This is a genomic window from Aliivibrio wodanis, assembly GCF_052920805.1.
On record NZ_JBREXA010000002.1, the window covers coordinates 634,385 to 692,055 of the forward strand.

Consider the following 57,671-nt stretch of genomic DNA (forward strand, 5'->3'; position numbering starts at 1 on the left):
TATTAATATCTAGATAGCTTTGGTGTGACTAAGGTATTATTTTACCTCTTCAAACTCCGCATCTACGACATCATCTTCTTGCTTAGATTGCGCTCCAGCGTCAGCACCTTGTTGTGCTTGAGCTTTCTGTTGAGCGATTTCCATTAGCTTTTGTGCTGCTTGACCTAGCTCTTGAGTTTTCGTATCGATTGCTTCTTTATCATCGCCTGACTTAACGTCTTCTAGTGCTTTGATTGCTGCTTCGATTTTTTCTTTCTCGTCAGCTGGAAGGGCATCGCCTGCTTCTTCGATTTGTTTCTTCGTACCGTGGATCATTTGATCCGCTTGGTTACGTGCTGTTACTAGCTCTTCGAACTTTTTATCCGCGTCTTTGTTCGCTTCAGCTTCTTGTACCATTGCTTCGATTTCTTCAGGAGTTAAGCCACCAGATGCTTTGATAGTGATCTTCTGCTCTTTACCCGTTGTTTTATCTTTTGCTGATACGTTTAAGATACCATCAGCATCTAGATCGAATGTTACTTCGATTTGTGGCATGCCACGCGGTGCTGCTTGAATACCTTCTAGGTTAAATTGACCTAGAGATTTGTTGTATGTCGCTTGCTTACGCTCACCTTGAAGTACGTGGATTGTTACCGCACTTTGGTTATCTTCAGCCGTTGAGAACGTTTGGTCCGCTTTCGTTGGGATTGTTGTATTCTTCTCAATTAGTTTAGTCATTACACCACCCATCGTTTCGATACCGAAAGATAGAGGAGTAACATCTAGAAGAAGGACATCTTTAACATCACCAGCCAATACACCAGCTTGAACGGCTGCACCCATTGCGACAGCTTCATCAGGATTCACGTCACGACGCGCTTCTTTACCGAAGAAATCAGCAACTTTAGCTTGAACCATAGGCATACGCGTTTGGCCACCGACTAAGATAACATCAGTGATCCCATCAATAGATAGATCAGCATCTGCTAGAGCTACTTTTAATGGTTCAAGCGTACGAATTACTAGGTCTTCTACTAGAGATTCCAGTTTTGCACGAGTCACTTTAACGTTCATGTGCTTAGGACCCGTTGCATCAGCAGTAACATAAGGAAGGTTTACGTCCGTTTGTTGCGCTGAAGACAGTTCAATCTTCGCTTTTTCTGCTGCTTCTTTAACTCGTTGCATAGCCAGTGGATCATTTTTTAAATCAATGCCTTGTTCTTTTTTGAATTCATCAACTAAGAAATTGATCATACGGTTATCGAAATCTTCACCACCTAGGTGAGTGTCGCCGTTTGTTGCAAGCACTTCAAACGTTTGCTCGCCATCAACGTTGTCGATTTCAATAATAGATATATCAAATGTACCACCACCAAGATCGTATACCGCGATAGTGCGCTCGCCGCCTTTTTTGTCTAGACCGTAAGCCAGAGCTGCTGCTGTTGGTTCGTTGATGATACGTTTAACATCAAGTCCAGCAATACGACCAGCATCTTTGGTTGCTTGACGTTGAGCATCGTTAAAGTAAGCAGGAACAGTAATTACCGCGCCAGTCACTTCTTCGCCTAGGAAATCTTCCGCTGTTTTCTTCATTTTTTTAAGAATTTCAGCAGACACCTGAGGAGCAGCCATTTTTTGGCCTCGCGCTTCAACCCAAGCATCACCGTTATCAGCTTTAACGATTTTGTACGGCATGATTTCGATATCACGTTGAACTTCTTCGTCTTCAAAACGACGACCGATCAGACGCTTAATCGCAAATAATGTATTTTGTGGGTTAGTAATCGCTTGACGTTTAGCGGGCTGACCTACAAGAGTTTCGCCATCTGTGTAAGCAATAACCGATGCAGTTGTACGTTCGCCTTCTGCATTTTCTAAGATACGTGGTGTGTCGCCATCTAAAACAGCAACACAAGAATTCGTTGTACCTAGGTCGATACCAATGATTTTACCCATAATAATTTTTCCTTTGAATTCGCATTAGTTATTTTAATGCAAATAATTTAAATTTGATGTTTTTAATAAGCGTAAACCGAGTGTGTATTTACGAGGCTACGCTATTCTCAATGAAATATGATGATGCTAATTCCCGTTAATCAATAGGTGAGGGCTGTATTTTTAATTGTAAATACAACGTGTTATTACTGCCTATGCTTAACGGAAATAGGTGTTATTTGTTGATTGAAATCTTACGTGCTTGCATCGGCTCTGGAACTTCTCGAACAAGATCTATATGAAGTAATCCATTTTCCATGCTTGCAGCAGAAACAGTCATATAATCAGCAAGTTGAAATTTTCGTTCAAAATTGCGCTCTGCAATGCCTTGATAGACGTAAGTTGGTTTTATTTCAGATGAGGTAATTTCACCTGACACAATCAGCATATGTTCATTTTGAGAAATTGTTAACGAATCTTCAGAGAAACCAGCAACAGCCATTGTTATACGGTAGTTGTTCTCGTCTTTCTGTTCGATGTTATATGGTGGGTAACCATTTTGAGATGGTTTGTTAGCGCTGTTTTCTACAAGATTAAACAGACGATCAAAACCAATGGCATGACGGTACAGGGGAGAGAAATCGATATTACGCATAATACTATCCTTTAAAATAAGCAATAGTTCTCGACGCACTAAGCGAGGAGAAAGAACTCATATTCAGAGCCAATGTAGACTCATTAATGACATATGGTTCAGGATTAAATGTTAGAAACAACGCTACTATTCTTTAGTAAGTAATCAGTAGGGTTACTTCATTTTGATAACGTTTTGTTCCCTATAATAAGGCGAACCCGTTATCGATGAACTCCAAATGGCAATTCATGTAATCAATATATGCTTCCGAAACTTTGGTGTCAATACTTTGATTAGAAAATTTAATGATTATTTTTGATTTATTTTTTAGTTCAGATATTTGCTTTCAATGATGATTGATCCTTTAGGTGTTATAATCGAGAGATACTTTATTCTCTTCCATTAGTTGGAATGATATGTTCGATCAAATTAAAACATTCATAAACCCAAGTAAAAACCCAGACTTAACTCAAGCTCACGAGTTTCAGCGTCAGCATTTACCTACCTTATGGTTGCTCGGTAAAACAGGCGCGGGTAAATCCTCTTTCATTCAAACGCTAACAGGGCTTTCATCGGTTGAGGTTGGCAATGGTTTTGCTCCTTGCACCATGACCGCCGAGGCGTATGAGTTTCCGCAAGATAAGCCAATTATGCGTTTTCTAGATACCAGAGGGTTAGGTGAAGCCGATTACGATCCAAAAGATGATCTTGAAGAAATAGGTCAATCAGGTCACGCCCTTGTTGTTGTAATGAAAGCCGATGAACCAGAACAATCTTCCGTAATAGTAGCCCTAAAACAGATTAAGAAGAAAAAGAAAATCAAACATCTGTTGCTTATTCATACCGCAGTACTTCTTAGTGAAGAGGAAAGTCGTAAACGCCAAACGACCTTTAATGAGCAGCAAGTTAAAGAGATATGGGGTAAAAATGTTGAGACAATCTCGGTTGATTTTGAAACTAGTGACGGCTCAGTATATAACTATGATGAGCTAATAGAAAAGCTCACTAAGGTATTACCAGTTATCGGCATGATGGTGGAGGATAAAGAGCACGCTACAGTAGAAGAAGAGAACTTTGATAAGGTTGAGAACGAAGTGCTTTGGTACTCAGGCAGTGCAGGCGCAAGTGATTTAATTCCTGGAGTAGGATTAGTCTCTGTTCCTGCCATTCAAGCCAAAATGTTACACAGCTTAGCCAACCAATATGGAGTAGAGTGGAACAAAAAAACCTTTAGTGAACTGATAGGCACTCTGGGCAGCAGTTTTGCTTTGCAATATGGGGTAAAACTAGGTGCAAGGCAATTGGTAAAATTCATTCCTGTTTATGGTCAAACCGTGGGTGCGGTTGCCGCTGCTGCAATGAGTTTCGGCACCACTTACGGATTAGGCAGAGCAGCCTGTTTTTACTTCTATCATAAAAGTAAAGGCGAAGAAGTTTCTGAGCAAGACATGCAAGAACTCTATAAAAATTCGTTGAAAAAAGGTAAGGAGGCGTCAGGCTATGCACAAGATTAAACGTCTATATAGTTTATTGTCGGATCTCTCTGGCGGACGTTGGGGGATCATCATTATCTCTTCAGTGATTCCTGTCATCATTATGATGGGTTTTGCTCTGTTTCTTGCAATCAAATATGGCTACCTATTAGAACTCTCTATTACCATTGCTATTAGTACGTTAGCGGTTAGTATTCCTTTATTTATTCTAAGCCGCACCGCAGATAAACCAGTTAAAGCCGTAACAGAAGAAACGAAAATTGAGATTAAAGAGGGTCTGGTTAAAGCCTCTGAAGAGTGGTCTCATAATGAATTAGCAATATGGAAACAATCTCAACACTATTCACGAGAGTTACTCAAAGACAATGTTGAGTGGGGAAACCTTGATGAAATAGGCTTAGATGTTTTGGAGTTTGTGGCAACGAAATTTGATAAAAAAGCGTTAGATTTCTCAATACCTGAAGGCTTAAAGCTGTTTGAAGAGATCAGTCAGCGATACAAAGTTGTGGTGCAAGAACACATTCCAGGCATTGAGTATTTAAAGCTTTCGTACATTAAAGCAGGATATGACGCTTATGATAAATATGGCGATCTTGGTCAAAAGATAGTGAAAGCAGCTATCTGGGCGAATCATGCAAAAAATCTTTATTATAATCCGCTAAAAGTTATTTCTGATCTTAGTCGAGAGCAAGCTACTGCATCAATGACCAAAGGCGTAGTGTCTGATATGCAACAAACCGCAAAAGAAGCCTTATTAGATGAAGTGGCTGCGGTTGCCATTGATTTATACAGCGGTCGTTTTAGTTTGGAAGAGGGCGATTTGCAAGCATCAAAGATCTCAAAGCAAGATGAAGAGAGAGTCGCGACAGAGTTAGAGCCGATCCGCATTGTGATGGTAGGGCAAACAAGCTCTGGCAAGTCGTCGATTATTAACACATTAAAAGAAGAATTTGTTGCAGAGGTAGATGTACTGCCATCGACCGATAACGTAACGGTTTATAGTGCACTTGTTAATGACGCAGAAGTGAATGTGGTTGATTTACAAGGACTAGACGGTAACGAAAAAACTGAAAAACAGATGCTAAAAGAGATGACGCAAGCGGATTTAGTGTTGTGGGTATTAAAAGCAAACCAATCGGCTCGTGATCTTGATAAGCAATTAAATGAAAAATTTGAATTGTATTATGCCGATCCAAAAAATATCTCTCGCAAAAAGCCAACGGTTATTTCAGTGGTAAACCAAGTCGATAGATTAAATCCGGCTTGGGAGTGGGAGCCACCTTACGATCTAGAACGCCCAACAGCAGCGAAAGCCAAAGTGATTAAACAAGCGATGGAATATAACCAAAAACTGTTGTGTTCCGATCTTGTTTTACCGCTATCAATCTCAATAGATAAGACCCATTTTGGTGTTGAAGAGTTAAAACAGACATTAGTAGATAAGATAGCTGAAGCTTATAACGTGCAACGCAATCGTCAGCGTAAAGAAGCGATGGAGAGAGGCGCGTCATTGAAAAAGCAACTGGGACGTGCAGTAAACGTTGGTAAGAAGGTAGCGCCAAGTGCCTTAAAAGCAGCAGCCCCAAAACTGGCTGAAATGGTGGTAAAGAAAAAGATTAAGTAGGTTTATATATAAATAATGTTCATACCATTACGATTAATATCAAAATGGATGTAACTTAAAAAATTACATCCATTTCTTCAATAATCTAGCTTACAGTAACGCCTGCTATTTTATGATCTGTAGGGCCTAGTGATTAGTGATGGTGTTCTTCTTCTGTTGTTCCTGCCCAAGTTATTAATCCTGGTGTAAAACTCAGTTGGTGTGTTTTCACTGTTGGTTGCTCATTTAACTCAACTTCAACAACAACCTTATTTGTTGGATCGGTTACGAAGACATGGTGACTTTGTTTGTCGTAACTGATATTAAACCTTTGCCCTTCAGCTAGGGTTGGTACGGTTTCCCAGATTTGTACTTCAGCGATCTGAGCGAAGTTAACTAATGGGTCAAACACCTTTAATTTACCAGTAGTAGACAGTACCAAGAATGCAGACTCTGTATTAGAGTAAGTTAAGTAACTTTCGGTATTTGTCTCTTTCCATAAGATTTCTTCTAATACTCCTTGGTTAAGTTGGAATGCTTGCAGCGTGCGGCTTACGAAAAGTAATTTATCCGCGTTTTTGAAGCCTAAGACTTTACCAAAGCGTGAATCAGTCTCGAGGGATGAAGGATTAGCAATTTTGGTGTACTGCGGTGTAACAGCAGGATCACTGATCACGACGATACCATCATCACAAGCGAATGCTACGTGAGTTTCAGATTGCGCGCTGCCATGTAATGAAGGACACGTGACATTTGCAACGGTTGGTCCATGAAAGTGGTCACCATGTAACTCAAGTGTTGAAATTTCATTCGGTAGTCCACTGACAGCAGGATCTTTTTTAGTACCGGTAAATACATGTTTATCAAAAACTTGTGCAGTGCTGTGCATTGCATAATTGAATGAATAACTTGCGATCTCGCTTGCATTAGCGATGGTCGCGTCATCCAAAATTTTAAATTCAGCGTTTAGCCCAGCATCTGTATTGCCATCAAAGAAGAGCACGGTTTGATGTTCAGCCAAATCGTAGTGCGTTGGTGCTGTGCTTGTGTACGTATCGTTTAGCAGTGATGGTTCCTCTGAATGTAGGTGGAAGTGATCCCCATGAGCTTCCGCGTAAACACCAGTGTCTATTATTTCTACTGTGTTTTGGCTGCGTTGAAGTGCTAAGGCATAGCGGCCATCCGGACTAGTTTTTAACCCTGATGGGGCATTAAGTAAAGCGAATTGACCAAGAGTCTCAAAGTTGTTTGCATTTAAAACGTAAACATTGTTGCTACCAGATTCGTTAATCACGATTCGACTCGTATTTTCTTCTTGGTGATGGTCTTGTATCCCTGTATCTGTCTTATTTTCACCATCTGAACAACCACTGACAAATGCGGTTATTGATAGTGCTAATAGTGTTTTTTTTCCAAAGAAATTTGACGAAAAGTGCATGGAACTTCCTTTTATAAATTTATGAATAATCAAATGAGAGATATTCATTGAGCGATTGACTTTATGTTATGTTATAACATAACATTATTGAAATTCAATTTTTTTGTTAGTTACAATTCATGATAATTCAGAGGTATAGGTGAAAAAGTTTTCTTTAAATGCGTTCTATGGTGCTTCTCTTTTTTGTTTAGTTTCACCGTTTGCAATCGGTGCTCCTGATGTGGATCTGGGTGTTGTACTAGATGGAGCTTATCTTAGTGAAGCTCGACAGTGGGGGATGCGTGACAAAGGATTTGGCCTTGGTCATTCCGAAATTTTGCTGAGTAGCAACATTGATCAAAACTTCCGTGGGCAGTTGATTACGGTCTTAGCATCTCATGGTGGTGCTACTGAGTTTGAAGTGGAAGAGGCGTTTGTCGAAACGCTAAGTCTGCCTCTGGGTTTAAAAGTCAAAGCAGGTCGATTGTTGTCAAATGTTGGCTATCTCAACAGTAAACATCTACATGAAGATGCATTCAGTGATCGACCTGCTGTGTATCGTGCTGTATTTGGTAGCCATTATTTTGATGATGGTGTACAGCTTTCTTGGTTGGCGCCAACGGATACTTTTGTTGCAGTCAGTTTTGAAATGTTTAGCGGTAAAAGTTGGGATGTCGGATATAGCGATCCGGCAACTGTCGGTGTGTATACCACAAACCTTCAAATTGGTGATGATATCGATGAGTCTAATAGCTGGCGTGTTGGTTTGAGCACTATGTATAACGCAAATGGTTTAGGGTTTGTTTCCGAAGAAACTTCGGGATCTTCACACGCTCATTCGGGGCACGATCATTCAGCTCATGACCACGGTGATCATGGCCATTCACATGGACCAACTGTAACAGGTAAATGGATAAATGGGGTTGATATGACATGGAAATGGGCACCACAAGGAAACTATAAGCAAAAGAACCTTAGAGCTACGGCTGAAACATGGTTGATTAATAATCGCTATGATGAGCAAATGGAATCAATTTCAAAGGCAGAAGATCAAGCATACGGTTGGTACGCCGAATTGGCTTATCAGTTTTCTCCAAATTGGACCATTAGTGGTCGATATGGTGAGATGAATGCTGTGACTGGAGATGTTCATTGGCATATAGATCATCATCATGGTGAATTAACACAATCTGACATCCAAGAGGCGGATATCGCTCTAGACTGGCATGGTTCTCACTTTGGTCGAGTACGTACGCAAGTTACTCATGAGCAGCTAACCGAAAAATCTCAAACCATTCTTACTTTGCAGTATATTATGTCATTTGGAGCACACCCTGCCCATGCTTTCTAAATTTTTTATCGTAAGCGGTTTACTCGCGACCTCTTTTGCCACAAATGCGAGTTTGAATGTGTTTACCTGTCAGCCCGATTGGGCGGCTTTAGTTAAACAACATGCACCAAACGCTAAGATTTTTTCAGCTACCACCGCCATGCAAGATCCTCATTACGTTCAAGCAAGACCGTCGTTAATTTCGAAGATGCGTAAAGCCGATTTGGTAGTGTGCTCTGGGGCTGAGCTTGAGATTGGTTGGCTCCCTGAATTGCAACGCCAGAGTCGTAATAGCAAAGTTCAAAATAGTAAAGATGGTCTATTTTTGGTGACAGATTTTGTGGATATGTTAGACAGTCATGATCACATCGATCGCTCTATGGGCGATGTTCATGGGCATGGAAATCCCCATGTTCAATTTGCGGTGGCGGATATTCCGAAGGTTTCTAAGGCGCTAGTGGAACGGTTGGCAAGAATTGACCCAGACAACCAAGCTTTATATAAAGGAAGTGGGCTTAAATTTCGCGTAGGTTGGCGTAAAAATATGACTCGATGGCAATCTCTAAGCGGAAATTTGAAGGGAATGCAGGTGGTGGGTTATCACGAAACACATCGCTATTTGTACGAATGGCTTGGTATAGAGCAAGTGGCTGATTTAGAGCCCAAGCCTGGTTTGTCACCGACAGTTGCACACCTGAACACATTAAGTTCAATCAGCTTAAAAAAGGCTAATGGTATTGTGTATTCTAGCCATCAACCAACAGATGCAACGAGGTGGTTATCTGAGCGTACAGGTTTGCCTGTTGTTGAGTTAGCACAGAGTGTGGGTGGCCGACCAAACACAGCAACCTTAGCGACATTAATTGACGATAGCATTGCACAGCTGATCAGCCTACAAAGGAAATAAGTGTGGAGTATTCTTGGACAGTTGCCCCAATCTTAGTTGGGCTATTTTCTCTATGTGCTAATATCATTCTTGGCCGACAAGTCTTAAAGCGAGGCGTGATATTTATCGATCTAGCGATGGCGCAAATTGCTGCTCTTGGGGTCTTGATAGTCCAATTATCGGTTGGACATGCTGATGTAGCGTTCAGCTCTAAACTATTGGCTTCTTGGATGTTAACTGTGCCAGCGGCTATTCTACTGAGTAGCCTTGAACGTAAAATTCACCAGCATTTAGAAGCTTTAATCGGGTTGCTTTATGTGTTAGCTGCATGTTTGGCGGTATTACTGGTCAGTCATAATCCACATGGTAAAGAGATGATATCTTCTTTACTCAATGGCCGTTTACTTTGGAGTAGTTTAAGTGATGTAGTGCCAGTTTTCTGTGTGGCTGTTATTTTAGTAGCGATCCAGATATTGCGAGATAATTGGTTAACTGGGCGTAGTTTTTACATACTATTTGCTATCGCTATTCCACCGTTAGTGATGAGTTTAGGAGTATATCTAGAGTTTGCTTGCTTGATCATTCCTGCTTTATCGGTTGTCACTATGAATAATCGCGCTATGTGGTTAGGCGCTATTGGCGTTGGTATGGTAGGGGGTGTTGGTGGTTTTTATACTTCTCTTATTTGGGATTATCCCGTTGGTCCTTGTGTGGTATTAAGCATGGCGGTTGCAGGTTTAGTATATCGTATGATTTTATCAGTGATGTATAAAAAGACCTCTTACTAGCCTGTTTGAGTTAGATTGTGGTGATATCCCTTATCAAGGAGACTGAATCAATATTCTCGATAGGGGATAAAACTAGCGAAAATGCATAAGTTCATCTTCTTTGGATCTTCATTCACTTTCATGGAATATGTTTATTCCAATTATTGGATATATTGGTGCAATATTTATTCTTGGAAGGAAAAAATAAAGGCTTGGTGATTAAGATGTATTTAGCATTAAAGAGTCACTGTTTGATTAGTAAATTGGATCTTTTCTATTTGAGATAAAATATTGTTGCCATCACGACCATCGACGGTATCAATAAGGTGAATCATGTTATTTTCTAATGCTTCGATGTTGTATTCCGCTTGAACCCCATGAACAATGACTGTATTTATACCTGCATTTCCAGTGATTGTATTATCATGTGTATTTAGTTCTATATTGCTATTTTTTGAACCAGATAGCGTCAATTTGGTTAAATATTGTGAGTGATTGGTATATGGTATTGCTGGATCTAAGGTCATTCTGAATGTGCCATTAAACGAGTCTGCGATATAAGCATCGTAGGTTAATGTAGAGGCAAAAATTTGTTCGGTAATGTATTGGGCATTTGGGTCATAAGATACGAAATCTTGACGGTTTTTAACTTTATAAAACCCCCACATTCCATCACCATCATATGCCCCCCAAAGTCCATAATAACTGTCGATTACTGCTGCAAAATATTCTTGATCTACACTGTTCTCTTGTTGCCACTCTTTTAAAGTATCTTTTGGTGGATTATAAGCATTATGTAGAGACAGCTGCTGAATGGTATTAAACTCTTTTTGAAATTCAGGTAGTGCCGTAGACCCATTTTCAGGAGAATTAAGTACTCCAATCCCGTAATCATGAACAAGATGAAGGATTTCTTCGTAAGATGCATCACGATGATTCTCGTAATCTTGTTTTATATACCAAGATCCTCCTTCAACTTGAATTTCTTCTTCAAACAGGGGTTGTCCATCTAGGTCATCATTGTATTTTGGCTCATCGTGATAGTTCATTAACTTTAGAATTGCGCCGTTGTTGGCCATTGTATTTGCTATTTTACCTTTTTTCTCAGCTGTGCCGTACTTCGCACCGTCAACTGGTGTTAGATAATGGTTTAAGACATTCACGGCCTTAACGATTTGATAGTCAGATAATCTATTCATAATTAAGATATGAATAGATTTTCCATTAGGGGCTTTTACTGATACATATCGATTATAGCCTGCTTTTGAATAGGCCATAAATTGACTAGGTATCGGTTTGATTTTCACATTATGGACAACAGAGAAAGAAGTATCTGGAATAGACGTAGTGTTGTCTGAATGGTTGCAGCCAGCAAGTAAAATGGTAGAAGCTAAAATGGTGAAGGGTAGTGTTCGCATAGTTAATCTCGTCTTTTAATATAGTGGCGATTAATATAATGGAACGATATTTATATTGTGTGATAAAGATTGTTATTCGACATAGCTATACATTTCAATACATTCTATTACAGAGGTAAGTTCGTTTTGTAGTAACTAAGTGAGTATCGGTTCCTAACTTTCAAAAAAGACCTAACGAATGAGTTAAGTCTTTTGTATGAGAAGCGAGTTCTAATAATTAGATTAGATACAAATTGGGTTATTTTTATTTCCCATGAACCAAGAAAGCCATCTTCGCTTTGAATTTAGAATAAAACCTTCTTTAGGTGTTATCCCATTAATAATCACTCCATCGATCTTATCGTTGTATTTTTGTGTTGTGAGAAACCAATCATGACTCTTTATTCGCTCTCCTTGTATAAGAGCATTATTGAGTTTCTGGCTTACAATAACAATAGTAAGTCCTTTAGTTTCACTGATGCTTAAATTCGACTTTGAAATACTGCCAACAGCAACAGCAACAGCAACGTTAAGGGTGCAGGTTTTTGTATCTTGGCGAGTGAAGGTGTAGCTTGCTTCTCCAACTCGGCCTTTAAGCCAAAAAAACTGTCCTTGCGTCATTTTATTTACAGTGAGAATACCAAACGAATCCGAAAGAGAGGCGGTTGAAGCATAACTGAAGGTGGAAATAAGAACAGATAATATTAGACTAAGACGTAATATTTTATTCATATAACTATCTCCTCATCTCTCTGGTTTTTTGTTGATTGTGTTAATAAGTAAACTAACCAAAACGGACCAATTATAGGAATAAAAAAGATCAATCCCCAATAGCCAGATTTATCGATATCGTGCAGTCGTCGTATCACTGCTGAAAGCATAGGAATGAAACTTATCACACTATAAATAGCATCAAACCAAGTCGTCATATTCATTATGATATCTGTCATAATACAGCCAACCGTGATCAATGTATGGATGAGTATAAATAGCCAGAACTCTTTTCTAGACGAATACCCAGAAAAGTTTAAGCTTTGTTTCCACGCGAAAAGATAGAACCACATAAATGTAACCTCAGTAATTAATTAGTGTTAACATTTTGCTATGAATAAGAGAAAAAAACGTCCTTAAACTGGTTTTAGGGCGTCCTTTAACTGGTATTGGTCTATATTTGATTTTTGTTATATTTCATTAATTTATTTACATGAACTCAATAAAAAATATTTTATTTAGGAGTATCTATGCTTGCAATCCCCGTTCCGTTTGTTGTATCAATGTTGCTCGGATTATTAGCGATAACACTCTACACGCGATTCTCACAGCAAGTGAAAGCGGCTTGTCTGTTTTTAGGGTTATGCGCTGCGACGACAGCAATGGTTGGTTTACGTTGGATGTTTGAGGTTAGTGCCTTCAGTATCGTGCAGCTTATTTTGGCCTCTATCATTCCTATCACTGCTTGGTATACGTTTGTACATGTAAGTCGTGAGCAAGGCTTTTTGTCAATCAAACATTTTATTACGCCACTATTTGTCATTGTGAGTGCTGTTACTCAGCCTTGGTTAGAGCTTCCACTCGATGAGGTTTTAACCTTAATGTATATCGCTTACGGAGTTGCATTGATTCGTTTTTCGACTAAAGAAACAACGTTAATTAATATTTCCCTTGGGAGTTGGGAGGAGGTTCAAAAGGCGGAGAGTATCGCTGGATGGACATTGATATTTTCAGCCTTGGTTGATACATTTATTTCTTGGGATTTTTCGTTTAATCAAGGTGAATTATCTCTTTACATTCTCACTGCTGCACATCTGATTCTTTTACCAATATTATCGATAGCTGTCGTCGTTGCTGGTGTTAATACCCCTGTTAAAGAGACTTCACAGCTACTCAGAATGGAGAATAAAACAAAGGAACCAACCAATACTTTGGTCATGACTAAAGAGCGAGCTCAAGAAATTACGTCTATGCTAGATGTTTTAATTCGCCAGCATTCGCTTTATCTTGATCCAGAGCTAACTCTTTCTAAACTAACACGTAAACTAGGGGTGCCCGCGAAACAGATTTCAATCGCAGTCAATCAAATTCATGGGCAGAATATTTCTAAGCTAATTAATGGGTATCGTATTGAACACGCTAAGCATTCGCTGGCTACCTCACAAGATTCCATTACTCAGATTTTTATGAGTTCAGGCTTTCAAACTAAGTCTAATTTTAACCGTGAGTTTTTAAGAATAATGGGAATGGCACCAAGTGAATATCGTAAATTTTATTTAAGTACAGTTAGCGAGGATTTAGGTACATAATGAGATTTTGATATTTAATCAACTTTGATTCATTGAGGTAAAGTATTAATTCGAGAACGTCCATGCTTTTCCAAACGTGAAACTGATGGAGATGGGATTATACTCATTACTTGATGGGTATAAGGCACTGAAAATGTATTCGGAACCGCCGTATGCGACCCACGCTTGTACGATGGTGTGAAAGGCCTCCTCCTCACGCCATTCAGTTTAATTACGCACATTGAAAAATGAGTGATGGGTTACAACTCAGAAATCGTTATAAATTGGAAGCATCGTACTCGGCAGGAAGCAATGGATAAGCTTCAAGATGGCGAATGTGATATTGCCATCATGCCATATCGTGGGCAGTTATTTGCAGAGAAAGAAGTCACATGGAAAGCGATAAAACCGATCCAAGTTGGTTGTTATGCCGGCGTCAGCTCACCTCTGGCATCAATTGATGATTTAAAGATCGAAAACTTAATGCTAGAGACTCAATATGTCACAGAGAACTTCGCGACCTTAAAATTGAATTTTACCTCGATTCAGGTTTCACCAAAAATGCACACCGTCAGTAATAACGATCTGTTGTGTGAGTTAGTAAAACAGAGCGGTTGGACAATTATGCCAAGGCATTACATGACTTCATACGTAGAGCGAGGTGGATTTTAAATGCTGATAACGCTATCGTACTTTTAAATCATCGCTAAAAGGTAAGGACAATTTATGACAAGAAAAATAGTAGTAGTGATATTGACTGGTATTTTATTCGTTGTAGCGGCTGGGATTTATCGCTTTAACGTCACTAATGATGATATCTATGTAGAGAAAACAGAAAGTAATTTATCTCCCAAGAATAACGTGATGTTAACGTTATTTAGTTTTGATATTGATGACTACTGGCAGATCCAATTGCCTAATTCTGAAGCTAAAGCCAACCTAACAGAGCTTAGAGAATATGATGGTTTTCATTTTGCTACAGGGAAATACCAAAATGGCGATGAACATGGTTCAGTCAATGTAGATTTCTATAAAATTACGCCTTTACATCTGGGTGATATTGAGGATGAGATGGTTTTTTCTGTCCCATTTTCTGTTTCAAACCAAGGAACCGGAAATTTCTGGTACTTGGGGTTATTTAACTTAAATACGAAAACAGGCGAGATTGAGCAAATAGATACTTTCTTTCTTGGAGACAGAATAAAAATAGATGAATTGAAAACAGATGAACCGTTTGATGTGACTTCGAGTCTTCATGTCACTTATTTTGAGCACAGTCAGAAACAAAGCATGGCTGAAGCGCCAAGTGAAAAAGTAGAGCAGTTTATAAAAGTATCTATTCAAGGCTTTCAGAGTCATCATTGAGTACTACATGGAACGTAATAATAACGGTTTATTGTATTAATTAATAAAGCGGAACTCGCTCGAAATGCTTCTTATTATTGCCAGCGAGTTCTATTTTATTGAGGCCTAGCTTATTTTTTCTTCTGAAAATCTTGCGTGAAAAGGTGATAGTTCTTCACCTTGAGTTGTGAGGCCTTGATAGAGTTCAGGTCTTCGACCACGAATCCAACGTCTACCCGTACACATATCCAGTTCTTCCGCTTGTAGGTCTGTAATTACCATATCATCATCAATGCTATCGGTTTCTGCCAGGATTTGTCCGTATGGATTAAGGATCATAGCATTGCCTGTTCTGACCTCGTCCATATCGACACCAACACCATTGCTGAATATTAAGAACATTCCATTGTCATGGGCACGAGCAGGTAACCAACGCATTAGCCATTCTCGCCCTTTTTGTCCTAGCATCTCCAAACGAATGGCCTCAGGATTTACTTTTTTGTCATACCAAAGTTGCGTGTCTATTAACCCCATCGCATTTGGACTACGAGAGTTACAGCCTCCAGTTTGGTGCGGTGCTATGAGAATGTCGGCTCCTTTCAACGCAGTCATCCTAACGTTTTCTACCAAATTGTTATCCCAACAAATAAGTATACCGACACGGCATCCATGTGGGGTGTCAAAAACCGTATATTCATTACCACTGGCCATGTACTTACTTATAAAAGTATGTAATTTTCGATGTTTGGCCAGCTGCCCATCAGGCATTGCCATAATATAGGAATTGTAGAGATTACCAGCGTCATCAATTTCGATTAAACCTACACCGATACTCATTTCGTATTTAGCTGACATCTTTAATAACGCCTGACATGTATCTCCCTCAGGAATAAATTCAGCAAGGGATTCAATGCTAGATTTACTTAGTGTTGAAACATGCCAATACCCTGTGATGCACATTTCAGGGAAAATAATGATTTTTACATTTTGTTCTGCTGCTTTTTCTACGTAGTGACTAATGACTGATAAATTGTAGATCTTATCATTAGCACGATGATTAAATTGGACTGATGCAACACGCACGTCTTTCATGAAGAGTTCCTTTTTCTGTTTTGAGTTGATGTCATCAGTATAAAAAGTTAATTACATTCCGTATAATGAAGCTTATTCGCTATTTAATGAGCAAATGGAATGGATATTGATCAATTACGTACTTTTTGTCAGCTAGCCGAAGATGGCAATTATCGAGTTGCATCTGAGCATTTGTACATCACGCAGTCAGCGTTAACAAAAAAGATCCAACGTCTTGAGAATCATATTGGAGTTACACTATTTGAGAGGGGAAGACAGGGTGCTTGTTTGACTCAAGCAGGGTTAACTCTTTTGCCCGAAGCGCAGCGGGTGGTGATTAACTTTGAAGTATTTCAAACATTAACGAATTTGGTGGCAGAAGGAACAACTGGTAACTTGAATATAGGGTTTGGTATCTCTTCTTATCTTCTTGCACCACAGATTATTGCTCAGTTTAAGCACGTGTTTCCCGATATCCATATCACTCTTAATGATCTGCCGTCACAGTATCAAACAAAAGCATTACTTCGTGGTGAATTCCAATTTGGCTTTAATCGACTTCCCGTCGTTACTCCATTGAAAGGAATGGTGCTTTCTTCTGATCATTTAGTGGTTGCTGTTCATCGGAGTCGAGTTATTGATGAGAGTAAATTATGGACATCATTGCGAAATCTAGATTATTTAAGGTTAAATCCGGCTCGTGGACAAGGATTAAGTCAGCAAATAGAAGCGTTACTTATGAAGCAGCAACAAGTATTGTCTCCAGTTCAGGAAGCGGATGATATTCTAACTCTTTTGGCATTAATTTCTGCGAATTTAGGCTTTACAATTGTGCCAGCGAGTGTCAGACACATTGCGAATGATCATGTCTATTTTATCCCATTGGATAATTCGGAGTGGGATGTTGGCTTAATTTGGAATGAAGAGATGGATAATCCTGCCAGAGATAGTTTTATTACATTTATTACTGAAGCAAACCCTTAATACATTTAAATATGGATGCAGTCTAGTCACCGCATCCATTGTTATTCACTATTTAATCGACTAAACCGCCGCTATTTCTGAGGCGTAATTAAGTACTTTTCACCTGTTGCTTGTTTAGAATAAGCGGCCAATGACTGTAACTGCAATGCTTCAGGTAATGGCACTTCATGCGTGTAGTGACTAGCAAATGTGGTGGTTATTTCATCTGCAACACGTTTACGCATTGCCATTGCTGTTTTTGTTCCTAATTTCCCTAATGCATTGAATAGTAAGAATCCATTTATTCCCCAAGCGAAGCCAAAGTTACGATTTAACGTAATAGGGCCGCGATCTAATGCGCCATAAATATACACTTGCTTGAAAGTGTCAGATCCATAAACGCTGTGCTCTTTCATATCACGAGCTGCGGCAACTTCCATACAGTTAAGGATGTCACTAGTTAATTGACCGCCACCAATTGGGTCAAACGCAATCGTTGCTCCCGTTTCAATAATCGCAACCGTTAAATCAGTCAGGAAAGTCTCGCTACTTGAGTTAACCACATATTTTGCACCCATATCACGCAATAATGTTTCTTGCTCTTCTTTACGTACAATATTAATTAAATCAACGCCATCGGCAATACAAATACGGTTGAGCATTTGGCCAAGGTTAGAGGCTGCTGCGGCATGAATGATGGCTTTATGACCTTCTGCACGCATTGTTTCAACCATTGCTAGTGCAGTAAGCGGGTTAACAAATGATGACGCGCCTTCTTTCGCTGTCGTGCCTTCTTTTAATTCTAGGCAACTTTGCACATTAGCACATTTAAATTGACGGTAAGTCCCACCACCAATTACTGCAACGGTTTTACCAATTAAGGCTTGTGCGGCAGGTGATGAGCCTGCTGCGATAACCGTTCCTGCACCTTCATTACCAACAGGAATTGCTTTTCCTACGCGAACTTTAACTGCTGGCATAAATTGATCAGGGATATCAGCCGTAATCGCTGGTTTATTTTCAGAGCCTGATTGTGTTGCAGTTGTCATATCAGCAGCACTGAACATTACTGCTAAGTCAGATGGGTTTAATGGTGCTGCTTCAATACGAATAACAACTTCATCGGCATTAGGTTGTGGCATGTCGATGTCTTGCAAGGAAAGCGTTAGTTTATTGTCTTCGCTGATTGTTGAAATAAGTTGAATATTTGTCATAGGGTTTCTCCAGAAAATAGTTACATTTTTTGAGTCAATAACGGTAGTGTGTTGGCATATTTTATTCGTTGTTTTATGACCAAGTGTTATTTAATTTTCGCTGCTTTAGCCTGAGCTTTTATCTTTTGGATAAACTCGGGCATGTTTGTTTGACGATCTGCTTCTATGCTTTTAGCAATGGCTGATTGACTCATTGTATTGTTCCATTCTTTCATTCCTGGCACCTCTGCAAGTACGTCCCAATAAAGTTGGCTAGAGCCAAACGTGTTAACAATTGTGTTTACGTAATAAACGTAAATATCAGCCATCGTTAATTGTTCTCCTGCAACCCAAGGTGAAAACTTGCACAATCTATTTAAGGCTGAGATCCCACGATGTAATACTTGGCGTACCTCTGCTTTTGTTGATTCTGGAACTTCAGTACCTAACAACACATAAGGTATAAATCGTCTGCTTGGCAGTTCAAAATACAATTCTGCTATCTTCATAATTTGGCGTACAACCGCACGTTCACCTGTGTTTTCAGGATACAGAGGTATTGAAGGGTATGTCTCTTCGATAAAGTCACAAATGACACTCGACTCTGAAATATGAAGGTCATCACCAATCGTGATAACAGGTACTTTTCCAGCCGGACTTATTGCGAGTAACTCGTCGCTACCACCGTAAATTAGGTTTTCTTGGAAGGGCAGTTGTTTGTATAGCAGTACATGTTTAATCAAGTTGTAATAGTTACTAGCCGCGAAACCGTGCAAAGTAATCATAAATCAGTTTCCCATCATTTAATGTGAAGGTTGTAATCGTTAAGTTAAACGTATTATTACCTGTTTTAATTCGGTTATATATAAGGAAAAATGTGAATCACTATTGTCTTTTAAACAATAGTTAAAGGGGTTAGAAAGAGGAGGGAGTGGAATTTGAGCGGTTATTCGGTTGTTTTGTGAACCATTATAATCTCTTTTATGTAATTATCTGGGTACACATTGGTAATCGTTAGGTTACTAATATTGAACCATCCACTTCGACTTAGATAATGAGACCTGCCATGAAAAAAGCGCTTTACTGGTTTAGTCATGATTTACGTTTACAAGATAATCGCAGTTTAGCGTCGTTAATAGAACCGGCGGATGAGATTGCTTTCGTCTATGTGGTGGATCCTCGGTGGTTTAACTCTGATAACTACGGTCATAAAGAGGTTGGGTGTCATCGCTGGCAATTGATTTACCAATCGCTGCAACAGCTTAATTCACAGCTACGGGTTCACGGACATCAACTTTATATTTTATACGGTTGTGCCGAGCAAGTGATTCTCTCTTTAGTGAAAGAACAAAAAATTGATTTACTTGGTTATTCACAGCAAGTGGGTGTTTACGAGCAAAGCCATTGGCAAAAGGTTCAACAATCACTACCAGAGGTTCATTTTGTATCACATTGGGATTCAACCTTATTCTCGCCAAACCAATTGACGTTATCTGAAAAAAATTTAGCGTCCTTTTCTAAATTTAGAAAATCAGTAGAAAAAGCGCCTGCAGACCCTGATGAAACCACCGTTATTTCTCTCGAGTCGTTACCACAACCTCTGCAAATTATGGATACAGCAACTGCTGAAGCTGGATGGGTAAAAGTAAACACTTTATCTGCCGATGTTTACGGCAAAACTGAACTCTATGAAGGGAGCTTTAAAGGCGGTGAATTATGCGCAATAGAGCATGTCATTGCTTACTTTGAAACCGATAAACCAAGCACCTATAAAATGACCAGAAATGCGTTAGATGGTTGGGATAATTCAACCAAAATGAGCCATTTTCTAGCCCTTGGTAACCTTTCTGCCAGACAACTCTGGCACCACTTAAAGCACTATGAAATACGTTACGGGGTGAACGAATCCACCTACTAGATAGGCTTAGAACTGCTCTGGCGTGAATATTTTCAATGGCTGGCCTTACAGTTAGGTTCGCAATTGTATCGCTTTCAAGGGGGTGCAGAACATGAACCATTAACTCATTACTTTGACGATCGTTTTACTCAATGGTGTGAGGGAAATACATCACATCCACTTGTGAATGCATGCATGAAAGAGCTGAACAGTACAGGATATATGTCTAACCGAGGAAGACAAATCGTAGCCAGTTGTTTAGTTAATGAATTAGGAATTGATTGGCGTTTTGGTGCGGCTTATTTTCAGCAACAACTGATCGACTATGATGTTGCCTCTAATTGGGGGAATTGGCAATACATCGCAGGAGTAGGCGCAGATCCTCGTGGTGGACGTCACTTTAATATTGAAAAACAGACGCGACAATACGATCCAGATGGTCACTATACAAACAAGTGGCAGTCGAAGAATAATGATTACTCATAAGGTCGAGCTCTAAGCTCAAGGACTAATGAGTTAGGGCGTTATCACGACAGATTAGATCAGGCATAAGACAATGAAAAAATCACAGTTGCCAGAAAAGATATGCGTTGTTTGTCAAAGACCATTCAGTTGGAGAAAGAAATGGGAGCGAGATTGGCCTATGGTTAAATATTGCTCTAGGCGTTGTCGGTCTTTACGGCATCAAAGTGAATAATAAATCTACAAACAATGGCTTAAGATAAGGGATGATTATGAACGACACAGCTGACCGATTACGACTCATTTTAGGTGACCAATTAAATGCCAGTCATTCATGGTTTCAACACACCGATCCACAAACGATTTACGTGATTGCAGAAATGCATCAAGAAACTGCCTATGTAAAACACCATGTTCAAAAAGTGTGTGCTTTTTTTGCTGCGATGACCCAGTTTGCAACCGCATTAGAAAGTGCAGGGCATCGAGTGATGCATTTAACCTTGGACGATACAGAGCCATTTGAAAAAATAGACGATCTATTAAATCACCTTATTGCTAAACACCAAATTACCCATTTTGAGTATCAACTCCCTGACGAATACCGTTTACGTAACATGCTCGATAAATACTGTTTGTCGTTAGCAATATCTTCTCAAACTTATGAAAGTGAACACTTCTTTCTCTCTGAAGCGCACATTGAAAAAGAGTTTAAGCCGAACCATCATCATCGTATGGAACCCTTTTATCGTAAAATGAGAAAGCGCTTTAATATTCTGATGGATGAGGGGGAACCCGTTGCAGGCAAGTGGAACTTTGATGGTGCAAATCAAAACAAATTAAAGCCGAGCGAGTTTGATAGTGTGCCAACGCCTTTGTTATTTGCTAACGATGTCACTGGTATTCTTGAGCGTTTAGAACGTCATAATGTAACGATGATTGGACAAGCGGATAATCACCTATTGTGGCCTGTAAATCGGCAGCAGGCGAATGAGTTATTAGTGTTTTTCTGTCGCTATTGCTTACCGTTGTTTGGGAAGTTTCAAGATGCAATGACATGTAAACTTGATGATTTACTCACGCAAAAACAATGGAGCTTGTTTCATAGCCGTTTATCCTTTGCTCTCAATGCAAAAATACTCAGTCCTATGCAAGTGATTGATGCTGCTATTACGGAGTTTAATCAACGCCCAGATGCCATAGATATTGCTCAGATAGAAGGTTTTGTTCGTCAAATTCTAGGATGGAGAGAGTTTGTACGTGGGATCTACTGGCGCAATATGCCTGATTACCAAAACCTAAATGCACTTGAAGCGTCATTATCATTACCAAGTTGGTTTTGGACAGGAAAAACAAAAATGAACTGTATGCATCATGCAATACAACAGTCTCTTGATTTCGCCTACGCACACCACATTCAACGTTTGATGATCACGGGTAACTTTTGTCTATTAACAGGCATTAAACCTGACGAAGTAGATGAGTGGTATTTAGGGATTTATATTGACGCAATTGAGTGGGTAGAAATGCCCAACACACGAGGCATGAGCCAGTTTGCAGATGGTGGCATTGTTGCCTCTAAGGCTTACGCTGCCAGTGGTAACTACGTGAATAAAATGAGTGACTATTGTCCTGACTGTCACTATAACGTGAAGCAAATAACTGAACCAAAAGCATGCCCACTAAATGCACTGTATTGGCACTTTATGCATACACATATTGAGGCATTTAATAATAATCCACGCACTAGAATGGTTTATGCAAATTGGAAGAAAAAATCAGCAGAGCAGCAGCAAGCGATATTAGATAGAGCGGAGCAATTGTTGTTGAATATTGAGGAGTTGTAGGTTTTATTCATTAAAACTTTGAGCAATGTGACTTGTTATTGGCCCATTGTTAGTTAGAGTTTAACTCATTCATCATTTATTTATGTAGACTTTATCAATACTACTACTTATGTGAGAAGTTGTCTGTTCTCTTCAAATCCACTAGTGATTTTTACGTGTGTTTACTCATATAACCACATAATAAACAGGATATTAGCATAGTTATGGGTTAGCATACTTGAACATTCATCGGTTTATTGGTTCGGTCAACAAATTATGTATTTATCAGAATTGAAAGCACAATATTTCAGACAGTTTGAAGATTTTTCTATGGCATTCAACAAGGGGCTAAATTTACTTGTTGGTGAAAATAATGCGGGTAAAAGCTCTGTTATCGATGCAATCCGACTCGTCCTTGATACAACTTCTGCTGAGTGGGTTAACCTGAAGGGTACAGACTTCCTAAATGGCAAAAATGAGTTACAAATTCAGTTGAAGTTTGAGGACTTATCCCTACGCGAGTCAGGCTTGTTTTTAGAACATTTAACAAATGAAGAAGTAACCCCTGGAGTTGATAAATCCACTCTATTCATTACTCTTTCAGCAAAACTCGCACCAAACCCTTTCAAAAAATCTCAATTTATAAAGACAGAAATCCGTTCTGGTATCAATAATGATGGCCCTATAATTGAAAGGGACGTTCGTGAGTACCTAGCTGCTACTTATTTAAAACCTCTACGTGACGCCGAAGCTGAACTCTCAGCTGGACGCTCGTCTAGGCTATCTCAAATTTTAGGAAGTAACACCAGTTTAGCTGGGGATACGAGCGCAACTCAGCGTATTATTGAACTACTTACTGAAGCAAGTAAGGAAATTCAGTCAGACGCAGCAATCCAAACTGCGCAAGACAATATAGCTACCCTGTTGAACTCTTTAACATTCAAAGCGAATGTATTTGCGCCAGTCTTAAGCTTGTTAGGAAGCAAGGACTACGCAGGCATGAGCGAATCAGAAAAATCATTCGCTCTTAAATCCATTTTAGAAAAACTAACTCTCGAACTCGATGCTTCAGGTATTAAGCACGGATTGGGTTATAGCAGCCTGTTATTTATGGCTACCGAGCTAATGCTAATAAAGCAAGAGGAAGATCAATACCCTCTGTTGCTAGTAGAAGAGCCTGAAGCTCACCTTCACCCTCAGTTACAGTTGAAGTTTATTAATTATCTTCGGATTGAAAATAGCCAACTACAATGCATTTTATCCACCCACAGTCCCGTACTTGCATCAAAAGCCCCCTTAGAGAGCTTAATTCTAATGCAAGAAGGCCAAGCTTTCCCTCTAAGAAAGGGATGCACAGCACTCGAAGACGAAGATTATGTTTTCCTTGAGAAATTTTTGGATTCCACAAAGGCAAATATGTTTTTTGCAAAAGGTGTATTGCTAGTTGAAGGGGTTGCAGAGGTGGTGTTAATCCCCAAAATAGCGGAATTACTTGGACGGCCTTTAGAAGACTATGGAGTGTCGCTAGTAAGCGTAAATGGTTTATCAAGGAAGCGCTACGCTAAGGCTTATCGATCCAGCTCTACCTCAGTAAATCCACAACCATTACCTATCAAGGTAGCTTGTATCACTGATTTAGATTTGTGGCCAAATGAAGCCGAAGATACTGGTGATAACGAATATGGTTTTAAAACCAAAAAGCAGCCAAAACCAAGTGGTAAAGGCGGAAACTTGAAGTATTGGCTTAATGAACTCAGCCCTGCCGAAATAGATGTAAAAAGAGCTAAGAAGTCCGAGTTTGATGGAGAGCTAGTTAAAACGTTTATATCTAATGACTGGACGTTTGAGTTCTGCCTTGCAAAGTACGGGCTAAGCGAAGAGCTATACCAAGCGATAAATAACAGCATGGATGGCTACGACGCACTAAATACTGATGCACAAATAAGAGCTGTCCAGCTGTATGGCGTTATCGAAGGTAAAGGAGATGGGAAAAGTGAAGTTAGTTATTCACTGGCTGATATCCTATCTAAGTACAAAGACCGCCCTCTAGATCTAAAAGCAAAGTTACCATCCTATATTGTTGATGCTATAGAGTATGTAACAGAACCGTTCCCTGCAGAAATGGAGCAGCTAAAAGATGATTGATATTAATGATACGGATATCAGTGCGGTCGAAGCAGAGTTAGGGGTGACGTTTGATGCTACAAGAAAGCAGATAATCAAGACATTCAATGATGTACAGGCTTGCCCAGGTAGTGGCAAGACAACAATGGTTGCCGCTAAGCTTCTTATAATGGCCAAAAAATGGAAACAACCGCATCAAGGAATATGTGTTTTAACTCATACCAATGTTGCAAAGGGTGAAATAATTGAGCGCCTTCAGCAGAGTGTTGATGGTCAAAAACTATTATCCCATTCTCACTTTATTGGCACAATTCAAGAGTTTGTAAATAGATATCTCGCAATACCATATCTACGTTCAAAGGGCTTTACCGTAACCCAAGTTGACGATGATATATGTTGTACTAAGGGTTGGTCTCTTTTGTCTAGAGGGACAAAGAATTACCTGAGACAACGACATATTTCATCATTGCAAGATCTTCAATATAAATTCATTGATGACGAAATTAAACTATCAGTACCTGGCTTTACAAGGCTATCAACATCGTCAAGCTATCAGGATTTAAAGTCAGCAAAAAGAACGTTAGTGACTGATGGTTACTTCTATTACCATGAAATGTATGCGTTTGCTAAGAAGTACATTTTAACGAATTCATCGATTAAAGGTGCACTTAGATCTCGCTTCCCTGCTGTATTTATTGATGAAATGCAAGATACCCAAAGATTCCAAGATGAATTGTTAAACGATATATTCCAGCATGAGACTGTAAGCTTCCAAAGATTTGGTGACCCTGACCAAGCTATTTATAGTGGTGGGGAAGAGGGAAATCAAACTTACAATCAAATTATCTTAGAGAAAGTCGAAGACAGTCACCGCTTTAACCATTCAGTTGCGCTGCTGGCAAAAAATTTAAGTTACAACCGTATCAATCTGAACTCAGATACAGCGGCACCAGAACAAACCTTACACACAATTTTTTTGGTTGATGAGAACTCACGAAGTAATGTTTTCGATAGGTTTGTCAGAATTGTGTTCACAAGCAATCCCTGAAGGCTGTAAAAGACCAATTAAAACGGTTGGTGCCGTTGGTGTTAGAAAGGATGATGGATTAACCATTTGTAACTATCTCGACTCATTTGATAAGAGCAACTCAACAAATGCGTTTAAACCAAGCAAACTTATTCATTACTTTTATGAAGGGAGTCGCCTAAAAGGTGGGCATCAAGCATATCGTCTAATTCTTGATGGGATAGTTAGATGCGGTCGAATATCTAATTCTAAACTATCACACCAGGATGGTACTCAGTCTGGGTACTCAACCACATATATACGTAAATACTTGAGAGAATCGGGTTTAATTATTGATTTCAATGTCCAGATTAAGTCATTGATTGAAAATGACATAACAGAGGGTACATGGAACCAATTAGTCACTACTTTATTCAGTTATTTGAACTTGCATAACTTGACCCAAATTCAAGAATTTATCTGTTTTGAAGGTAATATGCCCCTCGTAGATACTGTTAACAATGTCAGCGCTAACAAGGTTTATACAGACGTTGCAGGACGAATAATCGAAAATGAAGTGGCAACAATTCATGCAGTTAAAGGTGAGACACATGCAGCCACGCTGGTCTTGGAAACAAAATTCCGTTCAAATGATTTAAAGTTATTAATTGACTATATTCTTGCTGAAAACAATATGAAACCAACAGCCGCTACAAAAATCAAGTTCATGAAGCAGTTATATGTCGCCTTCTCAAGGCCTGAGCACTTGCTTTGCTTAGCTATGGATAAATCAGGGTTTCCTCCAGAGCATATTGGGAAGCAGGATTACGCAGGCTGGAAAATTTGTGACCTTACAATGGTGTAAATTTTTCTTAATTCTAGGCGGACGAGTTAGAGATTTGTAACTAACTCGTTTGTGTCAAAAAATAAGTTACCTAACTAGGAAAATGGATGCAGCGAATCCCTGCATCCATTCTCATCAATTATATTCATTCTAGATATTCTCTGATTATCGAGTAAAGATAGGCCTTACATCATCGTTACTGAAAATCATTACTCAAGCGGATTTTATTTACCATTCTCAATGCATTACTAAATATGCTGTCAGAGATACTTTTGGGAAAATCGCTTGGTAATTGTGCTTCTAATTCCTTAATGGCCTTAGGCATATCAACCGCAAATTCTTTCATTATCTCCTCCATTCTTTCTGTATCAAACCCAACCGTTTTAGCCGTATCAATAAAATGACGAGTGTATATTTTATCAATAGGGTATTTCTTTCCTTTTGATGCTGTTAATCCCATTGCCAGTTTTAATGAGCGAATATTCATCCCTTTACCACCTAAGATTGGGTAGGCGGATAAAATGTCATAAAAGGGCGTAAGGTGATAACTGCCTTGTGCATTAATAAAAATGGAGAAGTTTTTTGCGTGTCCATCTGTTGCACCAATTAACCATTGGAATACCTGAAATCGCATGAAAGCATCACGATCTTTTAGTGATTGGCTTGAGCCCATAAGAAAATCCATAATGGTTTTTATACTTGGGCCTCCATCTGCTTCATATTTGATTGATGATGGCAATCCAAATGCTTGGCACATATCTTCTTGCGGTAATCTTAATAGCTTGGTGTTATTTTTAATCCATCGTCTATCAAATCGTTCTACAGCAATAGCTTTTATTTCATCACTATGAATTATTTCAACATTAGGTACATTGAATCCTAGCTTCTTCGCTAATTGGATGCACAGGTATTCATTTTCTACACTATCACTCATATCGAGAGTGGCATTAGGTTGCTGAATTTTACCTATGGGTAATTTGATAATATGTGTTGTTGGCGTTGATGCCTTCGGTATACACCATTCATTATTTATTCTGAGTAATGCTGTTTTTTCTTGTGCTCCGGCAACTGAAATTCGAAAGTCTGATTCATCTTCTAGCATTCCTAATGGGATATTGGACTGATAGGCTGAGAGTACTTGTTTGAGCCGTGCTGGAGTTAAAACTTCATAATCTAGTTGTTTAATATTTGGTTCTTCATCGTTAGTTAATAAAGAAATGGCACCGACGCTGTCTTTTCCAACTTCATGAAGTAAATCGAACGTTTGACGAGATTTAGCTTGGTATCTGGCAACGATGCGATCTCTGACTTCTGATAAATCAGGTAATAGGTTGTCGAAGTAATTAATAACGCAATCACTAGTTATCTTTGGATATTGTAGGAGGAGGGATAATGAAAGAGGTCTTCCTACCGTGCTTTCAATCCATGATTTATCGTATTGAAACTGATGTGCGCCGTTACTGAGTTTAGTAAATTCTCCAACACGCTCACCATTCATGTATGCAATTAATACAGCCATTACCACGCCTCATCGTCTAGATTGTCTTCGTGACTTGTAGGGACTTGCTCTTGAATAATGCAATGAACTTCTAGTGCATGAAGGATCTTAAAGAGTGTCTGTAACTGAGTCGTTTCAGGATGATTCTCAAAGCTAGATAGGGTGGATTGTTTTACACCAACTTTTTTAGCAAGCTCTGTTTGAGTCAAATTATGTTTGGTTCTAATAAGCTTTAAGTGGTTAGCTAATTGCTTTGGATTATAAATCATCATACACCCCATCATATTATGTGATATCCCCGATAGAGGATAATTAATAATATATCCCCTATCGAGGATAAGTCAATGTATATCCCCTATCGAGGATAATGATGGTCTTATCCCTTGTCGGGGGTAAAATGTTGCTCAAAAACGAATTATAAAATGAATGCCGTTTAAGGTTGTTTCTGGATTATTTTCAAAGTTTGATAAACAAATCATTACTCACCAACTTTTTTGCAAGCATTATAAAACATAGCTAAACTGAGTTAACTATTCCTGATTTTCATAAGATAATGCGATGTTACTTGAAGGTATTGAAACACTTTTAGTTTTAAGTAAAGAGAAGACAATGAGCCGTACAGGCAGCGTACTGTACCTTAGTCAATCTGCGGTGAGTAAGCGTATTACAAAACTAGAAAAGCGTTTAGGGAAAAAGTTAATAGAGCCTAATGGCCGTTATGTCACGCTTACGGCTGATGCTAAATCGCTAATTGACAATATCGCTCCAACGTTTAGCGAACTTTGTGGACGTATATATGAACAACAAGCATTAGCGAATGATTCTTTGCTTAGAATTGATTGCTCTGAAACGCTTGTGGCAGGGTATTTCAGCCAAGCGTTATCAACATGTTTTCATGATGATCCAAATTTGACCGTCACAACGAATCACACGCCACGAATTGTCGAAAATGTAAAATCAGGAAAAGCGACGCTAGGCCTTTGTGCGGGGTATTTACCATCTGGACATGGGTTATTAAGCTTCCATCTTTTCGATGAACCATTTTATGTTGTTAGTAACAAACATTTGGATAAGCTACCTAATGAATTGATAACAACGGATCTGACAAACAGTGCTAATACTTATCAGTCGGTTATTTTAGAAGCCTTAAAAGTGAACCCTATAATGGAGCTAGATTCATATACCGCAGCAGCCCATTTAGCATTACAAGGGACTGCTCCGGCACTGATCCCTTTTTCGGTAATAAAAACATTAAATATAGAAGATCGTTATTTATATCAATATAGCGAACTCAAACCGCTTTTTAGACCCATCTATATATGCACCAGACAAAATAATTATCGATTAGAGAGAGTTCAGAAAGTCATTACTGCACTTTCTGAGCACGTCAATATTAAGCTATGAGGTGTTATTCACATATAGCGATGCAATCGACTTCAATCTTTAATCCAAAGTGCAGTTCTCTGGTTGGTACTATGGTTCGCACCGGTTTATGATCCTTAAAGTACTCTTTGCAAATCTCATTAACCGTATTCCACATATCAATGTCTGAAATGTAGATAACCAGTTTTAATACTTGTTGAAGATTGCTTCCTGCTTCTTCAAGAATGATATGTAAATTATCTAATACGCGACGGGTTTGTTGGCTTATATCACCGTTTATTTTTTCCCCTGTATTTGGGTTAATTGGTAATTGGCCTGATATGTAAATTAATCCATTATGTACTATCGCTTGAGAGTAATGTCCTGTTGCTTTTAATGAATTTTTAGTTTGTATATATTTCATTATTAACCTCTCATATCATTGATTAAATGTTCAATTGAGTTTGTTGCTTTGAGTCCATTTCCTGTTACGACACCAACGGTGAGTTCGTCAGGTTTGATTTCTTGCGTTTTTATAAGCTGAGCGATTCCTGCAAATGCCGTCGCTGATGTTGGTTCGATAAAGTATCCTTGCGCTCCCATTTCTTTTAATGCTGATTGGATTTGTTGTTCACTAACACTAATAAAATTCCCATCCGTTTCTTTAACAAATTGAACGATCTCATTCATTCGTGATGAACGCTTAATCTTAATACCCTCAGCAATGGTATTTTCTGATGTAATGTTGATTTCTTTATTGTTAAAGGTTTGAACGAACGGCTGAATGCTTTCACTTTGAATACCAAAAAGGCGAGGGAGTTTGCTTATTTCTCCGCCTTTTAATAATTCAGAGAAACCGATATATGCTCCGGCGAGTAAACTTCCATTTCCTGCGGGAACAACAAAATTATCAGGGGCTCTATACCCACATTGTTCCCATATTTCATAAGCGATAGATTTGACTCCCTCGATAAATAGGGGGTGCCAGTTATGCCCAACGTAATGGCTTCCATGAGTGACGCTGCTCTCTATTGCGGCTAGAGCAACATCTTCTCTTGTTCCTTCTACTTCAATACAGTTAGCACCGTATAATCGAGTTTGTGTCGTCTTTCCTTTGGATGTTCCAGCTGGCACAAAGATATTGCATTGCATTTTTCCTTTTGCGGCATAACCGGCATAAGCACTTCCTCCATTACCGCTTGAGTCTTCAGCAATGCTAGTTATTCCATGGTTGTTAAGGTAGTTGATTACAAGAGAGGCTCCTCGGTCTTTAAATGAGCCAGTTGGTTGTAGCGAATCGAGTTTTACAAATATTGGAGTTTCGGATATTTCAGCTTGGCAAAGAGGTGTGATGGTTTCATTGAAAGTGATTTTGATGTCGTCTTTTTTTACTGGGAAAACACTAGAATAGCGTCTAGGTGTGAAGTCATTTTCTATGAGATCTTTTTTACTAAATGACGTTTGAGGTTTAACCCATAGGGCAGAGCCACATTCACATTTAATGAGTTCAGGTTTGGGTGCGTATTCTTTATTACACGCCATGCAGATATATTTCATGGATGGTTACTTCTAAGTGTGATGAATTAGAAAAAATATTCTACGGGCGATTTTTTTATTTTATAAAGGAAAGCTCGGTATTCATTCTATTCCCAAATGGAATAGGAGGGTGTGTAGTGGTTTAGTAGCCATTGAATAAAAAATGGATGCAGCCAAAACTACATCCATTTTCTTAATTACTCAAAGTAAAATGACGAATTCACGTCTAGCTCTTATCCTAAATAACGCTTCTCTAGATGTGCCTTAAAGAAACTCGCATTTAACACATCACCCGTTGCTTGTTTCACTAATTCATCCGTTGAGAATAGTGACGCTTTGCTCCAGATATTGTCTGACAGCCAAGTGAAGATAGGGCTTAAATCACCGCTTAATGTCGCTTTCTCTACATCTACTGTTTGTTTCATTGCCGCCATAAACTGAGCCGCGTACATTGCACCTAGTGTGTAGCTTGGGAAGTAACCGAAGCTTCCATCGGTCCAATGAATATCTTGCATACAACCATTTTTGTAATTGCCTTTGGTTGATAAGCCTAAGTACTGCTGCATTTTTGTATCCCATAATTCAGGGATGTCGCTGTATTCGATTTTACCGTTCATTAAGTCACGTTCAATTTCATAACGAAGAATAACGTGAGCAGGGTAGGTTGCTTCATCAGCATCTACACGGATAAAGTCAGGGTTTACTCGTGTGTAGATTTTTTGCAGGTTACTTGATTCAATGATTTTTGGATCAGCTTGAGTAAAGTGCTTAGTAACTAAAGGTGACAGTTGAGCAATAAACTCTTGGCTTCGGCCTAATTGCATCTCAAAAAACAAGCTTTGTGATTCGTGAATACCCATAGAACGAGCTTGTCCTACTGGTAGCCCTGCAAATTCTTTTGGTAAACCTTGCTCATAACGAGCATGACCTGTTTCATGTACCGTACCCATTAATGATTGCACAAAATCACTGTCATCATAACGTGTTGTAATACGAACATCTGTTGGCACGCCGCCACAGAAAGGGTGCATGCTGACATCAAGGCGACCATGGTCAAAATCAAAATTCAGAAACTTCATTACATCCAAACTTAGTTGGCGCTGTTGTTCTGTTGGATAGTGGCCTTCTGGTAAATATATAGACTCGGTTGCCTGTTTTTCTTGGATCTGTTGGATAAGTGTTGGCAGCCATGTTTTTACGTTATCAAAGACAACATCAAGTTTGGCTGTGGTGGTTCCTGGTTCGTATAAATCAAGCATGGCATCGTAAGGCGTTAATCCTGTGATGTCTGCACGGATCTGAGCTTCTTCTTTTGATAGCGCGACAACTTCTGCAAAGTTCTTACTAAAACCTGCCCAATCATTCTCACCACGTTGAGTACGCCATGCATGTTCACATTTAGAACCGGCAAGAGATTGTGCTTCGACTAAAGCTTCTGGTAGGGCAGTAGTTTGTTGCCATTGAGATTTCATTTCACGAAGGCTTGCTTGTTCATTATTAGATAAAGACTCTGATTCTGCTTTATCAAACCATTCAGCTAATTGCGGTGCATTACCAAGTTGATGTAGATGAACAGAAAGCTCAGCCATAGCTTCTGATCTTGCTTCATTACCACCAGACGGCATTACAGCTGCTTGGTCCCAACCACAAATGGCAGACAAATGTTCAAAGCGAGAAATTTTTAAATTATGTGCAACAAGCTTTTGGTAATGACTCATGAAATATCCTTAATTTTAATTATTTTGAAAGCGGGCTAATTGTAACTCTTTGGCTACCTGAAGATCAAAAGCTTTACAATATTTACGCAGTATTAAATTCTGTAAAGATTGCGCATCATTAGAGTGTTAACTCTAAGTTAATGGTCAGATGTGTATTTATATCTTTTAATATCATGTGGTTGCTGTCTTTATTGTGTTTTTTAAAAACTAAAACTTAACAAATGATATGCGCTAAAGTTTACATTTATACGATATTCTGTAAAAATGCAGGTGTAAAGTGAACGCCATATGGATTGTGGTGTCATCAAAAAATGGAATGTTTTAATCATTACAAAATAGGTTCTCCATGATCAATATACGTAATATTACCAAAGTTGCTTTTGCTGTATCTGCAACACTATTTGCAGTTAATTCAAATGCTGCTGGTTTCCAAATAGTAGAGCATTCAGCATCAGGTCTTAGCCGTGCATTTGCAGGTGAAGCAGCTATTGCAGATAACGCTTCAACATTAGCACGAAACCCTGCATCTCTTAGCATGCTAGAAGAGAAAAACTTCACTGGTGGTATTTCGTATATTGATCCTGATGTTCAAGTTGATTTTTGGAAGCAGGGTGCTCGTTATAAGTCAGAAGTTACTCATGAATCAGAAGCGGCTCCAACCGCTTTAGTTCCAAATATTTTCTTCAGTATGCCAATTAATGAAAAATTCACTTGGGGTATTGGTGCTTATGCTGATTTTGGTCTTGCTTCAGAATATAGCGATGCAACGAATGAAAAGTTCGGTGACATTGCGGGTGATACTGCTGTGTCAGTTGTTAATATCAATAATTCATTTGCCTATAAAGCAACAGAACAACTAACTTTAGGTGTTTCTGCAAGTATCTTAATGGCTCATGCTGAGTTAAATCGTTATAGCTCACTTGCGAGTAACTTCTCTCCTGATGGTAGTAATGCCATTGCGAGCATGGAAGGTGAGGGCTTTGGTTTTGGCTATAAAGTGGGTGCTTTATATGAGCTAAATGAAGATCATCGTTGGGGTATTGCTTATACCGGAGCGACTGACATTGATATGGAAGGTAAGTTTTCGGGCCTTCAGTTGAATACTGACAATGGCATGTTTGATTATTTGGTTGATGTTGATGGTGAGCTGACACTTTCTTTACCATCTCTTATGGAAATATCAGGTTATCACCAAGTGACGCAAGAGTTTGCTGTTCACTATAGCTGGGTTCGTATTGGTTGGAATGCATTTGAAGAAATTTTAGCAACATCACCAAATGGTGAATGTAGTACTGCTGGTCAGAACGATAATGAATGTATGCGTAAAGCTGAAGAGTGGAAAGATTCAAACCGTTACTCTATTGGCGCTACGTATAATATTTCTCCGAGCTTAATCGTTCGTGCTGGTTGGGCTAAAGATGAAACACCTACTGATGAACATGTAACGGCTTCTATTCCAGACTCTGATCGTAATTGGTACACAACGGGTATTTCTTATATTGCTTCTCAACATATGGTTGATTTTGGTTTTGCTTATATTGAAGGTGATAACACAGGCTCTCACTTAGAAGACGGTAGCTACTTCGAAGTAACTAAATCAACAGCGATGATTTACTCAATTCAGTATTCGTACACTTTTAAATAATACTTTGCTCTGCTTTTGAGCAGGGTATTACTAAAGAGAATTAAAGATGAAATTAAACACAATTTCTAAATACGTAGCAATTGCTTTAGCGACAGCTGGTTTAACAGCGTGTGGCTCAGACAGCAACGATAGCACTACGAAAGGTCCAGCTAATTTGAAGTTTTCTTTTGGTATGGAAAATACGAAAGAAATCGCAAATGACAATAATATCCCAATGCCAAACGATCTATACAAGATCGCTAGTAATGGTACAACGACCAGCAAGCTAGTTGTTTTTGGTTGTGGTCAAACTGACTTAGCTGACGAGCAACAGGGAGATGTTGAGAACGCGACCAAATGTGCAATGGAAGATTTGGATGGTTGGTCAACGACAGCTCCTTTTACATTACCAATGACGGGTGATGTATCACAAATAGATACAAGTACTTTCATTAATGCAGTGAGATTATTTAATGGTAACAGTGAATTAACTTATGATCTCGATTTTACAGTGCAAATATCAAGCTTTGGCCATTTGCAAATTCTTCCACTAAAAGTATTTGATGACGCGACAACTTATACGTTAGTTGTGACAGAAGAATTAAAAGATCAAGAAGGCGTATCGGTACTTCCATCTGATGCGTATCTTAATAAGAAGGCGGGCAGTGATGCCATTGCTCTTGAGATCCAATCAGCAGAAGCAAATGCCGTTGGTGTAACAGAGGCTATTTTATACGCTGCGAACATTACAACTCAAAGTATTGGTACTGAGCTTGAATCTTTAATTACTACCAATGCAGGTATTCAGTTTGATTCGGCTGATTCACAGCCATATTATTCAGATAAAATCTCATCGTTTCCGCTAGATTGTAAAGGCAGTGAGTGTGTTGAAAAACTGTCAGGAACCCTTGAAATACCAAACTATTTACCTTTGATTAGTGCAGTGATTAGTCAATGTAGTGAAGATGTCGATAACCTAGAATCAGCTAGCTTTTGGTTTAACTTGAATGGTGCTAATGCGCATTTAGAAAGCTTCAAATATACAAAAACAAGTTGCCCTAAGCTATATCAACCAATCGATTTCTCGGATACCACGACATCAACTGTTGAAGTTCAAATGGTTTTTCCTGAGAAAAAATCAACAGGTTTTGGTGGTTCAAAAGTACCACAACAGCAAACGGTTCCTGTGATTATTGCCGCACATGGTATTACTGCAGTAAAAGAGCTGGGTAATGGTGGAATGACAGGGTTAGATAATTTTGTTCAATCTCAAATGGCTAACACTCCAAGCCCATCTGGTAATACTGATTATGCGGTAATTGCTATTGACCATATTTATCATGGCTCACGCTCAGTTAGCTTAGAAGGCAATGCTGGTTTTGATTGCGATAATGACGGCAAAGCAGATCAAACGTGCTTTAAAAATACACCAGATGCGGTGCAGTTGGCTGGTAATTATGATATCTCAGTAAGCTCATCAGTACGTGGTTTATTTGCGGGTCATGACCATGCTGATTCTAAAAATTTCTTAAAAGCTGATGCGTTACTTACATCGCGTGATAATTTTAGAAAAGTAGTTGCCGATATTTTAAACCTTAAAGCTGCTGTTGCTTCTATTGCAACGCCAACAACGGATGATTACTATCGCTTTGATGCATCAAACATTAGTATTTATGGTCACTCAATGGGAGCTATTGCTGCAGCAACTGCTGCCGGTATCGAAAAGCGTAATGCATCTACCGGAACTCCGTTTACTGGAACTATTTTAGCAAATCCAGGCGGTGCGATTGGTGGTATTGTTATGAATTCAAATTGGCTTGGTAAAGATGAAGTACCACCAGCAGTTAAGTTCTTACCTGAATATCGTCTACGTATGGCTCGAGAATTAGAGATTGATGTTGTTGGTGATGAACAAGCAACATTAGATGCTGTAAGAGTATTTGCTGAAAATAATCCGAAGGCATACCTTGCAAAGTCTGATGTAATTGCACCTCAATTTTTATCAGAATTCCAGTACCTGATCCAAGCCGTAGTTGATACTGCTGATCCATTAAATTATGCGGCAGATCTGGTTGATGAGCCTATTTTAGCTATCACAGCTGTTGGCAATAAAGACAGCAAAGGAACATTATTTGACGGTCAGTTTACAGGTTTAACTGCTGCTGATCAGACGGTTCCAATTAAAGTAGAACTAGATGGACAAACTATGATTACTCGTTGTATTGCTTTTGAAGGTTCAAAAGAGATGGCATCAGTAAGTTCTGAGTGTGGGTTTGGTGAAGAGCAAGTACCATATTACTCAATGAATATTACAGAGTTCCCACTAGCGGGTGCAGAACCATTAGAAAAGGCATTACAACTTAATGATGTTCGTGATGGGACTAACCGTTCATATTCACATCTTATTGAAGGTAATCATAATATTGGTGTCGGTACATTAACAGATGATGTAACGCAAGGAACAAGAGACTTCGCCACAGTGAAGTTAGCATCTGACTCAGTGGCACGCCAAGCAACTGCATTTTTAAGTGGTGGTGGGGTAGTTGAGTTAACACCTGAAGATGAAGCGCTATTAGATAGATAAATCTAATATGATAGATATAAAAACGCCGAGAATAGTCTCGGCGTTTTTGTATTTTTAGTTTGGCTTATTATAACTCAAAGTCACCAAGATCGTCAGCGTCGATGTCGTTATCAATTTGACCAACTAAGTAAGAGCTAATTTCTGCTTCTTGAGGAGCAACTTGAACGTTATCAGAGCTTAACCAAGAGTTGATCCATGGAATTGGGTTTTGAGTTGCACCTTCATATGCACTATTAAGACCAACTGCTTTCATACGTAGATTAGTAATATATTCAACATATTGGCAAAGAATATCTTTGTTTAGACCGATCATTGAACCGTCTTTAAATAAGTAGCTTGCCCATTCTTTTTCTTGCTCAGCTGCTGCTTTAAATAAATCAAAGCACTCTTGCTCACACTCAGCTGCAATTTCAATAAACTCAGGGTCATCTTGGCCTGTACGAAGCAGATTTACCATATGTTGGGTGCTAGTTAAGTGAAGGGCTTCATCACGAGCGATCAATTTTATGATCTTGGCATTACCTTCCATTAATTTTCGTTCTGCAAAAGCAAAAGAACAAGCAAAGCTGACATAGAAACGAATCGCTTCTAGTGCATTAACAGACATTAAACAAAGATAGAGTTTTTTCTTTAACTCACGCTTTGAAACAATAACTTCTTCGTTATTGATAGTATGAGTACCTTCACCTAAACGATGGTAATCATTTGTCGCTTGGATCAAGTTATCGTAATAGTGTGCAATGTCTTTTGCACGCTTTAGAATTTCTTCATTCTCGACGATATCATCAAAAATAATTGATGGATTATTCACGATATTACGAACAATATGGGTGTATGAACGTGAGTGGATTGTTTCAGAGAAAGACCAAGTCTCAATCCAAGTTTCTAATTCTGGTAGTGAAACTAAAGGCAGTAGGGCAACATTTGGGCTACGACCTTGAATCGAATCGAGTAGCGTTTGATATTTTAAGTTACTGATAAAAATATGTTGCTCATGATCTGGTAGGTTATGGTAATCAATACGATCACCAGAAACATCAACCTCTTCAGGACGCCAAAAGAACGACAGTTGCTTTTCGATAAGTTTTTCAAAGATCTGAAATTTTTGTTGGTCATAACGAGCAACATTTACCGAGTTACCTAAAAACATAGGCTCTTTCAATTGATCATTTTTTTCTTGTCGAAAAGTACTATACGCCATGGAAACCTCAATGTTGTTAAAGCCAAAAGAAACGAAGGGCTTTATTTTTATGAAATGATGATACCGATAAGCACTTTATACAAATTCTTATCGGTATCACGTAATGTAACGGGAGCTAAAAACAATTAAGCCCGCCATAAAAGCGGGCTTAATTTTAAAATGAAACGTTAGATCTTACAACCACCGCCTGCACAATCGTCATCTTGCCCTAAATCACCTTGTGCATCGCTCGCACCATCACGGGTATTATGGTAGTACAATGTTTTCAAACCTAATTTATAAGCCGTAAGCAGATCTTTTAATAGCAACTTCATTGGTACTTTGCCATTTGCTTGAATGCTTGGGTCATAGTTAGTATTTGCTGAAATCGCTTGGTCAATAAATTTCTGCATGATGCCAACTAGCTGTAAATAACCATCATTAGAACCAATATTCCACAGTAGTTCGTAGTTCTCTTTTAAGTTTACGTAATCAGGGACTACTTGTTTTAAGATCCCATCTTTTGATGCCTTAATAGAGACAAAACCACGTGGTGGCTCAATACCATTAGTTGCATTTGAGATCTGAGAAGATGTCTCAGAAGGCATTAATGCTGATAATGTTGAGTTACGAAGACCGTGGGTTTTGATCTCTTCACGAAGCTCTTCCCAATCTAAATGTAATTGCTCATCACACACTTTATCGATGTCTTTCTTATAAGAATCGATAGGTAGAATACCTTGAGAATAAGTTGTTTCATTAAAAGCAGGACAAGCACCTTGCTCTTTTGCTAAACCAACAGATGCCTTTAGAAGATAGAATTGAATCGCTTCAAATGTTTTATGTGTCAAACCATTTGCACTACCGTCAGAATACTTCACACCATTTTTAGCAAGGTAGTAAGCATAGTTAATCACACCTACACCTAAAGTACGGCGATTCATTGTTGATTTATAAGCTGCTGGAAGAGGGTAATCTTGATAATCAAGTAGCGCATCAAGAGCGCGTACTGCAAGGTTTGCTAATTCTTCAAGTTCTTCTAGCTTTTCAATCGCACCTAAGTTGAATGCTGACAGAGTACATAATGCGATTTCACCTTCTTCGTCATTAACGTGTGTTAATGGCTTAGTTGGAAGTGCAATTTCTAAACAAAGGTTAGATTGGCGTACTGGCGCAACACTTGGGTCGAACGGGCTATGTGTATTACAGTGGTCGACGTTTTGAATGTAGATACGACCTGTTGAAGCTCGCTCTTGCATTAGTAGAGAGAATAACTCTATCGCTTTAATTGTTTCACGCTTGATTGAGGTATCTTGCTCGTATTTTTCGTATAGACGTTCAAATTCAACTTGGTCAGCAAAGAAAGCATCATATAAGCCAGGAACATCAGATGGTGAGAATAAGCTAATGTGTTCGCCTTTAATTAAACGAGTATACATAAGCTTGTTAATTTGAACACCGTAGTCCATATGACGTACACGGTTTTCTTCAACACCACGGTTGTTTTTTAGCACTAGTAGCGATTCTACTTCACGGTGCCAAATAGGGTAGAACAGAGTTGCTGCGCCACCACGGACACCACCTTGAGAACAACATTTTACTGCTGTTTGGAAGTATTTGTAGAATGGGATACAACCGGTGTGAAAAGCTTCACCATCACGGATTTCAGAGCCTAGAGCGCGGATACGACCAGCATTGATACCAATACCAGCACGTTGAGATACATAACGTACAATTGATCCAGCAGTCGCGTTGATTGAATCTAGGCTATCATCACACTCAATTAATACACATGAGCTGAACTGACGTGTAGGGGTACGAACACCTGACATGATTGGTGTTGGCAATGAAATCTTAAATTTAGATGTCGCATCGTAGAAGCGTTGAATGTAATCAAGACGCGTATCTTTAGGATATTTAGCAAATAAACATGCAGCAACAAGAATATATAGGAACTGTGCACTTTCGTAGATCTCGCCCGTTACACGGTTCTGAACGAAGTATTTACCTTCAAGTTGTTTAACTGCTGCGTATGAAAAATCCATATCACGATCATGATCGATCATTTCATCCATCAGAGCAAATTCAGCTTCAGTATAATCTTCTGTAATGTGCTTATCGTATTTACCTAGTTCAATCAGGTTATTAACATGAGAGAATAGAGTTGGCGGCTCAAATTTACCATAGGCTTTTTTACGAAGATGGAAAACCGACAAACGAGCAGCAAGATATTGGTAATCTGGCGTTTCTTCAGAAATAAGATCAGCAGCGGCTTTAATGATGGTTTCATGAATATCAGATGTCTTCATTCCATCGTAGAATTGGATGTGAGATTTCATTTCAACTTGAGACACTGAAACGTTATCAAGATCTTCTGCTGCCCACGTGATCACTTTATGGATCTTCTCTAAATTGATCTTTTCTGTGGTGCCATTTCGCTTAGTAACGGTAAGCTGTTGGGTCATTTGCGGCTTTTCCTTAGAATCTATGTATTTTTTGTAATTATCGTTATTAATTTGTGATCAAGCGTATAGTGTTAATTTGATAAGCAAACACAACATATAGGGCTTAACTAAATAATTGGCTACAAGATAATGATAAAAAGGCGACTGATCAAGCTAGAAAATGAGACTTGCCTGTGGATAACCTATGAATTAAAAAAAACAGTAAGTAACTACTAACCGAGTAAGTTTAGTGATATCAAGTGTTCAGAAATAGCGTATTTCGTAATGGTTGAGAAGTAGCCAGTCAAAAAAATATTTTTCTTGATTTTTGTGGTTTAGATGGATCTCTAAGATTCAAATGAAAATGATGATTTGTTGTACGGCGATCTGATCACTGTGATGATTTGGCAACCAAAAATAGTGATAAGATAATTCAAAATAAAGCCCTTCTATAACTACTTAATTAAAAGTAAGAAGGGCTTAAAGAAAGTAATTAGCGAACTTTAATTTATAAAGTGGTGTGAACGATATAATTCACATCAACATTTTTGCCTAATGAATAGACATCTGTTAATGGATTGTAATGTAAGCCGGTAATCCCTTTTTCTTGTAATGCGGTTTGATCTAGCATCTTCATTAATTCAGAAGGGCGGATGAACTTATTGTGGTCATGTGTGCCTTTAGGTACTAGTTTAAGCAGTTGCTCAGCACCTACAATCGCAAATAAATACGATTTAATATTACGATTCAGTGTTGAGAAAAATACGTGGCCACCTGGTTTTACCATTTTCGCACATGAGCGAATCACTGATAGTGGATCAGGGACATGTTCCAGCATTTCCATGCAGGTAACCACATCATAGGTCTCAGGATTTTCTTCAGCGTGCTGTTCGGCAGTAGATTGGATGTATTCCAACGTAGTCCCTGTCTCTAAAGCGTGTAAACGAGCAACAGTAAGAGGCTCTTTCCCCATATCTAACCCGATAACATCAGCACCTTGCTTTGCCATGCTCTCAGCTAAGATACCGCCGCCACAGCCTACATCTAATATCTTTTTACCAAATAAGCCATTGGCATTATCTAATACGTAGTTCAGGCGTAATGGATTGATTTGGTGTAGTGGTTTAAATTCACCTTCAAGATCCCACCAACGAGACGCCATATCTTCAAATTTTTTGATTTCTGCCGGATCGACATTTAACTGCTGAGTCATAATTCATATTCCTTTTTTATCTTCTTTTTATTATATACAGAAAAAAACAGAAAGAGAGTGTTTAAAATGATGTTTTTTTCATCGATTTTTATGAGGTTTTTCAAGAATATGATGAATCGCTGTGTGACTTACTCCTGATTTCGTCGGTTTCTTAAGCTTAAGATCTATTTTGCGAATTAAAACGATGCGAACTCGAAGTGTTATGTGCTATATTTTGCAATCTTGCACGTTTATCAGTATCAATTACTTTGTCTTTTATAAAGAACATAATAGCAGACAGAGTAATTGATATTGATACGACAGAACTAATTGAGGGATATTGGCTCTATGAGCGATCTTGCTAAAGGGATCACGCCCGTAAATATTGAAGATGAGCTTCGAGGTTCATACCTAGACTATGCGATGTCAGTAATCGTTGGTCGTGCTCTTCCAGATGTGCGTGATGGTCTAAAACCTGTACACCGCCGTGTTTTATTCGCGATGGATGTACTAGGTAATGATTGGAATAAACCATATAAAAAATCTGCCCGTGTTGTCGGCGACGTAATTGGTAAATATCACCCACACGGTGATAGTGCTGTATACGATACGATCGTACGTATGGCGCAGCCGTTCTCACTACGCTACATGCTTGTTGATGGCCAAGGTAACTTTGGTTCTATTGATGGGGATTCAGCGGCGGCGATGCGTTATACCGAAGTTCGTATGTCGAAAATCGCTCACGAACTGTTGGCTGATTTAGATAAAGAAACAGTTGATTACGTTCCTAACTATGATGGTACAGAACAGATCCCTGCGGTATTACCAACTCGTGTACCAAACTTATTAGTTAATGGTGCATCAGGTATCGCTGTTGGTATGGCAACAAACATTCCGCCTCATAATTTAACTGAAGTGGTTAATGGTTGTTTGGCTTACATCGAGAATGAAGATATCACCATCGATGAGCTGATTAACTATATTCCAGGTCCTGACTTTCCGACAGCTGCATTAATCAGTGGTCGTAAAGGCATCGTTGATGCATATAAAACAGGTCGTGGTAAAGTTTACATGCGCTCTAAAGCAAATATCGAAGCGGACAAAAATGGCAAAGAAACCATTATTGTTACTGAGATCCCTTATCAAGTAAATAAAGCTCGCGTGATTGAAAAAATCGCAGAGCTTGTTAAAGATAAGAAAGTAGAAGGCATTTCAGCACTGCGCGACGAATCTGATAAAGATGGTATGCGTATTGTTATCGAATGTAAGCGCGATGCTGTTGGTGAAGTGGTTCTTAATAACCTATATTCATTAACTCAGCTTCAAACAACATTCGGCGTAAACATGGTAGCGCTAGACAACGGCCAACCAAAATTATTCAACTTAAAAGAAATGTTGAAGTGTTTTGTTGATCACCGTCGTGAAGTGGTAACTCGTCGTACTATTTTTGAATTACGCAAAGCGCGTGATCGTGCTCATATCCTTGAAGGTTTGGCATTAGCATTAGCAAATATTGATGACATCATTGAGCTGATCAAAAATGCACCGACACCAGCTGAAGCTAAGCAAGGCCTAGTCGCTCGCGGTTGGGATCTTGGTAATGTAGCTGACATGCTAGAGCGTGCAGGTACAGATGCAGCTCGCCCTGATTGGTTAGAGCCAGAGTTTGGTATTCGTGAAGGTAAATACTTCTTAACGGAACAACAAGCTCAAGCAATTCTAGAACTTCGCCTACACCGTTTAACTGGTTTAGAGCATGAAAAAATTCTAGACGAATACAAAGCTTTATTGGACGAAATCGCAGAGCTAATGCATATCCTTGCAAGCACTGAACGTCTAATGGAAATCATTCGTGATGAATTAATAACAGTTCGTGATACTTATGGTGATGAGCGTCGCACTGAAATTGGTGCAGCAATTCACGATATCGACATGGAAGACTTAATCACACAAGAAGACGTAGTAGTAACGCTTTCTCGTGAAGGTTATGTTAAGTACCAAATCCTAGGTGACTACGAAGCTCAGCGTCGTGGTGGTAAAGGTAAGAGTGCAACGAAGATGAAGGACACCGATTATATCGAGCGTCTACTTGTTGCTAACACTCATGATAATATCCTTTGCTTCTCTACACGTGGTAAAGCATACAGTTTGAAAGTATTCCAACTTCCTCAAGCTAGCCGTACTGCTCGTGGTAAGCCTATCGTTAACATTCTTCCTTTAGAAGAAGGTGAACGTATTACAGCGATTCTACCAGTATCTGAATACTCTGAAGATAAGTACATCTTCATGGCAACAGGTGATGGTACAGTTAAGAAAACATCACTAGATCAATTTGCTAAAGTTCGTGCAAACGGCCTGATAGCAGTTAATTTACGTGAAGATGATTCATTGATCGGTGTTGATATCACTGATGGTTCAAATGAAATCATGCTGTTCTCTAAATTTGGTAAAGTTGTTCGTTTCAAAGAAGCGGAAGAAACTCAAGTATTTGATGAGAATGGTAACCCAGTTCTTGATGAAAATGGTCAGCCAGAAATCAAGTTCAAAGGGGTTCGACAAATGGGTCGTACCGCTTCGGGTGTTCGTGGTATGAAACTGGCAAGTGGCGATAAAGTTGTCTCATTGATTGTTCCTAAAAATGATGGCGACGTACTTACAGTAACTGAAAATGGTTACGGTAAACGTACAGAACTTGCTGAGTACCCAACTAAAGGTCGTGCAACTCAAGGTGTTGTATCTATCAAGGTTTCTGATCGTAACGGCAGTGTTGTTGGTGCGGTTCAAACTGAAGATGGTGATGAGTTCATGATGATCACGGATGCAGGTACGTTAGTTCGTACACGCGTATCGGAAGTGAGCCAAGTGGGTCGTAATACCCAAGGTGTTACACTGATCCGTACTGCTGAAGATGAGAATGTAGTTGGTCTACAACGTATTGATGAACCAGAAGAGCTTGAAATCTTTGAAGGTGAAGAGGGTGAAGCAACAGAGACTGAAGTCAATACTGAAGTAACTGAAGCACCTCAAGCTGATGATTCAGGCGTTGAAGATACAGAAGAATAAGTGTTAACTTAATCTAAATAAAAAGCCCGCTTTAATCAGCGGGCTTTTTTATTTTCGAAAGTTGTCTTATTTTTTGAAATACGAGGTTATTAGATTAATTTTGTATTGATATTTACCTATTAACAAATATCAAATAAAGAGCATTTTGAATAAAAGCTTGTAGTAACAACGAACTTTTGTTTTTTACATGAAATGCAACGAGCAGAACCATACCAAGCAGCAAAACACTCACAGCATGTATAGTGGTTATCTTGATGATGGGGTGCATCTTCTGCTTCGAAAAAAGAGTTTTCCAATGAGGGTGGGTAACTTGATTTTATTTGATTAATAGAAACTTTCATTATAGCCAACTTAGTTGTGTTATTAAGATCATTGTCTTAATAATCATTATACTTATAAAGTAGTATTCAATAAGTCAGTCTAAATTACAAGCTACCACCCAGTAAAATATTGGTGTAATTAGTTATAAAAAAGAAATTTTTGTTATATAAAAAAGCACCAAATTAAAAAATAATTTAGTGCTAAATATAAAGAGTTTAATTATATAGTTTAGGCGGTGTAGTTTTCTTTCAATGCAGTAAAACGATCAACAAGATCATCAATAGCCGCTTGATCGTAAGCCTTTAGACCTGTTGCGATCATACGTTTAGTGCCGTGACCCACTTCTTCACCATTTTCAATGAATTTGAAGTTTAATTTAACAAGGCCACGTTTACCTTCTATATCCATGGTCGCACCTGTAAATTCAACGCTTGGTGCTGAAAGATCTAAACGAGTAAATTCCAGATCCATGCTTTCATAAATCACCAAAGGACGTTGGCAGTTGATCATTAACTGCTTTTCTTCCATGAGTGGCACCATGATATGAGGAAAGTTCATTCCAGAAAATTGAACATACTGTTTTACAACATGTTCAATAAACTCAGGTTCTAAATTCTTTTCACCGCTACGCTTAACATGAAGATATTGTTTATCGTTATCATCAGATAAAGAATACTCACCTTCGGCTGTATGGTTTATATGCAAAGGCGTACCGCTAGAAACCATACCAGCAAAATCAAAATGCATTTTGTGGCTAATACCAGTCTTAGACAGCAAAACTGCAAACAACAAATCGCCAGGAACACAAAAACGTTTTGACTCTACATCATGAATAGGGTTGAAATCACCCGCTACTTTTTTTGCAAAATCACTTGCTTGTTGGCGAGTGAATTCGAATGAGTTGTCCGTTTCTGAAAAATATTGATTTAACTGCATAATATGTTTTTGGAAAACCTAGCTAATGAAATAACTGGGCTAGTATAACCAATATATCTTCATTAAATGGTCTATCCAGTCAGAATAAAAGTAAAAACAATCAGTTAAACGTTTCAAATTATAAAAATTGACAATTAATTCACATGATTATCGTTATAATCATAATAAATGATGCCACAAATGGAAGTTCATTAACATTAAGGCGAGATTAATGAAAGGGTTTGAAAAAGTAGTATTTATCAGTATAGCAGTCATGCTAAGTGCTTCTGTACAAGCGGAAGATAAGTCGCCAGATGATAGGAACGCTGATATTGGTGCGGTAGGTATTCCTCTGATAGCAGGATCCATTGCATTATATAAAGAAGATTACGATGGTTTTTGGATGTTCACTAAAGGAGCTGCTTACACTTTAGCTGCAACACAAATATTGAAGCGAACAGTGAAAGCGGAACGACCAAATGGTGAAGATGAATTAAGTTTTCCATCTGGTCACTCTTCGGCTGCCTTCCAAGGTGCATCATATCTCCAATTTCGTTATGGGTGGGAGTATGGATTACCTGCTTATATGGGGGCAAGTCTAATTGGTTATTCACGAGTAGAGAACGATCATCATTATTGGCGTGATGTGATTGCTGGTGCTGCGCTGGCCACCGCGATTCAATACGTGGTCACTGATAAGTATATGGATTCAAATTCTGTCATGATTATGCCTGTCATTAATCAAGATCAGGTCGGAATTTCAGCTTCTTTCTCATTTTGATTGGCAAAGAGGTAACAAGCGAGTAAAATCAGCTCCCTTTTATCGAAGCTAGGTGTACAACATGTTTATTGGATTTGACTACGGAACCGCTAACTGCTCAGTGGCGACCATTCTGGATAATCAAGCGAAGCTATTAAAGCTAGAAGGGGATAGTACTTTTATTCCTTCTGCATTATGTGCGCCTACAAGAGAAGCCGTTTCTGAATATCTTTTCCGTATTTGGGGTGTTCAACCAAGTACTGATATTAATGAACGTTTACTTCATACCGCTATCTCTTTTAACCGTGAAGAAGATATTGATGTTGATGCTGAATCAATGACATTTGGTCAAGCAGCATTAAATACTTATATTGAAGATCCTGAAGATGTTTATTACGTTAAATCACCAAAGTCTTTCTTAGGGGTTTCTGGTCTACGTGATGTTCAAGTGAGTCTGTTTGAAGATCTTGTAACTGCAATGATGAAGAACATCAAAAATAAAGCAGAGCAAGAACTACAACAAGATATTACATCAACGGTAATTGGACGTCCTGTCAATTTTCAAGGCGCAGCAAGTGATGAGGCGAACAGCCAAGCAATTTCAATTCTGTCTCGTGCAGCAATACGTGTAGGCTTTAAGAATATTGAATTTCAGTTTGAACCAGTTGCTGCTGGTCTAGATTATGAACAAACATTAAATGAAGATAAAACCGTTCTTATTGTCGATATCGGTGGTGGTACAACGGACTGCTCAATGCTTCAAATGGGGCCATCATGGCGTGATTATCATGATCGCACAAAAGGGATCTTATCTCACAGTGGTTCACGAATTGGTGGTAACGATTTAGATATTCATTTAGCTCATCGTCAATTAATGCCATTATTGGGCTCTCAAAGTCGTACGCATAAAGGACTTGAGTTACCAATGACACAGTTCTGGAACCCAATAGCGATCAATAACATTGTCGCTCAGTTGGAGTTTTTTGGTTTTGGTAATCGTAAGCACCTTTTACAGATGATGAACGACACTCAAGAGCCTGAGAAGCTAGCTCGTCTAATTAAATTATATGATGAAAAACTAAGCTATAAATTACTACGTGATGCTGAGCAAACAAAAATTGCATTATCAGAGCACTTAGAGAATGCGGTAGATTTAAGCTACTTAGATGAAGGGTTATCGCTATCAATCAGCCAGTCAGATTTGACAGAAGCGATAGCTAAACCACAAGAGAACATTAATAAGCTAGTAAAAGAAGCCATTCAGCAAGCAGGAAAAACGCCAGATATTATTTATGTTACTGGCGGTTCTGCTCGTTCACCAATTTTACGAGCAGCACTACAACAACAATTACCAAACATTGAAATTGTAGGTGGTAATTACTTTGGTTCGGTAACTGCAGGTTTAGCTCATTGGGCAAATTACTGCTTCGGTTAACGCTACGTATTTTTTATTAATATTACGCTTCGAGCTGCATTGTCGCAGCTCGAATTGTATTTAGGAAAAGATAATGAAATCAGCACCAACAAACATGACTTTTTTTGAACGTTTTGAATCTGATATTTTATCGGGTAAAAAAGTAATTACCATTCGTGATGAATCAGAAAAAGATTACGTCGTAGGAACAGAAGTGGAGGTTAGTACATATGAAGATAACCGTCGTTTTTGTCGATTAGCAATTGATTCAGTAGAACCAATTACTTTTGATGATCTTAATACCTATCATGCAGAGCAAGAGAACATGACGCTTGAAGAGTTAAAAAATATCATTGAAGAGATCTACCCAAACAAAGGTCAACTGTACGTTATTTCGTACCATATAGTATAAATACTACTACGCGCATCAATAGTGGCAGTAGCTTAATATTATTGATGCGATGTACTACAGACAGGGAAAATAATGGAACTATTATCTATCGACTTTCTAGGGCAACCATTGCGCTTAGAAGGATCAATGGCCGGTTGGCAACAAGTCTTCTGGAATAATACCTTAGTTGCTCAACAAGCGGCTTCTGCTGATCATCAAGATAACTACCAACATGAATTTCAGCTCAATCAAGGCGAAACAGTGTTAACCTGCCGCTTAGAAGCAAAAGTGACATGGCAACCTTTCTTAATAGAATATCGAGCAACCGTTGATGATAAATTAATTTCTGAAGGCTCACGTAATACTAAAGACATTGAACAACAAGTCCCGCATACTCCAATTAAGGCAGAGCGAAAATTCAGTCTAATTGGCCTTATCTCATTAGGAATGAAAGCGTTAAAAAGTGCAAAGTTGATCAAAGTGGTATTGGCCTCTGCCAGTATTGCCGCGTATTCTTGGTTGTTCTCTATTGAATTTGCATTATCACTTATCGCTTGTCTTGTATTTCATGAATATGGGCATATCCGAGCAATGAAATACTTTGGTATGAAAACCAAAGGCATCTATTTAATTCCATTTCTTGGCGGCTTAGCGCTCAGTGATGAGAAAATAAATACTCGTTGGCAAGATGTTGTTATTTCCATCATGGGACCTTTCTTTGGCTTGGTATTATCTCTCGTGCTAGTCGTTGTGTACTGGATAACCGGAGAAATGTTCTTTGCTGGCCTTGCTGTATTTAACGCCTTTTTGAACCTATTTAACTTACTACCAATACTCCCTTTAGATGGTGGTCATGTTCTTAAGAGTATTAGCTTTTCAATGAACAGTAAGTTAGGCATTACATTATGCGCGTTGGCTGCGGTTGGTGGGGTTATATTGAGTTATCAATTAGGACTCGCACTTTTTGGTTTCTTACTGATTATGGGAAGTCTTGAAATAGTATTTGAGTGGCGTGCTCGCCATCATAGCCATTTATTACCATTAGATAAATATGGACAGATTGTATCAACAGCATGGTACATCGGATTAGTCAGTTCACTTATCGCGATTATTTGGTATTTTGCTAGCAGTGGTGATGCGTTGTTACAATTACCAATGCAGATTTTAGGAACGTAATCTAAAAAACTAAAAGACATCGCCTCAAATATTCGTGACTGATCTGAGGCGATGTTAACATCTAAACGTAGTCTATTTCATTAACGAAACGAACGCCCTCTTAGAGGTAAGCGGATTTGCTTGAGGGTGTTTGCGACTCTAGGTTTACTTACCTTAGTGTGTTTGATTGATTCAAATAATAGAGGATTGAATGCTCCCGGTTGCTTAAGATCATGACATAAACTATTGATCAGTGATTTGTCTACATTCCACATCGTAAATAGATGAACATAGTGCCGTTGTTCAGTATCTTCCTCTCCTAAACTGGCGCTCTCTTTAGCAAGGGAATAACGAAAAATAATCTTCTCATTCGGTTGGCAGAAGATCAACGAGAGTGACTGAGGAGTCCTTTGTAGCCACAATCCTTCAGGTAAGTTAGCGTCTTTATTGCGCCAATACTCAGCAACCAAAGCTAATTGCTCATAGGCATACTGCGCCATCTGTTGCCCTTGCATGGCAAGTTCTACCTGCTTCTGATAACTGTTATTGGCGAAATACTCCCAAAGCACTAATGGAGAAAGACCGTTACGCGACCCTGCAAATGTGGTGTCGGGTGAGCCAATATATTCTGGGTTATCGGGAGGTGAAACCATGAATTTTTGCTTGGTCATGTAGACGCCCGTTGGCCATGGAGCACCTGGCCACTTATGCCCGCTAGTGACAATGGAGTGAACCATAGTGTTACTGAAGTCAAAATTTGGTCCTGTTTTGTGATTATGCTCGGCAAAATAGCTTTGGTATTCTGGACAATCTTTTGCCATTTTTATGAAAGGTAAATAGCTTGCGCCGAGCGCACCATCAATATGTACCCAATAGCCGGCTCGCATCTCAAAATCACTTTTGGGGTCTTGTGGATCGATAGGTACCTTTCTTTGCCATAAACCATTTTCTTTTAAAATTGGCTCTAATAGAGATGTTACTTGATCAACATCATCATAGGCTCCTTTGAAAGTTGTTCCACAGTTTAGAACCAATAAGATTGGATATCCTTTTTGGGCAAAAAATGTGACATATTTGATTAGTTTTTCAACGTCAATAGCACCAGAGCCTGCAGGAAGATCGGGGGTAGGTTTTTCTGACTCAACCTCTCTTGGCCAAGGTTTTCCCGGATCAACAGGGTTTTGCTGTGGGTAAAGTCGATTTCCAAGATCGCCAAAGGTATCAATTTTTTCAACCGCCATAGCCTTTACAATAGAGTAATGGGTATCTTGTGAAAAAAAAGCTACAGGCGTGTAGGCATTAGTTTTTTTCGGTGGTGGACAGGGGTAGTGTGCATACACCTCATTATTAACCAAGGTTGCACCACTGATTGTTTCAGATTTTATTTCCTCCTCCAATAACATCACACCGCTCAAATAGTCACGAGCATTAAGCATTGCATATAAGTTTCCTTCTGTGCTACCCATAGTGAGAACATAACCCCAGTAGCTGTCAGGGTCACCAGGTTGAAATTGGTCGTTTTTATCCATATATGGACCTTGTGAGGGCCATTTGGCATTCCACAAACAAGCAAAATAATCTAGAACGGAGCGTTCAACACATTTTGAGTTAATCGTATAGTTCCCATTAACGAAAGGGTCGCCGACGTTATTTAGGCTGGCGTTAAGAAATGGAGAAAGTCGATTTTGATAATTAAGATTTTCTTCTGTCTGATAACCAAGAAAATGCTGTTTTTGAACACCAACATAAGCAAGTAATTGTTGATAAACTTGATCTTGCTCTTCTGAAGTTTGTCCTCTGGGTGATAGTTCGACATCAAAGCTATCGACTGCCTGCTCGGTGTAATGAAAATCATAGTTTCTTTCTGCATAAACCTTGGTTGGGTCCGCTGAGGGTGGGGAAACTTTTCCAAGCGCGAAGTCCGGTACTTGATCTATCCATGGTTCTTGCCTTGGGCCGTACTTGATTTTTTTCTTATCACTCATAGTGTTGCTCCAAATTCTTAAAATTGTTTTATCCGGAACAAGTAGCGAGAGCTTTATCGCTACTTAGCCAATCACGAAACATCCGTGCCTCGCTTACTATAGGCATTTTATTGAGCGTGAGAATAAATGGTGTTCAAAATGTTAAATAAATCTCATATTGTTCTCAATAAAATCAAATAAATATGATTAGTGATACTTTATAAAAATAAATATATTGAAACTATTGATAGTTATCCATTCAGCAGCTAAATTTTACTGACGGCTTAGTTGTATACAAACAAAGAAGCAGTCATGGCTAGGTGATAGATTGGTTGCAATCTTCATGTACTGAGCATTCAGCTACGTGAAATATAAAATAAAATGACCAATATCATCAAAATATCGCTCTAATATATACGTAAACAGTGAGGTATAAGATGAATTTAGGCTTTAAATCGAGAATTTACGTTGGGGTTGGGGTGCTTGTCGCCGCTTCACTCATCGTGTTAGGAACGCTTAATATACTGGCGATGAGAGACAATATGATTGAAGGTTTGGAGGCAAAAACTTCTGATAAGCTCAGTTTTCATGTTGCAGAACTAGAACAGATGATGGCGTTTAAGACTCAGGCTATTAAGAATGGAGCGAAAAGCTTTAATCGCGAACTTAGTGATGAAACCAATCAAGGTTTAGTTGAACTTTTGGCGCAGAGTGCGTCGCTCTCTAATGTCATCATGACTTACCAAGATGGCCGTACCTTTATGTCATTAGATGGTGAGAAGTATGATTTTCGTCAGCGTGATTGGTATCAAGACGCAAAAAATGCTCGTGACGTTATTGTTACAGGTGTATATCAAGATCAATTGACCCAACAGAAAGTGGTTAGCGTCACGATACCTGTAATTCAAAACGGGCAAGTTATCGGTGTACTGCTTGGTGATATACAGCTAGGTGATGTAATAAGTGCAGTAAGTAATATGCGCTTTGCTGGTGGTGCAGCAACATTGACGGATAAGAACGCGGTATTTTTTGCTAGTGATGATCCGAATGATCTAGGAAAAAAACCATCACAAATTAGCGAAAATTTTGTAGATATGGAGCGAGCCTTTTTTTCTCAGCAATTAGGTCATTTAAGTTTTCCTTACCTAGGGATTCAGTTTGATGGCTATTTTGAACGTGTTAATCTTACCCCCGATATGTATTGGACTTTGATGGTGTTTGTTGACCAAGAAAGTGCTCTAACAGAGGTTTACACGGCAATGAATGAGTCGCTAGTGACTGGAGGGTTACTGCTGTTTGTAAGTTGTGGTGCTATTTTTGTTATTTTACAATACGCTTATCGACCGCTACTGAAATTAAAAAGCGCAGTATTAGATCTATCTCATGGTACTGGCGATCTCACCCAACGGCTTAACATAGAAGGCAATGACGATTTAGCTCAAATAAGTCAGGGCTTTAATCGATTTGTAGAGAATCTACAAGAGATGATGCTGCATATTTCTCAAGCAAGCCAAAATATTTCAGTTAGTGCTAAGCAATTAGATACTACAGCGCGAGAAAACGAAGTAATGCTTGTAACTCATTCAAGTGAAACAGAACAAGTGGTTACCGCAATTACAGAGATGAGCGAAAGTGCACGAACGGTTGCCGGAAATGTAAATCAGTCGAATCGAATTACAGAAGAGGCAAGTAAAGAAGCTGAATCATCGTTGGGTATTGTTAACAATGCGGTTAGTACAGTCAGTGCATTAGTGATCGAAGTGGAGGATATGTCCAACAATATTCTTCGCATGAATCAAGACGCAAATAAGATCAGTAATGTGCTCAATGTGATCGGTGAAATCTCTGAACAAACTAATTTACTGGCGCTAAATGCGGCCATTGAAGCTGCTCGTGCGGGTGAGCAAGGACGTGGTTTCGCGGTAGTTGCTGATGAAGTTCGTGCTCTTGCTGGCAGAACACAAAACAGCACTATGGAAATTTCAGATATGCTTAATCAATTACTTAGTGGGACAGAGAGTGTTGTGAAAGCGATGGACTCAACCAAAAAACAATGCCAAGAGACTGCCGACAAGACTGCAGAAGTATCTGAGAGCTTGACCGTGATGAGTACTTCAGTGCAAGAAATCGATGATGTTAGTACTCAGATAGCTGCAGCCACAGAAGAGCAGAGCACTGTGGCTGAAGAGCTCAGTCGTAATATGCTTTCAATTCGAGACATTGTTGAGTCATTAGTAAGTAGTGGTCAACAAACAGTGCAAGCGACCGAGTTACTTAATGATACGAATGATGATCTCAAGCGTCAAGTTGCCAATTTTAAATTGAGTTAGTGTTGATAATTATCGATAACCAAAGCGGCTTACCTTTATGTTAAGTCGCTTTTTTATCATAGTGCAATGAGTATTATCGATGGTCATATACTAAAAGCATTCGCTTCTTAATGAGCAGTAAATTGTGAACTAAATTGTACGCACTATCTGACATCATAATAAGTTACTAATTAGGACTCGCATTGTTTGGATTCTTGCTTATCATGGGAGGCCTAGTATTGGCTGTGAATAGCGAGCTCATTATCACAGTTGCCGATGTAGATTTTAGGAACTTAATCTAATAGGTTCACTCTAACATTTATATTGAAAGTAAAAAAATTAGACAGCAGCATAAGAATATAAAAAGGACGAAGGATGTTTAAAAAATTAAAAGCTTCATTAGGTATAGGTGCCGCAAAGGTAGATACCATTTTAGAAAACCCAGAATTATTTCAAGGTGATCTTCTAAAAGGAACCGTCCATATTGAAGGTGGTGATATTGAACAGCAAATTGATGCGATTCATTTGAAATTGAATACCGAGGTGAAAGTAGAAAGTGATAATGGCACCAGTTATCAAACGTTAACTCTATTTCATACTCAGGCAGTAAATCCCTTTGTAATTCAAGCGGGGGAGAAACAGGAAATGCCATTCACCATTAACTTACCTGATGAAACTCCAATTACAGCGCTTAATGTGCGAAATAATCATTGTGATGTTTGGATTGAAACTGTACTGGATATTGATTTTGCGATAGACCCAACAGACCGTGATCTATTAGTCGTCAAACCTATGCCTGTCGCTGCAGCAATTATTAATCAAATTGAACAAGCTGGGTTTAGTATGGTAAAAGCAGATGTAGAAAAGGGCTACCTTAATGGTGGGCATTTCAAATCGCATTCTGGTGGTTATCAAGAAATTGAATTTAGAAGTAATGGATTCATTAATAAAAAAGAAATCGAATTGTCATTTATCTTAGATGGTCAAGTTATTCACTGTTTAGCAGAGGTTGATCGTTCAATGGGCTTTAATCGCGGTGATCAATATGTTTCTTTTTCATTGGGTTTAAATGCTTCAGGTAGTGATATTAATAATGCAGTACAGAAAATATTGCGTGTGTAAGTAAACAGTAATAAAGAGTCATCTAAAAGAATCGACATCATTTTTGTGATCTCGATTCTTTTTTGCATTAGGTGATTAAGAGTCGTACAATAGCGGCTTGTAAGTGTTCCCGACCTTTGTGTGGTTGATTGATCCTTACATCATATATAAACGTTCTATTATTTAGACTTATTAATTTTTAGCATGTGTTGCTTCGTATGCAACACCACTGTAAAGGATAAAACATGCCTGTAATTACTCTTCCAGACGGTTCTCAACGTCAATTCGATAACGCTGTTTCTACTATGGATGTTGCTGCTGACATCGGTCCCGGTCTTGCGAAAGCTTGTATCGCTGGCCGTGTTGATGGTGTTCGTGTTGATGCGTGTGATTTAATTGAAAATGACGCACAACTTGAAATCATCACAGCAAAAGATGAAGATGGTTTAGAAATCATTCGCCACTCTTGTGCGCACCTTTTAGGTCACGCAGTTAAGCAGCTTTTCCCAGAAGCAAAAATGGCGATTGGTCCTACTATCGATAACGGTTTCTACTACGATATCGATTTAGAGCACTCTTTAACGCAAGAAGATCTTGATAAGATTGAAAAGCGTATGAAAGAGCTAGCTAAAACCAAGTACCAAGTAATCAAGAAGAACGTAAGCTGGCAAGAAGCTCGCGATGCATTCGATGCTCGTGGCGAAACTTACAAAATTGAAATCCTTGACGAAAACGTTTCTAAAGACGATCGTCCAGGTTTATACCACCATGAAGAATACATCGACATGTGTCGTGGTCCTCACGTTCCAAACATGAGCTTTTGTCAGAACTTTAAGATTCTGAGTGTAGCTGGTGCATATTGGCGTGGTAACAGCGACAATAAAATGCTTCAACGTATCTACGGCACAGCATTCCAAGATAAGAAGTTGCTTAAAGCACACCTTATCCGCCTAGAAGAAGCTGCAAAGCGTGATCACCGTAAAATTGGTAAGCATCTTGACTTGTTCCACATGCAACAAGAAGCACCAGGTATGGTTTTCTGGCACCACAACGGTTGGACTATCTTCCGTGAGCTAGAAGTATTTATTCGTGAAAAACTAACAGAATACGATTACCAAGAAGTAAAAGGTCCATTAATGATGGATCGTGTACTTTGGGAGCGTTCTGGCCACTGGGACAAATACGCAGAAGCGATGTTCACAACAAGTTCAGAGAACCGTGAATACGCTATCAAGCCAATGAACTGTCCTGGTCATGTTCAAATCTTTAACCAAGGTCTGAAATCATACCGTGATCTGCCACTACGTATGGCTGAATTTGGTTCATGTCACCGTAATGAGCCATCTGGTGCTCTACACGGCATCATGCGTGTTCGTGGCTTTACTCAAGATGATGCACACGTATTCTGTACAGAAGCTCAAGTACAAGCTGAAGTTAAGTCTTGTATCGAAATGGTTTATGATACATATACTACATTTGGTTTTGAAAATATCGTAGTTAAGCTATCTACACGTCCTGAACAGCGTGTGGGTTCTGACGAAATGTGGGACAAAGCTGAAGCAGATTTAATCCTTGCGCTAGAATCTATGAACATCAATTATGAAGTTCAAGAGGGTGAGGGTGCGTTCTACGGACCGAAAATTGAATTTACTTTGCATGATTGTCTGGATCGTGCGTGGCAATGTGGTACAGTACAGCTCGATTTTGCATTACCAGAACGTTTAGGTGCAACTTACGTAGGTGAAGATAACGAACGTCACACACCAGTGATGATTCACCGCGCGATTTTAGGGTCTCTTGAACGTTTCATCGGTATCTTAATTGAAGACTATGCAGGCTTTTTCCCTACGTGGTTGGCGCCAGAACAAGCAATTGTGATGGGCATTACAGACAAACAAGCCGATTATGTACAAGAAATTGCAAAAAAACTGCAAAAAAATGGATTTAGAGTCAAAGCGGACTTGAGAAATGAGAAGATTGGCTTTAAAATCAGGGAACATACTTTGAAACGTGTTCCGTACATGCTTGTCTGTGGTGACCAAGAAATGGAAGCTGGAGAAATAGCAGTACGTACTCGCAAAGGTAAAGATTTGGGTAAATTTAAAATTGATGATTTTGTTGCATTCCTGCAGCAAGAAGTTAGTACCCGAACGCTCAATACTGTGGAGGAATAAGGTATTAAAGGCGGAAAAAGAGGCCAACAGCCGGCAAAACAAAATGCTCATCGTCTAAACGGTGAAATTATTGGCGTTAAAGAAGTGCGCCTTACAGGTCTAGATGGCGAGTCAGTTGGCGTCGTTTCACTAAATGAAGCGTTAGACGTTGCACTTACAGCAGGTGTCGATCTAGTTGAAATCAGCCCGAATGCCGAGCCACCAGTTTGTCGTGTGATGGACTATGGCAAATTCCTCTTCGAAAAGGCTAAGGCTGCTAAAGAACAGAAGAAAAAGCAAAAACAGGTTCAGACTAAAGAAATTAAATTTAGACCTGGAACTGATATTGGAGACTATCAGGTAAAACTACGCAACCTGACTGGTTTCCTTGAAGACGGCAACAAAGTGAAGGTAACAATTCGCTTCCGTGGCCGCGAAATGGCTCACCAAAACATCGGTGTTGACGTTCTTAATCGTTTGAAAGCGGATACTGAAGAGTTTGCTCTAGTTGAATCTTTCCCAACGAGAATTGAAGGTCGC

General features: G+C 39.0%; 48 protein-coding genes and 1 pseudogene (1 of these 49 cut by a window edge). 29 read left to right on the plus strand and 20 right to left on the minus strand.

Annotated features, from left to right (window positions below; all coding sequences use genetic code 11):
- Positions 1 to 36 precede the first annotated feature (36 nt).
- Both dnaK and ACU5DF_RS10765 read right to left on the minus strand, forming a co-directional pair.
- A complete protein-coding gene (gene dnaK / locus ACU5DF_RS10760) occupies positions 37 to 1,935 on the minus strand; it encodes a molecular chaperone DnaK (protein ID WP_446712844.1) in 1,899 nt (632 codons plus the stop codon).
- Positions 1,936 to 2,149: 214 nt separating this feature from the next.
- Positions 2,150 to 2,569 carry an Hsp20 family protein gene (locus ACU5DF_RS10765; RefSeq protein ID WP_061028793.1) on the minus strand — a complete coding sequence of 140 codons (420 nt, stop codon included), beginning with the start codon at positions 2,567 to 2,569 and terminating at the stop codon, positions 2,150 to 2,152.
- Positions 2,570 to 2,964: 395 nt separating this feature from the next.
- Between ACU5DF_RS10765 and ACU5DF_RS10770 the strand changes: the two genes are divergently transcribed.
- Together ACU5DF_RS10770 and ACU5DF_RS10775 are read left to right on the plus strand one after the other, a co-directional pair.
- Complete coding sequence (locus ACU5DF_RS10770; RefSeq protein ID WP_446712845.1) at positions 2,965 to 4,062, plus strand: YcjF family protein; 1,098 nt, start codon at positions 2,965 to 2,967, stop codon at positions 4,060 to 4,062.
- Positions 4,049 to 5,665: a GTPase family protein gene (locus tag ACU5DF_RS10775; protein WP_446712846.1), complete on the plus strand. Its 1,617-nt coding sequence runs from the start codon at positions 4,049 to 4,051 to the stop codon at positions 5,663 to 5,665. The genes ACU5DF_RS10770 and ACU5DF_RS10775 overlap by 14 nt, the downstream gene beginning before the upstream one ends.
- 133 nt (positions 5,666 to 5,798) lie before the next feature.
- On the opposite strand, the gene ACU5DF_RS10780 is transcribed toward ACU5DF_RS10775, so the two are convergent.
- Entirely contained in the window at positions 5,799 to 7,082 is a 1,284-nt protein-coding gene (locus ACU5DF_RS10780) for a YncE family protein (protein ID WP_446712847.1), read from the minus strand.
- A 139-nt stretch (positions 7,083 to 7,221) separates the two neighbouring features.
- Here ACU5DF_RS10780 and ACU5DF_RS10785 point away from each other — a divergent pair, with 139 nt between their 5' ends.
- The 3 genes from ACU5DF_RS10785 to ACU5DF_RS10795 are packed head-to-tail and all read left to right on the plus strand — an operon-like array spanning position 7,222 to position 10,065.
- On the plus strand, positions 7,222 to 8,412 hold the full coding sequence (locus ACU5DF_RS10785; protein ID WP_446712848.1) for a TonB-dependent receptor: 1,191 nt from the start codon (positions 7,222 to 7,224) through the stop codon (positions 8,410 to 8,412).
- A complete protein-coding gene (locus tag ACU5DF_RS10790) occupies positions 8,402 to 9,298 on the plus strand; it encodes a metal ABC transporter solute-binding protein, Zn/Mn family (protein ID WP_045102227.1) in 897 nt (298 codons plus the stop codon). Before ACU5DF_RS10785 ends, ACU5DF_RS10790 begins: the two co-directional genes overlap by 11 nt.
- Before the next feature lie 2 nt (positions 9,299 to 9,300).
- Positions 9,301 to 10,065, plus strand: a complete 765-nt coding sequence (locus tag ACU5DF_RS10795) for a metal ABC transporter permease (RefSeq protein ID WP_446712849.1) — start codon at positions 9,301 to 9,303, stop codon at positions 10,063 to 10,065.
- Between the two features lie 215 nt (positions 10,066 to 10,280).
- On the opposite strand, the gene ACU5DF_RS10800 is transcribed toward ACU5DF_RS10795, so the two are convergent.
- The 3 genes from ACU5DF_RS10800 to ACU5DF_RS10810 all read right to left on the minus strand — a co-directional run bounded on the left by ACU5DF_RS10800 (position 10,281) and on the right by ACU5DF_RS10810 (position 12,505).
- Positions 10,281 to 11,462, minus strand: coding sequence for a hypothetical protein (locus ACU5DF_RS10800; protein ID WP_446712850.1), 1,182 nt, complete (start codon positions 11,460 to 11,462; stop codon positions 10,281 to 10,283).
- Between the two features lie 222 nt (positions 11,463 to 11,684).
- The gene (locus ACU5DF_RS10805; RefSeq protein WP_446712851.1) at positions 11,685 to 12,173 is read right to left on the minus strand and encodes a hypothetical protein; all 489 of its coding nucleotides are present in this window, start codon (positions 12,171 to 12,173) and stop codon (positions 11,685 to 11,687) included.
- Entirely contained in the window at positions 12,170 to 12,505 is a 336-nt protein-coding gene (locus tag ACU5DF_RS10810; RefSeq protein ID WP_045102223.1) for a DUF805 domain-containing protein, read from the minus strand. The genes ACU5DF_RS10805 and ACU5DF_RS10810 overlap by 4 nt, the downstream gene beginning before the upstream one ends.
- Positions 12,506 to 12,682: 177 nt before the next feature.
- Here ACU5DF_RS10810 and ACU5DF_RS10815 point away from each other — a divergent pair, with 177 nt between their 5' ends.
- The 4 genes and pseudogenes from ACU5DF_RS10815 to ACU5DF_RS10830 all read left to right on the plus strand — a co-directional run bounded on the left by ACU5DF_RS10815 (position 12,683) and on the right by ACU5DF_RS10830 (position 15,085).
- Positions 12,683 to 13,741, plus strand: coding sequence for a helix-turn-helix domain-containing protein (locus ACU5DF_RS10815; RefSeq protein WP_045102222.1), 1,059 nt, complete (start codon positions 12,683 to 12,685; stop codon positions 13,739 to 13,741).
- Between the two features lie 88 nt (positions 13,742 to 13,829).
- Positions 13,830 to 13,922 (plus strand): annotated as a pseudogene (locus ACU5DF_RS10820) (group II intron maturase-specific domain-containing protein); the annotation flags it as partial.
- 53 nt (positions 13,923 to 13,975) lie between these two features.
- On the plus strand, positions 13,976 to 14,392 hold the full coding sequence (locus tag ACU5DF_RS10825) for a LysR substrate-binding domain-containing protein (RefSeq protein ID WP_446714225.1): 417 nt from the start codon (positions 13,976 to 13,978) through the stop codon (positions 14,390 to 14,392).
- 54 nt (positions 14,393 to 14,446) lie between these two features.
- Entirely contained in the window at positions 14,447 to 15,085 is a 639-nt protein-coding gene (locus ACU5DF_RS10830) for a hypothetical protein (RefSeq protein WP_446712852.1), read from the plus strand.
- Between the two features lie 105 nt (positions 15,086 to 15,190).
- Here ACU5DF_RS10830 and ACU5DF_RS10835 read toward each other — a convergent pair whose 3' ends face one another.
- Positions 15,191 to 16,156 (minus strand): nitrilase family protein, encoded by a 966-nt coding sequence (locus ACU5DF_RS10835; protein WP_446712853.1) that lies wholly within the window; start codon positions 16,154 to 16,156, stop codon positions 15,191 to 15,193.
- A gap of 99 nt (positions 16,157 to 16,255) precedes the next feature.
- On the opposite strand from ACU5DF_RS10835, the gene ACU5DF_RS10840 reads away from it, so the two are divergent.
- Entirely contained in the window at positions 16,256 to 17,119 is an 864-nt protein-coding gene (locus ACU5DF_RS10840; RefSeq protein ID WP_446712854.1) for a LysR family transcriptional regulator, read from the plus strand.
- 71 nt (positions 17,120 to 17,190) lie between these two features.
- Here ACU5DF_RS10840 and ACU5DF_RS10845 read toward each other — a convergent pair whose 3' ends face one another.
- Both ACU5DF_RS10845 and ACU5DF_RS10850 read right to left on the minus strand, forming a co-directional pair.
- Positions 17,191 to 18,312: a zinc-binding dehydrogenase gene (locus ACU5DF_RS10845; protein WP_446712855.1), complete on the minus strand. Its 1,122-nt coding sequence runs from the start codon at positions 18,310 to 18,312 to the stop codon at positions 17,191 to 17,193.
- An 86-nt stretch (positions 18,313 to 18,398) separates the two neighbouring features.
- Positions 18,399 to 19,076 (minus strand): glutathione S-transferase family protein, encoded by a 678-nt coding sequence (locus ACU5DF_RS10850; protein WP_446712856.1) that lies wholly within the window; start codon positions 19,074 to 19,076, stop codon positions 18,399 to 18,401.
- Positions 19,077 to 19,357: 281 nt separating this feature from the next.
- Between ACU5DF_RS10850 and ACU5DF_RS10855 the strand changes: the two genes are divergently transcribed.
- From ACU5DF_RS10855 to ACU5DF_RS10885, 7 genes are all read left to right on the plus strand, one after another.
- A complete protein-coding gene (locus ACU5DF_RS10855) occupies positions 19,358 to 20,209 on the plus strand; it encodes a deoxyribodipyrimidine photo-lyase (RefSeq protein ID WP_446712857.1) in 852 nt (283 codons plus the stop codon).
- 12 nt (positions 20,210 to 20,221) lie between these two features.
- Positions 20,222 to 20,674 carry an FAD-binding domain-containing protein gene (locus ACU5DF_RS10860; RefSeq protein WP_446714226.1) on the plus strand — a complete coding sequence of 151 codons (453 nt, stop codon included), beginning with the start codon at positions 20,222 to 20,224 and terminating at the stop codon, positions 20,672 to 20,674.
- 70 nt (positions 20,675 to 20,744) lie between these two features.
- A complete protein-coding gene (locus ACU5DF_RS10865) occupies positions 20,745 to 20,885 on the plus strand; it encodes a DUF2256 domain-containing protein (protein WP_446712858.1) in 141 nt (46 codons plus the stop codon).
- Between the two features lie 37 nt (positions 20,886 to 20,922).
- Positions 20,923 to 22,494 (plus strand): cryptochrome/photolyase family protein, encoded by a 1,572-nt coding sequence (locus ACU5DF_RS10870; protein WP_446712859.1) that lies wholly within the window; start codon positions 20,923 to 20,925, stop codon positions 22,492 to 22,494.
- Positions 22,495 to 22,749: 255 nt separating this feature from the next.
- Positions 22,750 to 24,618 carry an ATP-dependent nuclease gene (locus ACU5DF_RS10875; RefSeq protein WP_446712860.1) on the plus strand — a complete coding sequence of 623 codons (1,869 nt, stop codon included), beginning with the start codon at positions 22,750 to 22,752 and terminating at the stop codon, positions 24,616 to 24,618.
- Positions 24,611 to 25,645, plus strand: coding sequence for a UvrD-helicase domain-containing protein (locus ACU5DF_RS10880; protein WP_446712861.1), 1,035 nt, complete (start codon positions 24,611 to 24,613; stop codon positions 25,643 to 25,645). Before ACU5DF_RS10875 ends, ACU5DF_RS10880 begins: the two co-directional genes overlap by 8 nt.
- Complete coding sequence (locus ACU5DF_RS10885; RefSeq protein ID WP_446712862.1) at positions 25,623 to 26,468, plus strand: hypothetical protein; 846 nt, start codon at positions 25,623 to 25,625, stop codon at positions 26,466 to 26,468. The genes ACU5DF_RS10880 and ACU5DF_RS10885 overlap by 23 nt, the downstream gene beginning before the upstream one ends.
- Before the next feature lie 175 nt (positions 26,469 to 26,643).
- On the opposite strand, the gene ACU5DF_RS10890 is transcribed toward ACU5DF_RS10885, so the two are convergent.
- Positions 26,644 to 27,966: a type II toxin-antitoxin system HipA family toxin gene (locus ACU5DF_RS10890; protein WP_446712863.1), complete on the minus strand. Its 1,323-nt coding sequence runs from the start codon at positions 27,964 to 27,966 to the stop codon at positions 26,644 to 26,646.
- Positions 27,966 to 28,229 (minus strand): type II toxin-antitoxin system antitoxin HipB, encoded by a 264-nt coding sequence (gene hipB / locus ACU5DF_RS10895; protein ID WP_012532966.1) that lies wholly within the window; start codon positions 28,227 to 28,229, stop codon positions 27,966 to 27,968. The genes ACU5DF_RS10890 and hipB overlap by 1 nt, the downstream gene beginning before the upstream one ends.
- A 274-nt stretch (positions 28,230 to 28,503) precedes the next feature.
- Between hipB and ACU5DF_RS10900 the strand changes: the two genes are divergently transcribed.
- Positions 28,504 to 29,349, plus strand: a complete 846-nt coding sequence (locus ACU5DF_RS10900; protein WP_446712864.1) for a LysR family transcriptional regulator — start codon at positions 28,504 to 28,506, stop codon at positions 29,347 to 29,349.
- Between the two features lie 4 nt (positions 29,350 to 29,353).
- Here ACU5DF_RS10900 and ACU5DF_RS10905 read toward each other — a convergent pair whose 3' ends face one another.
- From ACU5DF_RS10905 to ACU5DF_RS10915, 3 genes are all read right to left on the minus strand, one after another.
- Positions 29,354 to 29,731: a RidA family protein gene (locus ACU5DF_RS10905; protein ID WP_446712865.1), complete on the minus strand. Its 378-nt coding sequence runs from the start codon at positions 29,729 to 29,731 to the stop codon at positions 29,354 to 29,356.
- A 2-nt stretch (positions 29,732 to 29,733) separates the two neighbouring features.
- Positions 29,734 to 30,864: a threonine synthase gene (locus tag ACU5DF_RS10910; protein ID WP_446712866.1), complete on the minus strand. Its 1,131-nt coding sequence runs from the start codon at positions 30,862 to 30,864 to the stop codon at positions 29,734 to 29,736.
- 212 nt (positions 30,865 to 31,076) lie between these two features.
- Positions 31,077 to 32,561 carry a carboxypeptidase M32 gene (locus tag ACU5DF_RS10915; RefSeq protein ID WP_446712867.1) on the minus strand — a complete coding sequence of 495 codons (1,485 nt, stop codon included), beginning with the start codon at positions 32,559 to 32,561 and terminating at the stop codon, positions 31,077 to 31,079.
- A gap of 346 nt (positions 32,562 to 32,907) precedes the next feature.
- Between ACU5DF_RS10915 and ACU5DF_RS10920 the strand changes: the two genes are divergently transcribed.
- Positions 32,908 to 34,206: an OmpP1/FadL family transporter gene (locus ACU5DF_RS10920; protein WP_446712868.1), complete on the plus strand. Its 1,299-nt coding sequence runs from the start codon at positions 32,908 to 32,910 to the stop codon at positions 34,204 to 34,206.
- A gap of 46 nt (positions 34,207 to 34,252) precedes the next feature.
- A complete protein-coding gene (locus ACU5DF_RS10925; protein WP_446712869.1) occupies positions 34,253 to 36,769 on the plus strand; it encodes a hypothetical protein in 2,517 nt (838 codons plus the stop codon).
- Between the two features lie 67 nt (positions 36,770 to 36,836).
- Here the strand turns inward: ACU5DF_RS10925 and nrdB are convergent, their stop codons facing one another.
- From nrdB to ubiG, 3 genes are all read right to left on the minus strand, one after another.
- On the minus strand, positions 36,837 to 37,970 hold the full coding sequence (gene nrdB, locus ACU5DF_RS10930; RefSeq protein WP_446712870.1) for a class Ia ribonucleoside-diphosphate reductase subunit beta: 1,134 nt from the start codon (positions 37,968 to 37,970) through the stop codon (positions 36,837 to 36,839).
- A gap of 167 nt (positions 37,971 to 38,137) precedes the next feature.
- Complete coding sequence (gene nrdA, locus ACU5DF_RS10935; protein ID WP_446712871.1) at positions 38,138 to 40,414, minus strand: class 1a ribonucleoside-diphosphate reductase subunit alpha; 2,277 nt, start codon at positions 40,412 to 40,414, stop codon at positions 38,138 to 38,140.
- A gap of 487 nt (positions 40,415 to 40,901) precedes the next feature.
- Positions 40,902 to 41,606, minus strand: coding sequence for a bifunctional 2-polyprenyl-6-hydroxyphenol methylase/3-demethylubiquinol 3-O-methyltransferase UbiG (gene ubiG, locus ACU5DF_RS10940; protein ID WP_446712872.1), 705 nt, complete (start codon positions 41,604 to 41,606; stop codon positions 40,902 to 40,904).
- 327 nt (positions 41,607 to 41,933) lie between these two features.
- Here ubiG and gyrA point away from each other — a divergent pair, with 327 nt between their 5' ends.
- Positions 41,934 to 44,648 carry a DNA topoisomerase (ATP-hydrolyzing) subunit A gene (gene gyrA, locus ACU5DF_RS10945; RefSeq protein WP_446712873.1) on the plus strand — a complete coding sequence of 905 codons (2,715 nt, stop codon included), beginning with the start codon at positions 41,934 to 41,936 and terminating at the stop codon, positions 44,646 to 44,648.
- Positions 44,649 to 44,767: 119 nt separating this feature from the next.
- On the opposite strand, the gene ACU5DF_RS10950 is transcribed toward gyrA, so the two are convergent.
- Both ACU5DF_RS10950 and ACU5DF_RS10955 read right to left on the minus strand, forming a co-directional pair.
- The gene (locus ACU5DF_RS10950; RefSeq protein ID WP_446712874.1) at positions 44,768 to 44,989 is read right to left on the minus strand and encodes a hypothetical protein; all 222 of its coding nucleotides are present in this window, start codon (positions 44,987 to 44,989) and stop codon (positions 44,768 to 44,770) included.
- 208 nt (positions 44,990 to 45,197) lie between these two features.
- A complete protein-coding gene (locus tag ACU5DF_RS10955; RefSeq protein WP_045102206.1) occupies positions 45,198 to 45,905 on the minus strand; it encodes a DUF3581 domain-containing protein in 708 nt (235 codons plus the stop codon).
- A gap of 211 nt (positions 45,906 to 46,116) precedes the next feature.
- Here ACU5DF_RS10955 and ACU5DF_RS10960 point away from each other — a divergent pair, with 211 nt between their 5' ends.
- The 4 genes from ACU5DF_RS10960 to ACU5DF_RS10975 all read left to right on the plus strand — a co-directional run bounded on the left by ACU5DF_RS10960 (position 46,117) and on the right by ACU5DF_RS10975 (position 49,625).
- A complete protein-coding gene (locus ACU5DF_RS10960; RefSeq protein ID WP_446712875.1) occupies positions 46,117 to 46,665 on the plus strand; it encodes a phosphatase PAP2 family protein in 549 nt (182 codons plus the stop codon).
- A 61-nt stretch (positions 46,666 to 46,726) separates the two neighbouring features.
- On the plus strand, positions 46,727 to 48,079 hold the full coding sequence (gene yegD / locus ACU5DF_RS10965) for a molecular chaperone (protein WP_045102204.1): 1,353 nt from the start codon (positions 46,727 to 46,729) through the stop codon (positions 48,077 to 48,079).
- A 73-nt stretch (positions 48,080 to 48,152) separates the two neighbouring features.
- Positions 48,153 to 48,470: a N(4)-acetylcytidine aminohydrolase gene (gene yqfB, locus ACU5DF_RS10970; RefSeq protein ID WP_045102203.1), complete on the plus strand. Its 318-nt coding sequence runs from the start codon at positions 48,153 to 48,155 to the stop codon at positions 48,468 to 48,470.
- A gap of 72 nt (positions 48,471 to 48,542) precedes the next feature.
- Positions 48,543 to 49,625, plus strand: a complete 1,083-nt coding sequence (locus ACU5DF_RS10975; RefSeq protein WP_045102202.1) for a site-2 protease family protein — start codon at positions 48,543 to 48,545, stop codon at positions 49,623 to 49,625.
- Between the two features lie 80 nt (positions 49,626 to 49,705).
- Here the strand turns inward: ACU5DF_RS10975 and ACU5DF_RS10980 are convergent, their stop codons facing one another.
- On the minus strand, positions 49,706 to 51,589 hold the full coding sequence (locus ACU5DF_RS10980) for a PLP-dependent aminotransferase family protein (protein ID WP_446712876.1): 1,884 nt from the start codon (positions 51,587 to 51,589) through the stop codon (positions 49,706 to 49,708).
- Between the two features lie 416 nt (positions 51,590 to 52,005).
- Between ACU5DF_RS10980 and ACU5DF_RS10985 the strand changes: the two genes are divergently transcribed.
- The 4 genes from ACU5DF_RS10985 to infC all read left to right on the plus strand — a co-directional run.
- Entirely contained in the window at positions 52,006 to 53,898 is a 1,893-nt protein-coding gene (locus ACU5DF_RS10985) for a methyl-accepting chemotaxis protein (RefSeq protein ID WP_446712877.1), read from the plus strand.
- A gap of 354 nt (positions 53,899 to 54,252) precedes the next feature.
- The gene (locus tag ACU5DF_RS10990) at positions 54,253 to 54,999 is read left to right on the plus strand and encodes a sporulation protein (protein ID WP_446712878.1); all 747 of its coding nucleotides are present in this window, start codon (positions 54,253 to 54,255) and stop codon (positions 54,997 to 54,999) included.
- 224 nt (positions 55,000 to 55,223) lie between these two features.
- Positions 55,224 to 57,152 (plus strand): threonine--tRNA ligase, encoded by a 1,929-nt coding sequence (gene thrS, locus ACU5DF_RS10995; protein ID WP_446712879.1) that lies wholly within the window; start codon positions 55,224 to 55,226, stop codon positions 57,150 to 57,152.
- A 3-nt stretch (positions 57,153 to 57,155) separates the two neighbouring features.
- Positions 57,156 to 57,671 carry the 5' portion of a translation initiation factor IF-3 gene (gene infC / locus ACU5DF_RS11000; protein WP_080889798.1) on the plus strand. It continues 36 nt past the right edge of the window, so only the first 516 of its 552 coding nucleotides appear in the window; the start codon lies at positions 57,156 to 57,158; the stop codon falls past the right edge of the window.

Coding starts and splice junctions, on each gene's coding strand:
- ACU5DF_RS10790 (WP_045102227.1), top strand. CDS start 8,402: ATGCTTTCTAAATTTTTTATCGTAAGCGGTTTACTCGCGACCTCTTTT.
- ACU5DF_RS10765 (WP_061028793.1), bottom strand. CDS start 2,569: ATGCGTAATATCGATTTCTCTCCCCTGTACCGTCATGCCATTGGTTTT.
- ACU5DF_RS10950 (WP_446712874.1), bottom strand. CDS start 44,989: ATGAAAGTTTCTATTAATCAAATAAAATCAAGTTACCCACCCTCATTG.
- hipB (WP_012532966.1), bottom strand. CDS start 28,229: ATGATGGGGTGTATGATGATTTATAATCCAAAGCAATTAGCTAACCAC.
- yegD (WP_045102204.1), top strand. CDS start 46,727: ATGTTTATTGGATTTGACTACGGAACCGCTAACTGCTCAGTGGCGACC.
- ACU5DF_RS10900 (WP_446712864.1), top strand. CDS start 28,504: ATGTTACTTGAAGGTATTGAAACACTTTTAGTTTTAAGTAAAGAGAAG.
- ACU5DF_RS10875 (WP_446712860.1), top strand. CDS start 22,750: ATGTATTTATCAGAATTGAAAGCACAATATTTCAGACAGTTTGAAGAT.
- ACU5DF_RS10770 (WP_446712845.1), top strand. CDS start 2,965: ATGTTCGATCAAATTAAAACATTCATAAACCCAAGTAAAAACCCAGAC.
- ACU5DF_RS10975 (WP_045102202.1), top strand. CDS start 48,543: ATGGAACTATTATCTATCGACTTTCTAGGGCAACCATTGCGCTTAGAA.
- ACU5DF_RS10905 (WP_446712865.1), bottom strand. CDS start 29,731: ATGAAATATATACAAACTAAAAATTCATTAAAAGCAACAGGACATTAC.
- ACU5DF_RS10880 (WP_446712861.1), top strand. CDS start 24,611: ATGATTGATATTAATGATACGGATATCAGTGCGGTCGAAGCAGAGTTA.
- ACU5DF_RS10890 (WP_446712863.1), bottom strand. CDS start 27,966: ATGGCTGTATTAATTGCATACATGAATGGTGAGCGTGTTGGAGAATTT.
- ACU5DF_RS10775 (WP_446712846.1), top strand. CDS start 4,049: ATGCACAAGATTAAACGTCTATATAGTTTATTGTCGGATCTCTCTGGC.
- ACU5DF_RS10825 (WP_446714225.1), top strand. CDS start 13,976: ATGGGTTACAACTCAGAAATCGTTATAAATTGGAAGCATCGTACTCGG.
- nrdB (WP_446712870.1), bottom strand. CDS start 37,970: ATGGCGTATAGTACTTTTCGACAAGAAAAAAATGATCAATTGAAAGAG.
- ACU5DF_RS10850 (WP_446712856.1), bottom strand. CDS start 19,076: ATGATTACTTTGCACGGTTTCGCGGCTAGTAACTATTACAACTTGATT.
- ACU5DF_RS10920 (WP_446712868.1), top strand. CDS start 32,908: ATGATCAATATACGTAATATTACCAAAGTTGCTTTTGCTGTATCTGCA.
- ACU5DF_RS10865 (WP_446712858.1), top strand. CDS start 20,745: ATGAAAAAATCACAGTTGCCAGAAAAGATATGCGTTGTTTGTCAAAGA.
- ACU5DF_RS10985 (WP_446712877.1), top strand. CDS start 52,006: ATGAATTTAGGCTTTAAATCGAGAATTTACGTTGGGGTTGGGGTGCTT.
- ACU5DF_RS10845 (WP_446712855.1), bottom strand. CDS start 18,312: ATGACAAATATTCAACTTATTTCAACAATCAGCGAAGACAATAAACTA.
- ubiG (WP_446712872.1), bottom strand. CDS start 41,606: ATGACTCAGCAGTTAAATGTCGATCCGGCAGAAATCAAAAAATTTGAA.
- gyrA (WP_446712873.1), top strand. CDS start 41,934: ATGAGCGATCTTGCTAAAGGGATCACGCCCGTAAATATTGAAGATGAG.
- ACU5DF_RS10960 (WP_446712875.1), top strand. CDS start 46,117: ATGAAAGGGTTTGAAAAAGTAGTATTTATCAGTATAGCAGTCATGCTA.
- yqfB (WP_045102203.1), top strand. CDS start 48,153: ATGAAATCAGCACCAACAAACATGACTTTTTTTGAACGTTTTGAATCT.
- ACU5DF_RS10830 (WP_446712852.1), top strand. CDS start 14,447: ATGACAAGAAAAATAGTAGTAGTGATATTGACTGGTATTTTATTCGTT.
- ACU5DF_RS10955 (WP_045102206.1), bottom strand. CDS start 45,905: ATGCAGTTAAATCAATATTTTTCAGAAACGGACAACTCATTCGAATTC.
- ACU5DF_RS10910 (WP_446712866.1), bottom strand. CDS start 30,864: ATGAAATATATCTGCATGGCGTGTAATAAAGAATACGCACCCAAACCT.
- dnaK (WP_446712844.1), bottom strand. CDS start 1,935: ATGGGTAAAATCATTGGTATCGACCTAGGTACAACGAATTCTTGTGTT.
- ACU5DF_RS10925 (WP_446712869.1), top strand. CDS start 34,253: ATGAAATTAAACACAATTTCTAAATACGTAGCAATTGCTTTAGCGACA.
- ACU5DF_RS10835 (WP_446712853.1), bottom strand. CDS start 16,156: ATGAAAGACGTGCGTGTTGCATCAGTCCAATTTAATCATCGTGCTAAT.
- ACU5DF_RS10810 (WP_045102223.1), bottom strand. CDS start 12,505: ATGTGGTTCTATCTTTTCGCGTGGAAACAAAGCTTAAACTTTTCTGGG.
- ACU5DF_RS10780 (WP_446712847.1), bottom strand. CDS start 7,082: ATGCACTTTTCGTCAAATTTCTTTGGAAAAAAAACACTATTAGCACTA.
- ACU5DF_RS10840 (WP_446712854.1), top strand. CDS start 16,256: ATGGATATTGATCAATTACGTACTTTTTGTCAGCTAGCCGAAGATGGC.
- ACU5DF_RS10915 (WP_446712867.1), bottom strand. CDS start 32,561: ATGAGTCATTACCAAAAGCTTGTTGCACATAATTTAAAAATTTCTCGC.
- ACU5DF_RS10805 (WP_446712851.1), bottom strand. CDS start 12,173: ATGAATAAAATATTACGTCTTAGTCTAATATTATCTGTTCTTATTTCC.
- ACU5DF_RS10800 (WP_446712850.1), bottom strand. CDS start 11,462: ATGCGAACACTACCCTTCACCATTTTAGCTTCTACCATTTTACTTGCT.
- ACU5DF_RS10990 (WP_446712878.1), top strand. CDS start 54,253: ATGTTTAAAAAATTAAAAGCTTCATTAGGTATAGGTGCCGCAAAGGTA.
- ACU5DF_RS10815 (WP_045102222.1), top strand. CDS start 12,683: ATGCTTGCAATCCCCGTTCCGTTTGTTGTATCAATGTTGCTCGGATTA.
- ACU5DF_RS10855 (WP_446712857.1), top strand. CDS start 19,358: ATGAAAAAAGCGCTTTACTGGTTTAGTCATGATTTACGTTTACAAGAT.
- thrS (WP_446712879.1), top strand. CDS start 55,224: ATGCCTGTAATTACTCTTCCAGACGGTTCTCAACGTCAATTCGATAAC.
- ACU5DF_RS10980 (WP_446712876.1), bottom strand. CDS start 51,589: ATGAGTGATAAGAAAAAAATCAAGTACGGCCCAAGGCAAGAACCATGG.
- nrdA (WP_446712871.1), bottom strand. CDS start 40,414: ATGACCCAACAGCTTACCGTTACTAAGCGAAATGGCACCACAGAAAAG.
- ACU5DF_RS10870 (WP_446712859.1), top strand. CDS start 20,923: ATGAACGACACAGCTGACCGATTACGACTCATTTTAGGTGACCAATTA.